The following is a 56,008-nucleotide window of genomic DNA, read 5'->3' on the forward strand; positions in this document are numbered from 1 at the left end:
GGTACTGCAGGGGGGACCCTGTGGGAGAGTAGGACGCCGCCGAACAATCATTCAAGAAAAGCCCCTGATCCATTCGGATCAGGGGCTTTTCGCATTTCCGGGAGCAGTCGTGCCCGGTGACGTATTGTCAGTCCATGGACGAACAGACAGCGGTCATCGCGGACAGTGTGCTCCGGCCCGGGCAGCGTGACGGCGCCCTGCGCGTGCTGGCGGACGCCCAGGCGGTCGACGGCCGGGCGGCCGTGTCCGAGCAGGGCCGACTCCGGCTGCGTTCCTCGGAGACGCCCCGCCCCGGTGTCATCCACCTCCTCGAAGCCGACGTAGCCCACGAAGCCGCTCAAGCCGACGAGGCCAACGAGAACGCCAAGGCCGCCGGGAGCGCCGAAGCCGCCGTCGTGGCCTACGGCCAGCTGGAGATCCCTCAGGACACGGCTCCCGGGGCCCACGCCAACCCCGCCGCCGAACTCGTCGTCGCCCCCGCCGCCCGAGGCCGCGGCCTGGCCCGCCCCCTGGTGGACGCCGTGCTGGCGGAGGCCCACCGGGCCGGCCGCGACGCCGTCGACTTCTGGGTGCACGGCGGCCACCCCGCCGCCCGCCACCTGGCCGACCGGTACGGCGCCGAGCTGGTCCGCGAGCTGCGGCAGATGCGCCGCACGGGTGAGCAGACCGAGACCGTCCCGCTCCCCGAGGGCGTCAAGCTGCGGACCTTCCGCCCGGGTGAGGACGACGCCGAGTGGCTGCGGCTCAACGCCCTCGCCTTCGCCCACCACCCCGAGCAGGGTGCCTGGACCGAGCGCGACCTGGCGGACCGGCTGGCCGAGCCCTGGTTCGACCCGGCGGGCTTCTTCCTGGCCACCCGCGAGGGCAAGGTCGTCGGCTTCCACTGGACCAAGGTGCACGGGGCCACCGCCACCGAGCCGGCCCTCGGCGAGGTGTACGTCGTCGGGGTGGACCCGGCCGAGCAGGGCAGCGGCCTGGGCCGCGCGCTGACCGCGGCGGGCCTGCGTCACCTGACCGGCTCAGGCCCCGGCGAGCGTGGACTGGAGACCGTACTTCTCTACGTCGACGCCGACAATCCGGCCGCCGTGCGGGTATATGAACGACTGGGATTCACCGTGCACGAGGTGGACCTCATGTACCGCGTCGAGTACCGGGCGGACCGGGCGGTCTAGCCGCAACAGCCGGTCGGGGCAAGGCACGGGGCACCGCAGCCCCGGCCCCGACCGACTCAGCTTTCCTCCTGGCCATGCGGTGTTTACCGTGGATTCAATTGTTGCCGCGAAGATCACAGGATGAAGTCCGTAGTGTCTCGCTCGTGCAGCGTCGGCCGTACCACGGCGGCCGGTGCTGTACGGACCGCGCCGGGTGGGTGGGCGTGGGCGCCGGGCGATGACGACGGCCCGCAGAGCCATTCGCGTTCGGACGCCGTCCTGCTGCTGGAGGAGCTGGAACCCATGAGCATCCCTCGCCCCGTCTCTGCCCCACTGTCCCCACCGGCCCTGATGTCGAACGCGCTCGGTCTGCCGCCGGAGCCGTCGACGGTGGACGAGCAGGACTTCGAGGAGCTTCCGCAGGGCCGGTTCCTGGACCGCGAGCGGAGCTGGCTCGCGTTCAACGAGCGGGTCCTGGAGCTCGCCGAGGACCCGAAGATCCCGCTGCTGGAGCGGGCCAAGTTCCTCGCCATCTTCGCGAGCAACCTGGACGAGTTCTTCATGGTCCGGGTGGCCGGCCTCAAGCGCCGGATCGCCACCGGCGTCGCCCAGCGCAGCGCCTCCGGCCTCCAGCCGCGCGAGGTGCTCGACCTGATCTGGACGCGCTCGCGCGAGCTGATGGCCCGCCATGCCGCCGCGTTCCAGCAAGAGGTGCTGCCGGACCTCGCCACCGAGGGCATCGAGGTGGTCCGCTGGCCGGAGCTGGCGGAGAAGGAGCAGGCCCGCCTGCACACGCTCTTCCGGCAGAAGATCTTCCCGGTCCTGACCCCGCTGGCGGTCGACCCGGCGCACCCCTTCCCGTACATATCGGGGCTGTCCCTGAACCTCGCCGTGGTGGTGCGCAACCCGGTGTCCGGGCACAAGCACTTCGCCCGCGTGAAGGTCCCGCAGTCGCTCGCCCGTTTCCTGGAGGCCTCGCCCCAGCGTTACGTCCCCCTGGAGGACGTGATGGGCGCGCACCTGGAGGAGCTGTTCCCGGGCATGGAGGTGCTCGCGCACCACGCGTTCCGGGTCACCCGCAACGAGGACCTGGAGGTGGAGGAGGACGACACCGAGAACATCCTCAAGGCCCTGGAGAAGGAGCTGATGCGGCGGCGCTTCGGCCCGCCGGTGCGGCTGGAGGTCGAGGAGTCGATCGACCCCTACATCCTGGACCTGCTGGTGCGGGAGCTGAACATCACCGAGGCGGAGGTCTTTCCGCTGCCCGGCCCGCTCGACCTGACCGGCCTGTTCGGGATCGCCGAGCTGGACCGCCCGGAGCTCAAGTACCCGAAGTTCGTGGCGGGCACGGCCCGCGGGCTGACCGACGTCGAGTCGGCCTCCCAGCCGGACATCTTCGCCGCGATGCGCGAGCGGGACGTCCTCCTGCACCACCCGTACGACAGCTTCTCCACCTCGGTGCAGGCCTTCCTGGAGCAGGCCGCGGCCGACCCGGACGTGCTGGCGATCAAGCAGACGCTGTACCGCACCTCGGGTGACTCGCCGATCGTCGACGCGCTGATCGACGCGGCGGAGTCGGGCAAGCAGGTGCTGGTCCTGGTCGAGATCAAGGCGCGCTTCGACGAGCAGGCCAACATCAAGTGGGCCCGCAAGCTGGAGGAGTCCGGCTGCCACGTCGTCTACGGCCTGGTCGGCCTGAAGACGCACTGCAAGCTGTCGCTGGTGGTCCGTCAGGAGGGCGACACCCTGCGGCGCTACTCGCACGTGGGAACCGGCAACTACCACCCGAAGACCGCCCGGCTCTACGAGGACCTCGGGCTGCTCACCTCGGACCCGCAGGTCGGGGCCGACCTCTCGGACCTCTTCAACCGCCTGTCCGGCTACTCGCGCCGCGAGTCCTACCGCCGTCTGCTGACCGCCCCGCGCGGTCTGCGCGACGGCCTGGTCGCCCGGATCCACAACGAGATCGCCCACCACCGCGCGGGCCGTCCGGCCTACGTGAAGCTCAAGGTCAACTCGATCGTCGACGAGGCCCTGATCGACGCGCTGTACCGGGCCTCGCAGGCCGGCGTGCCGGTGGACGTGTGGGTCCGCGGGATCTGCGCGATCCGTCCTGGGGTGCCGGGGCTGAGCGAGAACATCCGGGTCCGCAGCGTGCTCGGCCGCTTCCTCGAACACTCCCGCCTCTTCGTGTTCGGCAACAACGGCGATCCGGAGGTCTGGATCGGCAGCGCCGACATGATGCACCGCAACCTGGACCGCCGGATCGAGGCGCTGATGCGGATCACCGATCCCGCGCACCGCGCCGAGCTGTCCGGGCTGCTCGACCTCGGGGTGTCGGACGAGACCGAGTCCTGGCACCTCGGCCCGGACGGCGCCTGGACCCGCCACTCGCAGGACGCCGAGGGCAAGCCGCTGCGGCACGTCCAGGACCTGTTGATCGACTCGCGCCAGCGCCGCCGGGCCGCCACCTCCCGCTGACGCGACCACTGATGCGAGCCGCCGGAGCCGGCAGGGGACAGGCTCCGGCGGTCGGCCACCAGCCCCGGGGGACGGACCCGGGGGAACGGGGATCTACCACGCCATGACCGAAGCGCCGATGACGGCCCGGGCGGCCTCCACCGCGACCGCCGGGGACATCCTCTCCAGCCATCTCACCGCCCAGGCCGGCGCGTTCCTGCGCGCCCTGCCGCTGGCGGTGGGGGAGGTCGGCGCCAGACCGGGCACGGCGGCCGTGCCGGCGGCCGGCACGGCCGACCTGCTGCGTGCCGTGCGGCGGATCGGCGGGCTGCTGCACACCTTCGGCAGCGTCTTCGAGCAGACCTGGGCGCAGGAGTCCCGCACCGAGCTGCGCTGGCTGCTCAACCTGCTCGCGCTGGAGCCCGGGTACGTCCGCCGCTCCGCCCGGCTGCTGGGCGCGCTCGACTCGCTGAGCGGCTCGGACCCGGACGGGACCGGCATGCTGGCCGGGCACGCCGGCGCGCCGAAGGCGCGGGCGCTGCTGGACCGGCAGCTGACGCTGGCCCGGACGAGGGCGCACTCCAGCGTGCTCCAGGAGTTGCGGTCGGCCCGGCTGCACGCGCTGGCGGACCGGATGACGCTGCTGGTCGGCGAGGCGCCGCTGCTGGAGTCGGCGAACGCGCGGGCCGGCGCGGTGCTGCTGCCGCAGGCGGCCGCCGCGTTCACCGCGCTGACCGCGAGCGCCGCCCAGCTGCCGCTCCAGCGCGCCGCCACGCCGTACGGCGGGAACGGGCTGCGCCGGCTGGGCGCCGTTCCGCAGGCCCGTGGCGCGGTGGACGCGGACACCGCGCTGGCCGCCGACGACGAGCCGTGGGCGCGGATGCGGATCCTGGTGAAGCGGGCCCGCTACGCGCTGGAGGTGTGCGGCCGCCCGTCCGTGGAGCTGGACGAGCTGGACGACGTGCTGGGCCGCCACCAGGAGGCGGCCGACGCGGCGGTCACCGCGGCGACGGCGGCGCGCACGCCGCGGATCACCCCCGCCACCGCCTACGTACTGGGCGTGGTGCATGCTGATCAACGACTGGAGGTCGAGGCGGCGCGGTACGCCTTCGGCCGCCGGTGGCCCGAACTCCCGCCAGGCCTGGACGGCTGGCTGGAGGTCCCCCCTGCCGAGGGCTGGGGGCATTCCCCCGCACCACGGACGGCATGAATTGCGCGATCGGCTGAGCACCGGCCAGGCGGAGCACGCCCCGGTGATCCTCGCCGCGGGCGCGGTGCTGTGGCTGCCCGGCCGGCCCAAGAAGAGCGGCCGGCTGGGACGGCCCCGGATCGCCTTGATCCACCGGCCCAAGTACGACGACTGGAGCATGCCCAAGGGCAAGCTCGACCCGGGCGAGGGCATGGCCGAGGCGGCGGTGCGCGAGGTGCGCGAGGAGACCGGGTTCGGCTGTGTGCTCGGTCCCGAGCTGCCCGCGCAGCACTACCCGGTGCAGGGCCGTCCGAAGGAGGTCCGCTACTGGGCGGCGGTGCCGACCACGGGGGCGTTCCGGCCGAACCGCGAAGTGGACCGGCTGGAGTGGCTCCCGGCGGGGAAGGCCCGCGTCCGGCTGACCCACGACCGCGACCGGTTGCTGGTCGACGCCCTGCTGGAGATCCTGGGGGCGAAGCCGGTGCGGACGCACGGCTTCCGTTGGTAGCGGAACGATGGAAGTGATCTTCCCGAGTTCTTGCCGTGACGCAACCGTTACTACCTGACCTAGTTTCCTGTCATCCGTTCGAGGTTCACTCCCCGTTCACTTGCGACCGGCTGTCGTGTCACTTCCCCGGCCTAACTTCGGGACTACCGGAGGGCCGGACGGGCCCCGGACCACAGCAAAACCCGCGCTCCGCCGTATCGCACGGCCCGCGCGCCGGGCAATGCCACAGAAAGGGACACCCAGTGAAGCTCCAGCGGAACGGCCGCACCAAGGCCCTCGCGATCGGTGCCATGGCGCTCGTCAGCTCGCTGTCGCTCGCCGCGTGCGGCTCGGACAACAACAACACGACCGCCGGTGGTTCGGGCTCCTCGGGTTCCGCCGCCGCGGCCTCGATCAACTGTGGCAGCAAGCCCACCGCCCTCCTCGCCGCCGGTTCCACCGCGCAGGGCAACGCCGTCGACGTGTGGAAGACCGCCTTCGGTGCGGCCTGCTCCGGCGCCACGGTCAACTACAGCGGTGGCGGCTCCGGCGCGGGCGTCCAGCAGTTCACCCAGGGAAAGATCCAGTTCGCCGGCTCCGACTCGGCCCTGAAGCCGGCCGAGGTCGACGCCTCCAAGGCGGTCTGCACCGGTGGCCAGGGCATCGACCTGCCGATGGCCGCGGGCCTGATCTCGCTGGTCTACAACGTCGACGGTGTCGACAACCTGGTCCTGGACGGCCCCACCGCCGCCAAGATCTTCGACTCGCAGATCACCAAGTGGAACGACCCGGCGATCGCCGCCCTCAACCCGGGCGCCAAGCTGCCGGACACCGACATCCAGTCCTTCCACCGCTCGGACGACTCCGGCACCACCGACAACCTGACCCACTACTTCGCCGCGGCCGGCGGTGGCGCCTGGTCCTACCCGGCCGCCAAGACCTGGGCCGGCAAGGGTGGCCAGTCCGCCAACGGCAGCGCCGGCGTCGCGGCCCAGATCAAGCAGGTCAAGAACTCGATCGGCTACGTCGAGCTCTCCTTCGCGCAGACCAACAGCCTGAAGAGCGCCGCGATCAACACCGGCGCCGCCAAGCCGGTCGCCGCGACCGCCGAGAACGCCGCCAACACCTTCGCCAAGGCGAAGATCACCGGCACCGGCAGCGACCTGACGCTGAAGCTCGACTACGCGACCAAGGACGAGAACTCCTACCCGCTGGTCCTGGTCACCTACGAGATCGTCTGCGACAAGGGCAACAAGGCCGACACGCTCGACACGCTGAAGGCCTTCCTGACCTACACCGCCAGCGACGCGGGCCAGAAGGCGATCGGCGAGAAGGGCTACGTCCCGCTGCCGAAGGAGCTCACCGACAAGCTCAACGCCGTCATCCCGACCCTGGCCTGACCCAGCAGGACCACCGGTGGGGCGGCCCCGTGAGCGAGGGGGGCCGGGGCCGTCCCACCGGAACGCCCGACCCAGCACCACGTCCGGGGCACCGCCGCCATGGTGCCGCCCCCTCCCGGGGCGGCGCCACCAGACCGGAGTAGACCAATGACTTCATCCTCCCCTGCCGCGCCGCGAGGCAGGGAACGCCGACCGCGCGACAGCCGCGTCGGCGACAAGATCTTCATGAACCTCGCCCGGGGCTCGGGCATCCTCCTGCTGGTCGTGATGGGCGCCATCGCCGGCTTCCTGGCCTGGCGCTCCGGCCTCGCGCTCAGCAAGAACGACGGCAACTTCCTCACCACCTTCGAGTGGACGCCGGACGCCCCGAAGCCGGTCTTCGGCATCGCCGTCCTCGCGTTCGGCACGATCGTGAGCGCGCTCATCGCCATGGCGATCGCCGTCCCGGTCGCGATCGGGATCGCGCTGTTCATCTCGCACTACGCGCCGCGCCGGATCGCCCAGCCGTTCGCGTACCTGGTGGACCTGCTGGCGGCCGTCCCGAGCATCGTCTACGGCCTCTGGGGCGCGCTGTTCCTGGTGCCGCACATGGACGGTCTGACCAGCTGGCTCAACGAGTACCTCGGCTGGACGTACATCTTCGACCAGACCAAGACCGGCACCACCCCGCGCAACCTGTTCACCGTCGGCATCCTGCTCGCGATCATGATCCTGCCGATCATCACCGCGGTCTCCCGCGAGGTGTTCCGCCAGACGCCGCGGATGCACGAGGAGGCGGCCCTCGCGCTCGGCGCGACCCGCTGGGAGATGATCCGCACCGCGGTGCTGCCCTTCGGCCGCCCCGGCATCATCTCGGCCTCGATGCTCGGCCTCGGCCGCGCGCTCGGCGAGACCATCGCCGTCGCGGTGGTGCTGTCCTCCAACAGCGTCCTGTCGCTGCACATCCTCGACCCGGGCGGCGGCACCTTCGCGCAGAACATCGCGCTGAAGTTCGCCGAGGCCGGCGACAACGGCCGCAACGCCCTGATGGCCTCCGGCCTCGTCCTGTTCGTGATCACCCTGCTGGTGAACGGTGCCGCGCGGCTGATCGTCGCCCGCCGCAAGGAGTACTCGGCATGAGCAGCGTTACCACGACTGTTCCGGCGGACGCGCTCCCGCTCAGCCGGGCGCTGACCGCCAACCGCTTGCCCAAGTGGGCCCCGCCCGCCGTCGCGGTGGGCTCGATCGCCCTCGGCTGCACCATCGGCGCCGTCGGCGGCCTGGCCAGCCACCTGCAGTGGGGCCTGATCTCGGCGCTCCTGTTCGTCCTGATCAGCTACATCCTCTCGGCCCGGGTCGAGGGCCGCCGCCAGGCCAAGGACCGCTTCGCCACCTCGGTGGTCTGGGTCGCCTTCATCCTCGCCGTCGTGCCGCTGGTCGCGCTGACCGTCTACACGATCCAGCAGGGCATCGGCGTGGTGAACGGGTACTTCCTGAGCCACTCGATGAAGGGCGTCATCTCGTCCGGCCCGGGCGGCGGCATCTACCACGCGCTGATCGGCACCCTGGAGCAGGTCGGCCTGGCCACTGCGATGGCCGCCCCGATCGGCCTGCTCACCGCCGTCTACCTGGTGGAGTACGGCCGCGGCAAGCTCGCCAAGGTCGTCACCTTCTTCGTCGACGTCATGACGGGCGTGCCGTCGATCGTCGCCGGTCTGTTCATCCTGTCGCTCTGGAACCTCGCCCTCGGCTTCGGCTACTCCGGCTTCTCGGGCAGCCTCGCGCTGGCCATCCTGATGATGCCGGTCGTGGTCCGCTCCACCGAGGAGATGCTCAAGCTCGTCCCGAACGAGCTGCGCGAGGCGTCGTACGCGCTCGGCGTGCCGAAGTGGAAGACCATCCTGCGGATCGTCCTGCCCACCGCGATCGGCGGCATCACCACCGGTGTGATGCTCGCGGTCGCCCGCATCACGGGTGAGACCGCCCCGGTGCTGATGCTGGTGTTCGGTGCCGACTACATCAACAGCAACCCGTTCGACGGACCGCAGCAGTCCCTGCCGATGTACATCTGGCAGCAGTACTCCCTGGTCAACAACGACTTCGGCTACGCCCGCGCCTGGGGCGCCGCGCTCGTGCTGATCGCCTTCGTGATGGGGCTCAACCTCATCGCCCGGGGCATCGCACGCTGGCGCTCGCCCAAGGCCGGACACTGAGCGACCGACTGACGAAGACAGACGAGAGAAGCAACGATCATGGCCAAGCGCATCGACGTCAGCGGACTGTCGGCCTACTACGGCTCCACCAAGGCCATCGAGGACATCTCGATGAGCATCGAGCCCCGCTCGGTGACCGCCTTCATCGGCCCCTCGGGCTGCGGCAAGTCCACCTTCCTCCGCACCCTCAACCGGATGCACGAGGTGATCCCGGGCGCCCGCGTCGAGGGCAAGGTGCTCCTGGACGACGAGAACCTCTACGCCTCCAACGTCGACCCGGTCGCCGTGCGCCGCTCGGTCGGCATGGTGTTCCAGCGGCCGAACCCGTTCCCGACCATGTCGATCTACGACAACGTGGTCGCCGGCCTGCGCCTCGCCGGCGTGAAGAAGAAGGCCGTCCTGGACGAGGTCGTGGAGCGCTCGCTCAAGGGCGCCAACCTCTGGAACGAGGTCCACAACCGGCTGGGCAAGCCGGGCGCCGGCCTCTCCGGCGGTCAGCAGCAGCGTCTGTGCATCGCCCGCGCCATCGCGGTCGAGCCCCAGGTCCTGCTGATGGACGAGCCCTGCTCGGCGCTCGACCCGATCTCCACCCTGGCCATCGAGGACCTGATCGGCGAGCTGAAGTCCCAGTTCACCATCGTCATCGTGACCCACAACATGCAGCAGGCGGCCCGCGTCAGCGACCGCACCGCCTTCTTCAACCTGGCCGGCGTCGGCCAGCCGGGCAAGCTGGTCGAGCTGGACGACACCCAGCGGATCTTCTCCAACCCCTCGGTCCAGGCGACCGAGGACTACATCTCCGGCCGCTTCGGCTAAACCCCGGCGCCCCGGAGACCGAGCTGCTCCACGGTGCTGCATGGCGGTGCCGCCGCGGAGCATGAAAAGGGCCCGCCCCCGAGATGTGGGGGCGGGCCCTGTCAGTTCTCCACGGGCCGGCGGTTGTGCGGGCCGGCCGGGGGCTAGCCCCAGAACAGGTGGACGAACCAGTACACCAGCGCCGCGACGAGGGCGGCCGCCGGCATCGTGATGAACCAGCCGAGCACGATGTTCTTGGCGACGCCCCAGCGCACCGCGCGGACCCGCTTGGTGGCCCCCGCGCCCATGATCGCCGCGGTGATCACGTGGGTGGTGGAGATCGGCGCCTTGAAGACGAACGACGTGATGTACATGATCGCCGAGGCGGTGGCCTCGGCCGCGAAGCCCTGCGGCGGGTCCAGCTCGATGATCTTGCGGCCGAGGGTCCGCATGATCCGCCAGCCGCCCGCGTAGGTGCCCAGCGAGAGCATCGTGGCGCAGGAGATCTTCACCCAGACCGGGATCTCGCCGGTGGTCTGGTGGCCCGAGATGGTGAGCGCCATGACCACGATGCCCATGGTCTTCTGCGCGTCCTGCAGACCGTGCGCCAGCGCCATCGCGGCGGCCGAGGCGGTCTGCGCGACCCGGAAGTTGCGCTTGGCGCGGTGCGGGTTGGCCCGCCGGAAGATCCACAGGATCGCCAGCATCACCAGGAAGCCGCCGATCAGGCCGACCACCGGCGAGACGATCATCGGGATGACGATCTTGTCGAGGACGCCGCTCCAGATCACGTCGATCCCGCCGGCCAGCGCCGCGCCGACCATGCCGCCGAACAGCGCGTGCGACGAGGAGGAGGGCAGGCCGAAGTACCAGGTGATCAGGTTCCACGCGATCGCGCCGATCAGGGCGGCGAAGAGGATCACCATGCCCTTGTCGCCGGTCGGGGTCTCGATGATCCCCTTGGAGACGGTGTGCGCGACACCGCTGCCGAGGAAGGCGCCGGCCAGGTTCATCACGGCGGCCATCGCGAGCGCGGCCCGCGGGGTCAACGCCCGCGTGGAGACCGACGTGGCGATCGCGTTCGCCGAGTCGTGGAAGCCGTTGGTGTACGTGAAGAAGAACGCAACGCCGATGACGGCGATGAGAGCAGCCATGTCCACGGGGGTCAGGACTCCTTGACGGCGATGGTCTCCACCGTGTTGGCGACGTGCTCGAAGGCGTCCGCCGCCTCCTCAAGGACGTCCACGACCTGCTTGAGCTTGAGCACCTCGATGGCGTCGTACTGACCGGAGAACAGGTGGGCGAGCAGCTTGCGGTGGATCTGGTCGGCCTGGTTCTCCAGGCGGTTGACCTCGATCCAGTACTCGGTGAGGTTCGACATGGTGCGCAGGTTCGGCATCGCGGCGGCGGTGAGCTCGGCGGCCCGGGCGAGCACCTCGATCTGCTGCTCGATGCCCTTCGGCAGGGTCTGGATGTCGTAGAGGACGACCAGGTCGACGGCCTCCTCCATGAAGTCCATGATGTCGTCCAGCGACGAGGCGAGGCTGTAGATGTCCTCGCGGTCGAAGGGCGTGATGAAGGACGAGTTCAGCTGGTGGAAGACGGCATGGGTGGTGTCGTCCCCGGCGTGCTCGGCGGCGCGCATGCGCTCGACGATCTCCGCGCGGGCCGACACGTCTGATCCCAGCAGTTCCAGCAGGAGCTTCGAACCGACGACGAGGTTCTCCGCGGCGGCGGCGAACATGTCGTAGAAGCTCGTCTCCTTCGGGGTCAGGCTAAAACGCACGGAAATCTCCGATGTGCGGGGTAGGGACTGAACGATGCTAGGTGCAACCAAGCGCAATCACGCAAACGGGGTGGTTGGGCAGGAGGCGGAACCTCCCCTTCCGTTCGGCTGCCGCACCGGCGACCCCGGAGCGCACTTCCATGTGCGGACGTGAGCCCCCAGTCTGACGGAACCTCGCCCGGATTGCCCTCGTCCTGCGTACGGAAGACCGGGGCGCCGCCCAGACGGGCGAACCCGCCGACGGCCCGCCCGGGGGCGCCCGGAACCCCCGTCGGCCGGGCCCCGCCGGGCCCGGTCCGGTCGTCGGAACACCACGGAGGGTCCCGGTGTTGGACACTGGTGGCCGACGCAGCCACCAGGCATCCAGACGAAGGCGGGCCGATGACCACGACGCAAGCGCGCACCGAGCCGGACGACGCGCCCGGCACCGAGCCGCACGCCGACCACGCCCCGGCCGCCGCCGACGCGCACCAGGGCGGTCACGGCCCGCACGGCTACAGCGCGCAGAAGGACGCCCACCTCAAGCGGCTGCGCCGGATCGAGGGCCAGATCCGCGGGCTCCAGCGCATGGTCGACGAGGACGTCTACTGCATCGACGTGCTCACCCAGGTGTCGGCCAGCACCAAGGCCCTGCAGTCCTTCGCTCTCTCCCTGCTGGAGGAGCACCTGCGGCACTGCGTCGCCGCCGCGGCCGAGCAGGGCGGCGCCGAGCTCGACGCCAAGGTGGCGGAGGCGACCGCCGCGATCAGCCGGCTGCTGCGCAGCTGAACCCGCCCGTCGGGGCCGGGGGCCCGCCCGCGGCCCTACCGCTCCCGCTCGGTGTACGGGTCCCGCTCGGCGTACCGGTCCGCGTCCGACCGGCCGGGCTCGGGCCGGTCGAGCAGCACCTCGTCGATCCGCTCGGTCGGCAGCCGGTCGCCGGTGCTGGCCGTCGCGGCGATCATCAGCTCGCCGGCCAGCTCGATCTCGTCGAGGGCCGCGTCGTCGTGGCCGTTGCTGCGGCCGCCCGTGGACGACACCACCTGCACCACCCCTTCAGTGCCTCGCCAGCCCGGGCGGCAGCCACCCGACGTCCAGCCTAGGCACTTCGGAGCCCGTCCACATGGCACGGACGGGCCATCTCGCGCCGCCGAAACGGGTGACCGCGGCTCCCCGGACGGCCACTCGCTCCGGCGGCGCCCCGACACGCCCCGGCGCCGGAGCGCTGCCCCGGCCGTCTACTTCGGGCTCTCCGTGGGCTTCAGGGCGAAGATGTCCGAGGCCGCCGGCTCGGCCGCCTCCACCGGCTTGCCGAAGTCCGTCAGCGAGGTGGTCGACGTGACCTTCACCTGGTCCTTGGCCTCCTTCGAGCCGGCCACCCCGGCGAAGGTGAAGACCTCGACCACCTTGTGCAGCCGGCCCTGGTCGTCCAGCCACGCGTCGTAGGGGACGTCCTTGACGGTGAAGGTCTGGGCGCCCATCCGCAGGCCGTCGCCGCCCCGGCCGCCGGTCGCGTCGGCCGCCTTCGACAGGTCCAGGGTGCCGCGGTAGTGGTGCAGCGCGACCCCGTCGACCGTCTCGACGCCGACCGCGTCCGCCTTCTGCACCCCGCGCAGCGCCCCCGCCGCGGTGGCCGGGTCGGTGCCGCCGCTGCTCACCAGGTTGCCGTCCGGCAGCTGGCGCACGTCCAGCTTGACCCACTTGCCCTCGGGCACCTTGGCGCCGCTGTTCTGCAGGTAGACCGTGCCCGGCAGGACCACCTCGACGATCTTGCCGGTGGTCGCCGCGCCGGGCGGCACCGCGATCTCCAGGCGGCCGATCCGCTTCACGTAGTCGTAGCCGCCGGTGCCGGAGAAGGCCGCCTTCTTGTCGCTCGACTCGGTGGTCAGCTCGGTGGCGGCGTGTGCCGACCCGGTGCGGCCGGTGATGTCGGCGGCGTTGCGGACGGCGGTGACCGGGTCCGCGGCGAGCTGGTCGGGGGTGCTCTGATCGGCCGAGCCGCCGCCGGACCCGCCCGAACAGCCGGCCAGTGCGGCCAGGGCGGCGGCGAGCAGGGCGGCCCCGGCCGCCGAGCGCAGGTGCGGTACCGGCCGGCGCCCCGGCCGTCCGCTGCGCTGCTGGTCGGTCATCTTCATCCTCGCGACAACCCCCTCGGGCCCGACTGCTCCGCCGGACACCAGCAGGTGGGCAGAGCTCTTTCCGGGCAAACGAGTTGGGGTGCGGATGGTTACGCGGGACCGGGCGCGCGGAGGGCGTCGCGCGCCGGGTGCCCGGCGCGCTACCGTGAACGACGTGCACACTGAGCTGTCGGCCGAGCCCGGCACCCGGATGCCCGAGCACCGCGTCGCGATCAGCGAACGCGGGTCCTTCGCCTACGCGACGTGCAGCTGCGGCTGGAATGCCCCGGCCCGCCGCTCCCGCGACCTGGCCCGCCGCGAGGGTGCCGACCACCTCTCCGACACCGACACCGGCGCCGGATCCGGCTGACCGCTCAGGCGGCCAGGTCCGACTCCGGCGGCTGCTCGTCCGTGCGGACGGCCCCGCGCTCGCGGCCGCGCCGCCGCCCGCGCGGAGCGCCACCGCGCTCGGGCGCCCGGATCAGCGGGGCGACGGCGGTGCGGGTCAGCGCGTGGCAGAGCGGCACCAGGACGGCCATCGCGATCGGCGCCAGCAGCAGCACCACGGCGGTCGCGAGCGCGTAGCCGCCGATCACGTCGGTCGGGTAGTGGACGCCCATGAACATCCGGCAGAAGCCCTGCAGCAGGGCGAGCCCGCCGGCGATCCAGCCGAGCCGCCGGTTCACCAGGAAGAGCGACACCGCGACGCCCATCGTCATCGTCGAGTGGTCGCTGACGAAGGAGTGCGTGCCGGCCTTGCCGTCCACGAGGACCAGCAGCCCGCCGTGGTCCACGAACGGTCGCGGCCGGTTCACGATCGCGGCGATCGGCAGGTTGGCCAGCTCGGCGACGGCGACCGACAGCGGCACCCAGAGCAGTCCCGCGATCGCCACCGGCGCGTCCGGCCGGCGTCTGGCCTGCAGCCAGCCGACCAGGCCGAGCATCGCCAGGCCGATCAGGATGCCGTACTCGCCGATCCACGAGACCAGGTGGTCCAGCCACGGCGGGGAGCTCTTGGCGAGCCCGTTGACGGCGTAGAGCAGGCCGAGGTCGGGGTTGGTCGTGTCGGCAAGCGGCGTCGACACGCCGCACCTCCTTCTGGTCCGCTGCAGCACCTTGTACGTTCCGGCCGGGCGGCCCGCCCGGCGCGATGAGCTGACGAGGGGCCAACGGACCAAACGTCATCAGCGGTGCACAGCGTTCCACGTAAACGCGTGGTTATGGAAACTTGACTCAGCGTCCACAGCGCACTCACACGCCGGGCCGCCGGGGGCTCAGGGTTTTGCGGTCGGTTGACCCGTGGGACGGGCTGCGGAGGCTGGTGCCGACGGGGTCACGGGCCGGGCGGCGGGCGCCGTGGCGGCGTGGGCGGCGACGGGAGGGGCCCCGTTCGGCGCGGCGGGCGCGGCGGCCGGCGGGGCGGCCTGCTGGACGGCTGCCGCGGTGGTCGCGGTGGGAGTGGCGGGCGCGTCTGGGGTGGCGCCGCCGCCGATGCCGCCCTTGCCCGTGATGCTCCCGTCCAGGTTGCGCACCGGCAGCGCCTGGGCGCCGTCGGTGGTGACCCGGGTCGCGCCGATGTACTCCTTGGTGTCGATCTTGTCGTAACGGATGACCGCGTTGGTGTGCGGCGCGTTGATCATGTAGCCGCCGCCGACGTAGATCCCGACGTGATGGATGCTGCGCGGATCGTTCAGGTCCGTCGCGAAGAACACCAGGTCGCCCGGCCGCAGCTGGTCCCGGGAGGGATGCGGCCCGGCGTACCACTGGTCGTTGGCCACCCGGGGCAGCGTGATTCCCACCGTCTCGAACGCTGCCTGGGTGAGGCCCGAACAGTCGAACCGCCCGTTCTGCGAGGGCAGCCCCTCGCCGCCCCACAGGTACGGCGTGCCCAGCTTCGTCTGCGCGAAGTAGATCGCCCCCGCCGACTGCTGCGACACCTCCACCGGCGCGGTCGGCGCCGTGAAGCTGCGCGCCAGCGCCTTGATGTTCTTCACGTACCCCTGCGTCTCCTTGTACGGGGGCACGCCGTTGTACTTCTCCACCGCGTACGGGCCGGCGTTGTACGCGGCCAGCAGGTTGTCCTGACGGTCCCCCGGGACCTTGGCCACGTCCCTGGCCAGCGCGCAGTCGTAGTTCGCCGCGGAGGCGATCGCGTCGGCCGGGTCCCAGATGTCCTTCTTGCCGTCGCCATTCGCGTCGACGCCGTAGATGTCCCAGGTGCCCGGCAGGAACTGGGCCATTCCCAACGCCCCCACACCGGAACGGGCCTGCGGATCGAAGCCGCTTTCCTGGTACAGCTGCGCCGCGAGCATCGGCGGGGAGATCTCCGGACAGAGCGCGCCCCACTTCTGGATCGCCCCCTGGTAGGCCGCCGGCACCGAACCCGCCGACAGCGTCCCGCGATTGGCCGTCTGCTGGGGCGTCCCGCTCGCGGCGTACGTCCCGATCGTCACCAGCCCGACGAACCCGATCCCGACAACTCCCGCCGCAGCGGCGGCCGTACCGGCCTTCCGGAGTACCATCAGCACCATCCCGACGAATCGTCAGTCGAAGTGTTCCGGAAGGCGTTGCTCACCGCAATCATCAGAGATACAAAGAGTGAGCGCTATCCTTCGTACGGTGGACATCCTCGCGTACGTGTCCGATGCCTCACGACCAATCCGCGAGAAGTAGCCAAGTCGACATCAGATCTGGCCAAGAATAGGCACCGACCCTTCGCGCGGGCGGGGTCAGGGCCCTTGAATTTGCCTGATCGGGCGGTGAGATGGAAATGAACCTGAGCAGCGTGCAGAGCATCGCGATCGGCCACCTGGCGGCCGAGGACCCACCAAAGAAGCCGAATATCGACACCATCATCGGCGGGATCGCCCCGGACTGGGGTCCGTTCGCGAGCCTCGGGTCGGAGGCCCGGGTGATGGTCGAGGTCATCATGGCCGTCGCCATCCTCGTCTGCCTCGGCCTCGCCGTCTGGGGCGCCGCCAAGCAGCGGATCGGTGCGACCGCCATGCGGGACAGCTTCGGCGCGGAACAGGGCAAGGGACTGATCATCGCCGGGCTGACCGGCGTGTTCATCATTGGATCACTCGGCACTCTGTTCACCATTGTCTACGGCATGGCGATCTGACGATCGGACAGCGGTAGCCCTGCTGCCGGTCCGAGCCCGGTCCCCGTCCGGACCGCCCGGAGCCCGCCCCGAGTCACCCCGTCCCCACCCTCCGTCCGCGCCCGCCCACGGCCGGAGGGCCCCCGGAGCCGCCCGGCTCCCCGCACCAGGAGGGCCGCCGTGCCGTTGTCCGACGACCAGCCGCACACCCGTACGCGGCTACCGGTCGGCGAACAGCCCTCCTCGCAGCTGAACGGACGTCAGCCGCGACCGCTCCGCACCCTGCTGGCCGTCCTCGTCGTCGTCACGCTGCTCGTCGTCGCGATCTCCATCGCCAACCACGGCAAGCCCGACCCGGGCGGCACCGCCCGCTCCTCCGACCATGCCACCCCCACCGCACCCGTCGGCGCCGGTCCCGCCCCCAGCGGCGACCAGCCCGTCGGCGCCACCAGCAACGGCATCCCCAGCGGCTACCCGCACACCGACCAGGGCGCCCAGTCCGCCGCCACCAACTACGCGGTCGCCCTCGGCGGCGCGGACATGTTCCGCGCCGACACCCGCCACACCATCGTCACCACCATCGCCGACCCGGCCGCCCTGCCCACCCTCCAGACCCGCCTGGACCAGGGCTTCGGCGGCGACACCGCCGCCCGCTACGGTCTCGACGCCCAGGGCCACGCCCCGAAGGGCATGACGTTCGTCATCCGAACGATTCCGGTGGGGGCGAAGAGCAGCGGATACAACCCTGACAGCGTCAAGGTCGATGTCTGGTGCACGGGCCTGTACGGGCTGGCGGGCGAGCGATCGGTCAAGCCGGTTTCGGATGAGTGGTTCACGCTCAGTCTGAGCCTGCGGTGGACCGGAACGGACTGGAAGCTTACCGACGTCAGCCGGACGTCGGGTCCGGCGCCCGTGCCGCCGGATCAGCAGGCCGCGACCGCCGAGGAGATCACTGGTGCCGTCGAGCAGTTCGGAGGCTTCCGTTATGCGCGCTGACGGCAGGGCGGAGAAGGTACGGATGAACCTGCGCCGAATTGGTGGTGGCGCATTGGTCGGCATGACCACGGTCATGCTCACCGCGCAGCGCGCCTTGGCGGACCCGTCGCCGACTCCTAGCCCTGGAGTGACCAATACGAGCTGTCCCGGCGTCCCCTTGCCGGGGAACGACGTCTACTGCGCCCCAGGGGGTGCCGGCTCGGTTCCCGGAAGCGGGACGGTCGGGAACGTGACCGACCCGCTCGGGTCGTTGGCCAAGGGGTGTGCGCAGGCGGCGGCGTGGGTCGTGCGGAAGTTGTCGGGGGCCATCGACGGGACGACGCAGGTGGACTTCACCAATGCGTCGTTCCTGCAGCAGTACGCGGTGGTGTTCGCGGCCTCGACGATCATCACGCTGGTGCTGTGGCTGCTCGCGGTGACGAAGCGGGCGGTGCGCGGGGCGCCGTTGACGACGGCGGTCTCGGAGGCGATCGGGTTCCTGTGGCTGACGGTCGTGGCGTCCGCGTTCACGCCGTTGATCCTCTACACCGTGGTGAGTGCCACGGACGGACTGACCAAGGCGATCGCGGTCGGGACGAAGTCCGACACCGGGACGTACCTGGGCGGGTTCGCCGACACCCTGGAGAAGGGGGACATGGGTGGCGGGCCGCTGATCCTGATCATCGTGTCGCTGGTGGCGGTGCTCGCGGCGGCGGTGCTCTGGATCGAGCTGCTGATCCGGGCGGCGATGCTGTACGTGGGCGCGCTGCTGGGGACGGCGGTGTACGCGGGGCTGGTGGACAAGCAGCTGTGGAAGCACGTGCGCCGGTGGGCGGGGGTGATGGTGGCGGTGGACCTGGCGAAGCCGATCATCGTGATCATCCTGGGCCTGGCGGGTGCCGTCGCGACCGGTGCGGGGGCGAACGACGACTTCGCCCGGGTGCTGTCCGGCCTGGCGATCCTGTTCCTGTCGATCTTCGCGAGCGCGGCGGTGTACCGCTTCGTGCCGGGCTTCGGCGACGAGATCATGAGCATGCGGCACGCCCGCGCCAGCGCGGTGTCGGCCGGTTCGGCGATGATCAACGGCACCGCGAACCTCATGAAGCAGGGCATCACCACCCACGGCGACCGCGGCCCGCAGGGCGCGGGCGGCGGCGGGGGTGCGGGCGGGGGTTCGGTGGCCCCGGGCATCGCCGCGCACGCGGGCCGCACGCCGGCTCCGCCGCCGCAGGCCGGGCCGCCCCAGCAGGCCTCGGTTCCGATCCGCGACAGCAATCCAGCGAAGGGAGGGTGACGGGTAAGTGAGCAGTGAACCGCTCGGCCATTACGGTGCCCAGTACGCCCAGCCGTACGTGCACCAGCGCCGCACCTACCTGATCGGCAAGGCCCGCCCGAACGCGCCGATCGGCCGGAACCGGGAGACCGGCGAGATCCTGCTGATCATCTTCGGGGCGTTCCTCGGGATGCTCTGGGGCCTGATGATGCCGGTCCTGCCGCTGCGCATCGGCGGCCTGGTCGGCCTGCCCGCGCTGGCCATCGCGGCGGTCTACGTGCCGTACCGCAAGCGGACGTTCTACCGGTGGGCGGAGATCAACCGCACCTACCGGCGGACGGTCCGCAGCGGCCGCGCGGCGTGGCGTTCGGACGTGATGGACGCCGGCACCCGGCTGGACGGCCGGGAGGTGGAGGTCGGTCCGCCGCCGGGGGTGGGGCGGCTGCGCTGGTTGACGGCGCCGTTCGGGCCGGACGAGGTCGGGGTGCTGATGCACCTGGAGCGGCGCACGGTGACGGCCGCGATCGAGATCGAGGGCCCGGGCGTGGGCCTGCGCGACTCGGAGGACCAGGAGGCGCTGGTCGACCGGTTCGGCACGCTGCTGAAGCACGTCGCCAACGGGGACGGCTTCGTGACGCGGCTGCAGATCCTGGCCCGGACGCTGCCGGCCGACCCGGACGCGCACGCCAAGGACGTCGAGCGGCGCGGTGACCGCGACGCGCCGCGCTGGCTGCAGGAGTCGTACGACCAGCTGCAGTCGATGGTGTCGACCTCCTCGGAGCAGCACCGCGCGTACCTGGTGGCCTGCATGCACTACACCCGCGACCTCGCGGCCGAGGCGCACGCGATGGGCCGGACGGCGACCGGCGGGCGGGCCCGGGACGACGAGGGCCTGGCGGCGGTGATGGCGCGCGAGCTGACCGACATCTGCGCCCGGCTCGCGGAGGCGGACATCCGGGTGCGCCAGCCGCTGGGCCAGGCCCGGCTGTCCTCGCTGCTGCACTCGATGTACGACCCGGACCACCCGATCGACCACATCCAGGCGATGTCCCGGCGCAACGCGTGGCCGGCCGAGCTGGACGCGACCCACCCGCAGTACCTGCAGGCGAAGACCCGCGAGTCGACGACCCGGGAGCCGTGGTGCCACGCCACCGCGTGGGTCAAGGAGTGGCCGCTCACCCCCGTGGGCGTCAACTTCCTCGCGCCGCTGCTGGTGCACACCCCGGACGTGATCCGGACGGTCGCCGTGACGATGGACCTGGAGCCGACCGACGTCGCGATCGAGCGGATGCTGACGGAGAAGACCAACGACGAGGCGGAGGCGAGCCGCGCGGCCAAGATGAACCGCACCGTCGACCCGCGCGACCTGGCCCACACCGGCCGGGTGGACCAGCGCGGTGACGACCTGGCCTCCGGCGCGGCCGGGGTCAACCTGGTCGGGTACATCACGGTGTCCTCGCGCAGTCCCGAGGCGCTGGCCCGCGACAAGCGGACCATCCGGGCGTCGGCCGGCAAGAGCTACCTCAAGCTGGAGTGGTGCGACCGCGAGCACCACCGCGCGTTCGTCAACACGCTGCCGTTCGCCACCGGCATCCGCCGCTGAGCCGCCCGCGCGCGTCCGTCCACCGCGGCCCGTCCACCCACTGAGCCCTTCCACCCACCAGGAGGCCGTCCATGGCGCTCGGCAACCTCACCGACGCGTTCACCAGCCTGATGTTCGGCAAGGTGGAGACCACCCGGTTGCCCGTGCGCACCTCGACCGGCCAGGCGCAGGCGGTCTACCTGCCCACCGCGGCGCCGGGGCTGGGCGACTCGGGCGTGATCATCGGGCGCGAGGTGTACAGCGGCAAGGGGTACGTCTACGACCCCTTCCAGCTGTACGGGCAGCAACTGCCGGCGCCGCACTGGCTGGTGCTGGGGGAGTCGGGCAACGGCAAGTCGGCGCTGGAGAAGACGTACGTCCTGCGGCAGTTGAGGTTCCGCGACCGGCAGGTGGTGGTGCTGGACGCGCAGGGCGAGGACGGCGTGGGCGAGTGGAACCTGATCGCCAACGCGCTCGGCATAAAGTCGATCCGCCTGGACCCGATGGCGGCCCGGGACGGCGGGGTGAAGCTCAACCCGCTGGACCCGGCGATCACCCAGACCGGTCAGCTGTCGCTGCTGCGCACCATCATCGAGGTGGCGATGGGGCGCGGCCTGGAGGAGCGGGCGGGCTTCGCGCTGAAGGCCGCGCACGCCCACGTGGTGGCCTCGGTGAAGGACCGCCAGCCGGTCCTGGACGACATCATCGACACGCTGCGCAACCCCGAGCTGTCGTCGGTGGAGTCGCTGGGCGTCGCGGTGGACGAGGTGCAGCGCTGGGGCCTGGACGTGGCGCTGGTGCTGGACCGGCTGGTCGACGGTGACCTGCGCGGCATGTTCGACGGCTCGACCACCGACGGCATCGACCTGGACGCGCCGCTGATCGTCTTCGACCTCTCGCACATCGACCGCAACTCGATCGCGATGCCGATCCTGATGGCGATCGTCGGCGTGTGGCTGGAGCACACCTGGATCAGGCCGGACCGGAAGAAGCGCATCTTCCTGGTCGAGGAGGCCTGGCACATCATCAACAGCCCGTTCGTGGCGCAGCTGTTCCAGCGCCTGCTGAAGTTCGGCCGCCGGCTCGGCCTGTCCTTCGTCGCGGTGGTGCACCACCTGTCGGACGTGGTGGACGGCGCGGCGGCCAAGGAGGCCTCGGCGATCCTGAAGATGGCCTCCACCCGGACGATCTACATGCAGAAGGCCGAGGAGGCGCGGGCCACCGGCCGGGTGCTGGGGTTGCCGCGCTGGGCGGTGGAGATCATTCCGACGCTGTCGCCGGGCATCGCGGTCTGGGACGTCAACGGGAACGTCCAGGTGGTCAAGCACATCATCACCGATTCCGAGCGGCCGCTGGTCTACACCGACCGCGCCATGACGGAGGACGCGGTGGCCGAACGCGAGCGTGCCGAGCGGCAGTTGGCGGCCGAGCCCGGGGTGTGACCCGGGCGGCCCCGGTGCGGGGGCCGGCACCGATCCGTTCACGACGGTTCGTCGACGAGTCACCCGGTCGTTACGTCAGAAAACCTGACAGCTACGCGCGTTGACCTTAGGCTGCAGTTCGCGCACACCCACATCCATGCGCGCCTGCGCCGGTTCCGCGGCCGGGCGCTCCTAGGCGCAGGGACCTCCTCATGCTCACCCTCAGATCGCGACGCGCGGCGCTCGCCGTGGTCGCCGCGGCCGGACTGCTCGGTTCGGTGGCCGTGCCCGCGGCCGCCCAGGCCGCCGACGCGAACTCCCGGCGGCACAAGACCGTCAACCTCCAGCTGCTGGCGATCAACGACTTCCACGGCAACCTGGAGCCCCCGGCGGGCTCGGCCGGCACGATCCGGGAGATCGACCCGGCGACCGGCCAGCAGGTCAGCACCCCGGCCGGCGGCGTCGAGTACCTGGCGACGGCGCTGCGTCAGGCGCGCGAGGCGGCGGACGACTCGATCACCGTCGCGGCCGGCGACATCGTCGGGGCCAGCCCGCTCACCTCGGCGCTGTTCCACGACGAGCCGACCATCGAGGCGATGGACAAGCTCGGCCTGGACGTCACGTCGGTCGGCAACCACGAGTTCGACCACGGCGCGCAGGAGCTGCTGCGGCTGCAGAACGGCGGCTGCCACCCGGGCGACGGCTGTTACGAGAAGGGCCGCACGTTCCGCGGCGCCAACTTCAACTACCTGTCCGCCAACGTCACCGACGAGAACACCGGCGAGCCGCTGCTGCCGCCGTACTGGGTGACGAAGTCGCAGGGCGTGAAGGTCGGCTTCATCGGCGTCACGCTGGAGGGCACGCCGAACATCGTGACGGCGGCGGGCGTCAAGGGCCTGAAGTTCGGCAACGAGGTCACCACGATCAACAAGTACGCCGCCGAGCTCAAGGCCCAGGGCGTCAACTCGATCGTCGCGCTGATCCACGAGGGCGGCTACCCGGCCGGCAGCGTCTACAACTACGACTGCGGCGCGGCCGGGCAGGGCGTCTCCGGCCCGATCGTCGACATCGCGCGGAACATCGACCCCGCGGTCGGCGCCATCGTCACCGGCCACACCCACAACGCGTACGCGTGCATGATCCCGGACCCGAACGGCGTGCCGCGCTCGGTGACCAGCGCAGCCTCGTTCGGCCGGCTCTTCACCGAGATCGACCTAAAGCTCGACAAGACCACCGGCACCATCGTGCGTCCGTCGGTGAAGGCCGAGAACCACGTCGTGCGGCGCACGCTGCCCAAGGCCGAGGACATGAGCGAGCTGATCGCCCGCTACTCCGAGCTGGCCGCGCCGATCGCCAACCGTCCGGTCGGCTACATCGCCTCGGACATCAACGGCCGTGGCAGCGGCGACCTGGAGAAGCCGCTCGGCGACCTGATCGCGGACGCGCAGCTGGAGGGCCTCGCGCCGGCCGACAAGGGCGGGGCGCAGGTGGCGTTCATGAACCCCGGCGGCATCCGCTCCGACCTGGTTTACAAGGCGGCCGGTAGCGAGGGCGACGGAGTCGTGACGTATGGCAAGGCGTTCACCGTCCAGCCGTTCACCAACATGATGCAGGTCAAGACGCTGACCGGCGCCCAGCTGGTGCAGCTGCTCCAGCAGCAGGTCAGCGGGGGCAACGCCGCCGCGCCGAAGATCCTGCAGGTGTCCAAGAGCCTGAGCTACACCCTGGACATGCGCAGGACCGGGGCCGACCGGGTCGTCGTCGACTCCGTCCGGCTCAACGGCGCGCCGATCGACCCGGCCGCCACGTACCGGGTCGCGGCGAACGAGTTCCTGGCGGCCGGCGGCGACGGCTTCCCGGCGCTGGGCGCCGGCACCGACAAGCTCGTCGGCGCCTCGGACCTGGACGTCTTCGTGGCCTACCTGGGTGCCCACAGCTCGGCGTCCGCGCCGCTGAAGGCTCCGGCGCAGGACCGGATCAAGGTCATCGGCCCGGGCGTCGACGTCGACTGACCGTGAGCCGGACGGGGACGGGCGGGGCGCTGTCGGGGCGCCCCGCCCGTCCTTCTTCCTGTCCGGGGGCTACTCCGCGGTGGGGCCGCCGGGCAGGCGGACGGTGGCCAGGGCGCCCGGCCCGCCGTCCCCGGCCGGGCCGAGCGAGACCTCGCCGCCGGCGTCCCTGACGCTCTGCGCGACGATCGACAGCCCGAGGCCGGAGCCCGGGAGCTGGCGGGAGGAGGGGGAGCGCCAGAAGCGGTCGAAGACGTACTGCAGCTCGTCGGCCGGGATGCCGGGGCCGTGGTCGCGGACGGTCAGCACGCCCTGCCGGAGCCGGACTTCGATCGTGCCGCCGGGTGGGCTGTACTTGACCGCGTTGTCCAGCAGGTTGATCACGGCCCGTTCGAGGGCGAAGGCGTCGCCGTGGACGAACCAGGGCTCGGCCGCGGTGTCGAAGACCAGCCCGGGGCCGCGCAACTTGGCCCGCTCGACGGCCCGTTGGGCGATCTCGTGCAGGGCGACCACGGTGAGGTTCGGTCCCGGCTTCGGCGAGTCGGGGCGGGAGAGCTGGAGCAGGTCCTGGATGAGGACGGTCAGCTCCTGCATCTGGGCCTTCATGTTGCCCAGCAGTTTGGTCTTCGTGGCGGGCGGGAGCGGGCGGCCCGTGTCGTCGCTGCGGATCAGCAGGTCCACGTTGGTGCGCAGCGACGTGAGGGGTGTGCGGAGCTCGTGCCCGGCGTCCGCTATCAGCCGGGTCTGCCGCTCGCGGGAGTTGGCGAGGGCGGTGCTCATGGAGTTGAACGAGGTGGAGAGGCGGGCGATCTCGTCGTCGCCGTGGACCGGGATGGTGGTGCCGACCTCCTCGGTGCGGGCGATGTGCTCGACGGCGTCGGTGAGTTGGTGGACCGGCTTGAGCGAGGAGCGGGCGACGATCCGGCCGGCGACGGCGGCCAGGAGGATGCCGCCGACGGAGACGGCGCCGAGCAGGAGGGCGAGGCCCTGGAGGGACTCCTCGACGGACTGGGTCGGGCTGGCCACCATCAGCAGGGCGGGCTGCGGTCCGAAGTGGGTCAGCGAGACGCGGACGAGGGCGGGGGTGCCGTCGGTGAAGTGGCCGTCCCGGATGACCGACTGGCCGGGCCGCAGCTGGAACACCGCGGAGTCGCTCGGCCTGAGCACGATCGCCTTGGTCGCGGCCGGGGGCAGGCAGACCGCCGTCGGGTCCTTGACGACGTACTGGGTGTCCCGGGCGACGGAGGTGCCGTTCTCCGGGGCGACGCTCCGCGGCTGCGCCTGCAGGGCCGCCTGCGGGGTCTCGTAGCAGGGCAGGCTCTGGCCCCGGGGCGGCAGCGGGAGCGGCGCGCTCGCGAGGTCCGTCCGCACCTGGCCGTAGAGCTGCTTCTCGACGATGAACCAGCACGCCAGCGCCGACAGCGCGATGGCCACCGCCACCGCGGCCGCGCTCAGGAAGGTGAGGCGGCTGCGCAGCGAGCGGGAGCGGAACCAGTGCACGAGGCGCTGGACCCGGGACGGGCGCGGGGGCGCGAGGGGTGGGGGAGGGACGCGCGCGCCCCTGGCTCGCACGTTCACGCGCCGGCGCCGGCCGCGGGGCGCAGGGCGTAGCCGACGCCGCGTACGGTCTGGATGATCCTCGGCATGCCGCCCTGCTCGGTCTTGCGACGCAGGTACATGACGTAGACGTCCAGGGAGTTGGAGGAGGGCTCGAAGTCGAAGCCCCAGACCGCCTTGAGGATCTGCTCGCGGGTGAGGACCTGCCGGGGGTGGGACAGGAACATCTCCAGGAGCATGAACTCGGTGCGGGTCAGCTCGACGGACCGGCCGGCCCGGGTGACCTCGCGGGTGGCGGTGTTCATCCGCAGGTCGCCGAAGGCCAGCACCTCGCTCTCGTCCTCGGCCGCCGCCCGGGCCGCGGCCTCGGTGGCGAGGGCGTTGCGGCGCAGCAGGGCGCGGACCCTGGCGAGGAGCTCGTCGAGCTCGAAGGGCTTGGCGAGGTAGTCGTCGGCGCCGACGTCCAGCCCGGTGACGCGGTCGCCGACGGCGTCCCTGGCGGTGAGCATCAGCACCGGGACGGTGTCGCCGCGCGAGCGCATCCGGCGGACGGCGGTGAGGCCGTCCATCCGGGGCATCATGATGTCCAGCAGGACGAGGTCGGGCCGGTCGCGTTCGACGGATTCGAGTGCCTCGTAGCCGTCGGTGGCGGTGGCGACCTCGTATCCCTCGAAGGCGAGGCTGCTCTCCAGGGCGTCCCGGAGTGCGGGTTCGTCGTCGACCACGAGGAGCCTGGCCGAGGTGTGGCCGGACTCGGCGGAGGTGCGGTCGTCGGCGGACGGGGTCATGGGCCGTTGCCCTTTCTCGTCGTGTGGGGGGACCTGCTCGGAGTAATTGTCCGTCTTACACGTTCTGGCCCGCCTGCAGTTTCGGCAGGACCTGCTTGATGTCGTTGATCGGGATGGCGAAGCCGAGGCCGACGCTGCCGGCCGAGCTGCTGCCGCCGCCCGCGGTGGAGCCGGTGCCGCTGGGCGAGTACATGGCCGAGTTGATGCCGATGACCTGGCCGTTCGCGTTGATCAGCGGGCCGCCGGAGTTGCCGGGGTTGAGGGCGGCGTCGGTCTGGAAGGCCTTGTAGGTGGTGGTGCCGCTGCCGCTCGGCTGCTGCTGCGAGCCGCGCAGGCCGGGCATGAACGGGAAGCCGTAGCCGCCGTTGCCACCGGTGGAGCCCTCGTCGACCTGGACGGTGACCTCGCGGTTCTCGGCGCTGATGATGCCCGAGGTGACGGTGCCGGTGAGGCCGTCCGGGTTGCCGATGGCGACGACCGGGTCGCCGACGGCGACGGCGGAGGAGTCGCCGAGGGTGGCCGGGGTGAGGTTCCTGGCGCCGCTCGCGGTGATCACCGCGACGTCCAGGGACTTGTCGGTGCCGGTGACGGTGGCCTGCGCGGTCGAGCCGTCCTTGAAGGTCACGGTGATCTGGCCGCCGCTGTCGACCGCGCCGGAGATCACGTGGAAGTTGGTGAGGATCTGCCCGTTCCTGTCGAGGACCACGCCGGTGCCGGTGGCGGTGCCGCCCGGCGCCTTGACGGTGATCTGGACGACGCTCGGCGAGACGGCGGCCGCGATGGCGGCGACGTCGGCGCTGCCGTCGGAGCGGGCGGAGACCGGGCTGGCGATGGTGGTGCCGCGGGTGTCGGAGGTGCGCTCCTGGGAGGCGATGACCCCGCCGGTGACCCCGCCGAGGACGGCGGCGATCGCGGCGACGGCGGTGACCAGGACCAGCCGTCCGCGCAGCATCCCGCGCCGGGCCCGGGCGCCGTGGCTCCGGGGCCCTTCCGGCCCCTCGGGGCTGCCGGGCCGGCCGGCGGACGGCGGGGTGGGGGGCAGGGGCGGCGGCGGGAGCGGGGTGTCGAAGCCGCCGCCGGAGTGGTCCTCGCGGTAGCCGTACGCGGGGGCGTCGGCGCCGGCGCCGACGGTGTCGTCCGTGCTGCTGCCGAGGACGGTGCCCTCGATGACGCGGTGCTCGTGCGGCGCGTGCGGTTGCGCGGACGGCTGCTCGCCGTGCTGCGTGCCGTGCTGCTCGCCGTACTGTCCGGTCCACCCGTACTGCTGCTCGCTGCGCTGCTGATCGCTCATGCCGAACAACGTCCGCCCGGCGGATGAGGATCGCATGAAAGCGGTCTCAGAAGGGTCCGAGAAGCCCGTTGACTTCTCATAAAGCCTGGTCAGGCGGCGCGGATGGGAGCCGGGGGCGGAATCGACTACTCCGCTTCCGTGGGGGTGGCCGGGGCGCCCGGTGCCGCTCCGTCGCAGCCGCAGGAACGCCGGACCACCAGGCGGGACGGGAACTTGCGGACCCGCTCGGTGTCCGAACCGGGCACCATCAGCGAGTCGTCCAGGACCAGGTCGACGGCGGCGCGCGCCATCGCGTCCCGGTCGGAGGCGACGGTCGTCAGCGGCGGGTCGGCGAGGGCGGCCTCGGGGACGTCGTCGAAGCCGGCCACCGCGAGGTCCTCCGGGACCTTCAGGCCGACCTCGCGGGCGGCCCGGAGCACGCCGATCGCCTGGTCGTCGGTGGAGCAGAAGATCGCCGGCGGCCGGTCGGCCGAGCGCAGCACGCCGAGCGCGACCTCGTACGCGCCGTAGCGGTGGAACGGCGCGTCGATCAGGTGCGGTTCGGTGGGCAGGCCGTGCGCGTCCATGGCCCGCTGCCAGCCCTCGACGTGGTCGATGACCGGGTCGCCGGGCGCGGGGGAGTCGACCGGGCCGCCGAAGCAGGCCACGTACGGGTGCCCGTGCACCTCCAGCAGGTGGCGCACGACGGCCTCGGCACCGCCCACGTCGTCGGTGACCACCGCGACGTCGTCGATCGCCTCGGGGCGGCGGTGCAGCAGCACCACCTTCGCGCCCTCCATCGCGGCGAACTCCTCGGCGGCGCGCTGCGACGGGCCCTGGCTGACCAGGATCAGCCCGGAGACGCGCATGCCGAGGAAGGCGCGGACGTAGTGCACCTCGCGGTCGTCCACGTAGTCGGAGTTGCCGATCAGCACGAGCTTGCCGCGCTCGGAGGCGGCCCGTTCCACGGCGTGCGCCATCTCGGCGAAGAACGGCTGGCGGGCGTCCGGGACGACCATGCCGATCAGGTTGGTGCGGCGGGAGGCCATCGCCTGGGCGACGCTGTTCGGCCGGTAGCCGAGCTGCTCGATCGCCGCGAGGACCTTCTCCTTGGTGGCGGGCGCGACCGGGCGCGGCCCGTTGTTGATCACGTAGCTGACGACCGCGGTCGAGGTACCAGCCAGTCGGGCTACATCGTCGCGCGTCACTTTGGCCACGGGTCGAGTCTACGCGTGTGGCGCCGGCGTCGGCAGTGGGACCTGGGGCTTCCGGCAGGTGGACGGGAGGCTGCGCGGGGGCGAACCGGACATGCCGGGCGGGATCACCCCCGCCCGGCGCGCGTCATGCCTCCAGGGGCGCTGCGGGGCGCGGGGCGAGCTCCGGGCGCTCCCCCTTCTCGGGCTTCTCCGGGACGACGAAGCGGTAGCCGACGTTGCGCACGGTGCCGATCAGCTGCTCGTGCTCGACGCCGAGCTTGGCGCGCAGGCGCCGGACGTGCACGTCCACCGTCCGGGTGCCGCCGAAGTAGTCGTAGCCCCAGACCTCCTGCAGCAGCTGCGCCCGGGTGAAGACCCGGCCGGGGTGCTGGGCGAGGTACTTGAGCAGCTCGAACTCCTTGAAGGTCAGGTCGAGCGCGCGGCCCTTGAGCTTCGCGGAGTAGGTGGCCTCGTCGACCGAGAGGTCGCCGTTGCGGATCTCCATCGGGCTGTCGTCGGCGACGACCTGGAGCCGGCCGAGCGCGAGCCGCAGCCGGGCCTCGACCTCGGCCGGGCCCGCGGTGTCCAGCAGGACGTCGTCGATGCCCCACTCGGCGGTCACGGCCGCCAGGCCGCCCTCGGTGACCACGAGGATCAGCGGGGAGCCGATGCCGGTGGAGCGCAGCAGCTGGCACAGGCTGCGGATCTGCGGCAGGTCCCGGCGGCCGTCGACCAGGATGACGTCGGCGCTGGGGGTGTCCACCAGGGCGGAGCCCTCGGCGGGCGCCACCCGGACGTTGTGCAGCAGCAGGCCGAGCGCCGGCAGTACCTCCGCGGAGGGCTGCAGTGCGTTGGTGAGGAGGAGGAGAGAACTCATACCCGGTGGTCCCCTTTCCGGGTCGTCGCGGTCGCTTCACGGCTGCCGCCACAGCCGGATGGCGCACGTGCTGAGGGTTGGGGGAGGGGTTCGGACGCCCGGAGCACACCGGAGGACAGGCCGGCGTGCACGGCGCGACGGCGCACGGGCCGGGGGTCCCGCAACCCCTGGCGCACCGTTTCTGCCCTGCTCATCCCGCGAACCCTCCGGTCGTGGTCCCGGGCCGGGCGGCGGCCCGGCACCGGGGTGGCGTCACCCCGGCCGGACGGGGCACGTCGTCGTGCCGCGAGAGGCGGGGCGGTTCCCGCGCACCGCCGGGGGTGGGCCGACGATTCGCAAGAACGTCCGTACTGGCGTCCTGAAAGCACAAAAGGACCCGGGGGCGACTCTGCCCGGATCCCTCTTGGAGGTCGAGAATAGCCGACCGGCCCCCGCACCGGGAGGGCTCGAATCCGGCGGTTCGCCCAATCCGGGCGCGCGCCGGGTGAGCCTGGTCACGGCTTCGAGCGGCGCTCGGGGTCCGTCCGGCCAGGGCGATTGCCGGTCGCGGCGGCGGACACGCCATCATGGGACGCACATCGGCGGCACCGCGCACGTCCACCTTTCGGGTGGTCGGACGGCCGCCCCGGTGGCGAGCCGGACCGGGCCACCGGACCGGGCGAGGACGACGAGAAGGGGTTGCCATGGGCGCGACCACCGAGCCCGCGAGCGGCGCCCGGGTGCGCGGGACGATCCGCTACTGGGCGGCCGCGAAGTCCGAGGCCGGACTGGCCGAGGAGCCGTACGAGGCGGCGACCCTGGCCGAGGCGCTGGCGGCCGCCAAGGAGCGGCACGCCGACCGGCCGAAGCTCGTGCTGCTCCTCGGGCACTGCTCCTACCTGGTGGACGGCGCCCAGGTGGGCGGCCGGGACCACGCGACCGTCGAACTCACCGAAGGCGGAACGGTCGAGGTACTGCCGCCGTTCGCGGGAGGCTGAGCGGCGTGACGGACACGAACGACGCGAACAACGGCGGCTACGGCGGCTGGCAGCAGCCGCACCAGGGCCACCCGCAGCAGCCGCATCCCCAGCAGCCGCATCCCCAACAGCCGCACCCGCAGCACGGGTACCAGCAGCAGTACGGCCACCCGGGGTACGGGCAGCCGGTGCAGCCGCCGATGGACGACGCGGCGACGGCCCTGCTGCCGCCCGTCCCGCCGATGGACGACGCCGCGGCCACGACGCTGCTCCCGCCCGTCCCCGCGATGGACGACGCAGCGACGACGCTGCTGCCCCCGGTGCCGCCGATGCACGACGCCGCGGCCACGACGCTGCTCCCGCCGGTGGTCGTCTCCGGCGCCATGCCCGTCGCGCCGCCGCAGCCCCAGCCCCTGGCGCAGCCGTATCTGCAGGCCCAGCCCCAGCCGCAGGCCCGGCCGCAGGCTCGGCCACAGGCCCGGCCCCGGCACGCCGCGCCCGCTCCGGTTCCCACGCCCCAGGCACAGGCACCGGCCCAGGCGCCGGGCCTCGACCAGCCGACCATGACGCTCAAGCGGCCCACGGGCTCCGCCACCCCCATGGCACCCATGGCCCCCGGGGCGCCCGGCATGGCGCCGTACCCGGCCGTCCCGCCGCAGCCCGGGATGCCGGGGATGCCCGCGATGCCGACGGCGCCCGCCGCCGCGCCGACCGGGCCCGCCGCGCCGAGCGCCCACCGCACCGGCTCGCCGATCATCGAGCCGGGCATCCAGCCCGCGCTGATCACCGCGGGCGTCGCCGCCCTGCTGGCCGGCGGCGCCGCGCTGGGGCAGGTGGCGCTGGCCCTCGTGGTCGCGCTGCTCCAGGTGCTGACGGCGGCCGGCTGGTTCCGCCTGAACGGGATGTGGCCGGCCCGGCAGGGCATCGCCCTGGCCGCGCTGGCCGGGTTCACGGCCGACGCGGCGGTGCTGCTGGCGAGCGAGGACGGCGGCATCGCGGCCGTCGTCGGCACCCTCGGCGGGTTCTTCCTGCTGGTCCTGGTGCTGCAGACGTTCCGCCCTTCGGACCCGAAGGAGCGGTTCTACGCGCTGACCGTGCTCGGCTCGGCCACCGTGGTGACGGCGCTCTGCACGGCGCTGCTGGTGGCCGGCTGGGTGCCGGCCGGGGTCGGCGCGGTCGCGCTGGCGACCCTGCTGGCCGCGGCGCCGCTGCCCGGGCCGAAGGTGCTGGGCCCGGTGCTGGGTCTGGTGGCCGCGGTGGTGCTGGGCCTGCTGGTGGGCGCGCCGCTCGCGCTCGGCGCCCTGGCGGGCGTGGGCGCGCTGGTGGGCCGCCGGGTCGCGTCGTACGACTGGCCGTCCCGGTTCGTGCACATGACGGCGGGCGTGGCGCTGCCGCTGGCCGTGGCCGCGCCGCTGATCTGGCTGGCGACCGGGCTCCTGGCCTGACCCGGCGCCCCCGTACGACGTCCGGCCCCGCTACCACGTGCGCGGGCATCACGTCGTACGGTCGTGCGGAGGCCCCGTTGCGGGCCGCCGCCGTGAGGCGGCGAACGACGGCGACCGGCGACGACGGGGGAGTGCGATGCGCGGATGGCTGAAGGCGACGATAGGCCTGGTGGTGCTCTCCGGGCTGCTGCTGGGCGCCGACCGGATCGCGGTCGGGGTGGCCGAGGACGAGGCCGCCGACCGGATGGTGAGCAGCGGCCGGATGAGCCAGCGCCCGGACGTCTCGATCGGGGGCTTCCCGTTCCTCACCCAGGTGCTGTCCAAGAAGCTGGACGACGTCCGCATCTCGGCCGACAACCTGATGATCAACGACGGCGGCCACCAGGTGGCGCTGCACGGGTTCAAGGCCCGGCTGTCGGGCGTCCGGGTGAGTGACAGCCTGAACTCCGCGACCGTGGACAGCGGCACCGGCAGCGGTCTGATCACCTACGCGGACCTCGCCCAGCTGCTGCCGCCGGCCGCCCAGCTGATGCCTGGCGGCGGCAAGCTCCCGGTGGGCTCGAACACCCGGCTGAGCCTGTCCTACGGCGGTCCCGGCAAGGTCAAGGCGTCGCTCGGCCCGCTGCCGGTGGGCACCGGCTCGGTGCACAGCGAGGGGAACACCGTCACCGCGGACGGCTTCCAGCTCAGCGGGCTGGCCGGGATGTTCGCCGGGGCGACCGGCCAGAAGATCGACCCGGTGAGCTTCACCCTCGACTCGCTGCCGGCCGGGCTGAAGCTGGCCGACAAGGACGGCGTGACGCCGACCGAGGACGGCCTGCAGCTGAACTTCGACGGTCGGGGCGTCAAGCTCCTCGGCTGACCACTCACCCGATCGGCCGACCCGGTCGGCTTCGTTCCGCTCCGCGAGACGCGCTGTCCAGCGCCGACCGCGGAGCGGTGTCGTTTCCGGCCCTGGAGGGCCGCCGTGGCGCCGCTGCCCGCTGCCCGGCGGGCTGCGGAGGGTCAAATCTCGGCATTCGGTCGATCTGGTCTCGGTATCCGATACGCTGATGACAGCGGGCCGTCGGTGTCCCTAGCATCGTCGACATGAAGCGACAGACGGATCTCACGAAGCGGCGGGCGGTCGACCTGTGCCGCGTGGCCGCCTGTCTGTGTCGAATGCGCTAACTCGGCATCCCGGCAGGGCAGTTGCTGCCCGCCGCCGATCCTCCGGCGATTCCGTCCGGCCACTTCGGCCGACCTCCGCCGACGCACACCGCGATTCCCCGCCCGGCCGTCCCGGACACCCTCCTCCGTCCCATCATTCGGACGGACTTTCGGACCGGAGCAGGCCGAGCGTCCCGCAGCACCCCGCTGAGCAGCACCTTCCGCCAACCGCCCCCGGATGGAGAACACCACCATGAGCCGCAGCGACGTCCTGGTCGACGCCGACTGGGTCCAGGCCCGCCTGGACGACCCGAAGGTCGTCATCGTCGAGGTCGACGAGGACACCTCCGCGTACGACAAGAACCACATCCGCAACGCCGTCCGGATCGACTGGAAGAAGGACCTCCAGGACCCGGTCCGCCGCGACTTCATCGACCGGGCCGGCTTCGAGGCGCTGCTCAGCGCCAAGGGCATCGCCAACGACGACACCGTCGTCCTGTACGGCGGCAACAACAACTGGTTCGCCTCGTACGCCTACTGGTACTTCAAGCTGTACGGCCACGGCGACGTCCGCCTGCTGGACGGCGGCCGCAAGAAGTGGGAGCTGGACTCCCGCGACCTCGTCTCCGAGGTGCCGGCCCGCGCCGCGACCGAGTACACGGCGCAGGCCGCCGACTCGTCGATCCGCGCCTTCCGCGACGACGTGATCGCCGCCATCGGCACCCTCAACCTGGTCGACGTGCGCTCGCCCGACGAGTTCTCCGGCAAGCTGCTCGCCCCGGCCCACCTCCCGCAGGAGCAGTCGCAGCGCCCCGGCCACGTGCCGAGCGCCCGCAACATCCCGTGGGCCAAGAACGCCAACGACGACGGCACCTTCAAGAGCGACGACGAGCTCAAGGCCCTGTACGAGGCCGAGGGCATCGACCTGGCGAAGGACACCATCGCCTACTGCCGCATCGGCGAGCGCTCCGCGCTCACCTGGTTCGTCCTGCACGAGCTGCTCGGCCAGGAGAACGTGAAGAACTACGACGGCTCGTGGACCGAGTACGGCAGCCTCGTCGGCGTGCCGATCGAGCTCGGCAGCAACTGAGCCCCCGGCTCGACCCGTAAGTCAGAAGGAGACAGACATGTGCGGTGCGAAGGCCGGCGGCCCGGACCTGGCAGGAGTTGACGTGGCGAACGAGACGATCATCCAGGGTTCGGTGACCCGCGACGGTGAGCCGGTCAACGGCTACGTCCGGCTGCTGGACGAGGGCGGAGAGTTCACGGCCGAGGTGCCCACCTCGGCGACCGGCCAGTTCCGGTTCTTCGCCCGCCCGGGCAAGTGGACCCTGCGCGCGCTGGTGCCGGGGCAGACCGTGGACCGTCAGGTGGTGGCCTCCCAGGGCACCGCCGTCGAGGTCGCGATCGCGGTCTGATTCCCGCCCCGCGGAAGGCGGCGGAAGGCGAAACGACGAGGGCCCTGCCACGGCGGGGCCCTCGGTCGTACCGTGGAGACGTGCAGGCAAGCCGGCGGCGCCGCTACTACTTCGCCATGATGGGCGGGTGCCTCGGCATGTTCGTCCTGGCCTGGGGCGTGGTGCGGTTCTTCTCGGTGCCCGCAGCGATCGCGCTGTGCGTGGTCGCGGCGGTCATCCCGCCGGCCGCGGCGGTGTTCGCCAACAAGCGCGACCCCGACGACGACTGGTGGAACGACCCCCGCTGGGACGACCCGAAGTGGGACGAGCCCGGCCACGACCGGGACCACCCCGACCACGAGCGGCGGGACTCCTAGCCCCGCTGCCCGGCTAGTACACGAGCGCCTGCACGCCGTCGCTCATGATCTCGCTGACGAAGACCTGCGCGCCCGCGATCCGGACGCCGTCGACGGTGTCCTTCTGCTCGATCCCGCGGCGCACCGCGCACTGGGTGCACAGCGTCACCGTGCCGCCCGCCATGATCGACTCCAGCAGGTCGGGCAGCGGCGCCGAGTGCGGCAGCTCGAACTCCGCCGCCCGCCCCGGCAGGGCGAACCAGGAGGACTCCCCGGTCAGCCAGAGCGAGACCTCGATGCCGCTGGCGACGGCCACGGCCGCCACCGTGAACGCCTGCGAGCACCGCTCCGGGGCGTCGGAGCCGGCAGTGACCTTGATGACGAGCTTCTTCGACATGGCGCCACCTTAGAGCGCCCGGAACGTCCGGTTCCCGGAATCCCCGGATCGCGCGGGGAAACCTTCGGCGGCGCGCGGAAGTCGCCGCGCGGAGGGCGCCGGCGCGGCGGCGGAAACGCGACGTGGTGGGGCTCACCGCGACCGGTCGATACCCGGCGGATAGAGTGAGCGCCAGCAAAATCCACCACACTGTCGCCGCCTGGGAGCCCCCCGTGTCCGGTCTGGAAATGTTCTTCGACGGTCTGCTGGCCCTCATGGCCGTGCTGATCACCTGGTTCGCCATCTTCTCGGTGATGAAGCTGTACCAGGGCCAGCGCTGAGCCTGCCGTACGGTTGAAGCAGCCCCACACCGACGACAGCGACCAGGAACATGATCGAGATCCCCTCTGACCTCCACAAGGACGTCGTCCCGCTCGCCTTCCTCCTCGGCACCTGGGAGGGCGCGGGAGTCTATGACTTCCCGGGCACGGAGAAGTGCAACTTCGGCCAGGAGATCGTGATCCGGCACGACGGCCGCCCCTTCCTGGAGTTCCGCTCCCGCACCTGGGTGCTGAACGAGGAGGGCGAGAAGGTCCGCCCGCTGGAGAACGAGCACGCGTTCTGGCGCATCACCAGCAACCACGACGGCACCTCGGGTGCGCGCGGGATCGAGATCTCCTCCGTCCGTGACGACGGCACCGTCGAGATCTGGTACGGCGAGCTGGCCGACGGCAAGCCGCAGGTCGACGTCTCGACCGACGCGGTCGCCCGGATCGAGGGCTCCCCGGAGTACTCGGGCGGCAAGCGGCTCTACGGCTTCGTCAACGGCGAGCTGCTCTGGGTCGGCGAGAAGGCCGCCCCGAGCGTGCCGCTGCGGCCGTACATGTCCGCGCAGCTCAAGAAGGTGCTCAGCCCGGCGCAGCTGATCAAGGACATCAACGACCTGCCGGACGACGGCATCGCCTTCTTCAAGTAGGCCTCCAGCAGGCCTCCGGCAGGCACCGCGCGGGTGGTCACCACCCGCGCACGACGTAGGGACCGGCCCGCGGCCGGTCCCTACACTTGTTCCAAGGACCCCCGACCGTGGCAGGGACAGCATCGTGGCGGACACCGGCACCACCGACTGGCAGCTCTCCGGAGACTGGAAGGCCGACCTGCGGGAACGCGGCTACCGGCTGACGCCCCAGCGCCAGCTCGTCCTGGAGGCCGTCGACACGCTCGACCACGCCACCCCGGACGAGATCCTGAGCCACGTGCGGCGGACCGCGAGCGGCATCAACATCTCCACCATCTACCGGACGCTGGAGCTGCTGGAGGAGCTCGGCCTGGTCTCGCACGCCCACCTGGGCCACGGCGCCCCCACGTACCACCTGGCCGGGCGCCACCACCACCTGCACCTGGTCTGCCGGGACTGCGACGAGGTCACCGAGACGGACACCGAGATCGCCGAGCCGCTGATCGAGAGCCTGCGCGCGCGCCACGGGTTCGACACCGACCTCAAGCACTTCGCCATCTTCGGGCGCTGCGCCGACTGCACCGCCAAGCTCGCGGACGGCCAGTCGTAAGCTGACCGGTATGACCGGTGTGAAGAGCCCGCTGCTTGCCCTGCCCGGAGCCGTCCCCGCCGAGGGGGCCGACGAGGGCGTCGCCGCCCACTACGGCGACATCTTCCGGGAGCAACGCCACCTCGCGCAGGGCGACGGCTTCGTGGACCTCTCGCACCGCGGCGTGGTCACCGTCACCGGCGCGGACCGGCTGTCCTGGCTGCACCTGCTGCTCACCCAGCACGTCAGCGCGCTGCCGCCGCAGGAGGCCACCGAGGCGCTGGTGCTCTCCCCGAACGGGCACGTCGAGCACGCGCTCTACCTCGTCGACGACGGCACCACCACGTGGGCGCACGTCGAGCCGGGCACCCAGGGCGGCTTGGTGGCCTACCTGGAGAGCATGAAGTTCTTCTACCGGGTCGAGGTCGCCGACGCGACCGCCGACTACGCGGTCGTGCACCTGCCGGCGGGTTCCGGCAGCTCCGTCGAGGGGGCCGCCGCCGTGCGCGAACTCCCCTACGGGCGCGATCTGTTCGTGCCGCGCGCCGAGCTGGAGAAGCTCACCGCCGGGTACGGGCCCGCGGCCGGCGTGTGGGCGTACGAGGCGCTGCGGATCGAGGGCCACCGGCCGCGGCTCGGCTTCGAGACCGACCACCGGACCATCCCGCACGAGGTGGACTGGCTGCGCACCGCCGTCCACCTGCAGAAGGGCTGCTACCGCGGGCAGGAGACCGTCGCCCGGGTGCACAATCTGGGCCGCCCGCCGCGCCGGCTGGTCTTCCTGCACCTGGACGGCACCGAGGAGACGCTGCCCCCGCACGGCACCGAGGTGCGGCTCGCGTCCGACCCGGACGGGCGGGCGCTCGGCTTCGTCACGTCCTCGGCGCGCCACCACGAGCTGGGGCCGATCGCGCTGGCGATCGTCAAGCGGAACGTGCCGGTGGACGCGGTGCTGCTGGCCGGGACGGTGCCGGGCACGCAGGACGTGATCGTCCCGCAGTAGCCCCCCGGGCCGCCGCGGCCGGGCTCAGACCTCGACGATGACGGTGAACGGGCCGTCGTTCACCAGCGCCACCTGCATGTCGGCGCCGAACCGGCCCGTCTCCACCTTGGCGCCGAGCGCCCGCAGCTGGGCGACGACCTCGTCCACCAGCGGCTCGGCGACCGGGCCGGGGGCGGCGGCGTTCCAGGTGGGGCGGCGGCCCTTGCGGGCGTCGCCGTAGAGGGTGAACTGGCTGATCACCAGGAGCGGGGCGGCGAGGTCGGAGCAGGACTGCTCGACGCCGTCCCCGTCGGCCGGCAGCAGGCGCAGCGTCCACAGCTTGCGGGCCAGCTGGGCGGCCTTGGCGGCTGTGTCGTCGTGGGTGACGCCGACCAGGGCGCAGAGCCCGGGCCCCTCGATCGCGCCGACGGTTTCTCCGGCCACCGTCACCCTGGCTTCGCTCACCCGTTGCACCACTGCTCGCATGCGGCCATTGTGCCGGAGCCGAACGGGGTCACCCAGGAGGGGGGATCCGTACGCACCGGGGGAGGCGTGTGAGGCGGTGGCGCGCGCCGGGTTGCGCACGCCTGCGCTGGGTCGGGCGCCGTTCTTCCTGGGCAAAGACCTCGTCATATCAGCCACCCCCGTTCGCCAGGGGGCCGTTCGGGTGCACGGGCGGTGCGCGCGCGCCGGGCGGGGTGGCACGCTGGGGCACCGTACATACGGCCCGGGGCGCCAGGAGGTCCGCCGCCCCGGGTCCGGGTTCGGCCGGGCGGTCGAGCCGGTAGGTCAGGCGTTCTGGCGGTGTCGCCCCGGCGGGTGGTGTCCGCCGGGGACCGGAACCTTTCGGGGGTGTCCGGGCGTGCCAACGGACGGGACGCGCACGGTCCGTCGGGGGACGGGCCGGACGGCGGCAGGGACGGGGTGCCGCGAGCGGGCGGGAACGGACGACGGCAGGTGGTTGGGTGATGGACGCGAGCAGCGCGCAGGACCGGTCCGGGCGGGCGACCGGGGACGACGAGCCCGACCTGGAGCGGCTGGGCCTGGACCAGCTGCGGATCCTGCGCCGGGAGACCCTGGAACAGGAGGCCGACCTCTCCTACCTGCGGCGGCTGCTGCACGGCCGGATGGACATCCTGCGCGCCGAGCTGGACCGCCGCCCCGGCGGCCGCTCGCGCGCGGCCGGGGCGGGCGGCGCCGAGGGGCCGTCCGGCGACCTGCTGGACCGGCTGCCGGCCATCCTCACCGACGCGCCCTCCACCGTGCGGCGCTCGGCCCGGCACGTCACGCTCGGGCCGCCGCGGGGCCACGAGTCGCAGCTGGAGGCGGACGCGCTGATGGGCGACGTCCAGCTCGCCGACCTCCCCGCGCACCCGGCCGCGGAACTGCTCGCCGCGCTGGACCGGCTGCGGGCGCACGAGCAGGAGGTCTCCGGGCGGCGGCAGCGGCTGCTGCGCACCGCGGACGGTTGCAACGCCGAGATCACCCGCAGGTACCGTGATGGGGAAGCACGGGTCGACGACCTGCTCGCGGGCGGCCCCCTCTGACCGGGTGAGGCACCATGGGCGGGTGGGGCCCGGCTCGCCCCCGGTCCACCCCTGCCCCGGAAGGCTCCGCCATGCCCCAGTCCGCCACCCCGACCGTTCTCGCCGAGGTCATACGCTCGGGCTTCACCGAGGGGCGGCACCACGGCTCGCTGGTGCTGCTCGCCGCCGACGGCTCGGTCGAGTTCGCGCTCGGCGACCCCGGCGCGCCGGTCTTCCCCCGGTCGACCGCCAAGCCGTTCCAGGCGGTGGCCACGCTGCGGGCCGGGCTGGAGATCGAGGGCGAGCTGCTGGCGCTGGCGGCCTCCAGCCACTCTGGAGAAACGTTTCACCGCGCTGGTGTCCGGACCATCCTGGCCTCCGCCGGACTGGACGAGTCCGCCCTGCGCACCCCGGCCGACCTGCCGCTCGACGAGACCGAGGCCGAGCTGCTGCTGCGCTCCGGCGGCGAGCGCGCCCCGATCCTGATGGACTGCTCCGGCAAGCACGCCGGCTGGCTGGCCGCGTGCGTCGCCAACGGCTGGGACACCGAGGGCTACCTCGACCCGGCCCACCCGATCCAGCTGCTGGCCCGCGAGGCCCTGGAGGAGGCCACCGGCGAGGGCGTCGCCCACGCCGGCGTGGACGGCTGCGGGGCGCCCCTGCTGGCCGTCCCGCTGACCGGCCTGGCCCGCGGCTACCGGGCGTTCGTGCTCGCCGCCGAGGGCACCGCGCAGCGCCGCGTCGCCGACGCGATGCGCGCCCACCCCGAGTACGTGGCCGGCACCCGCCGGGCCGACACCTGGCTGATGCGGGCCGTCCCGGGCGCGCTGTCCAAGATGGGCGCCGAGGCCGTCCAGGTGGTGGCGCTGCCGGACGGACGGGCCCTCGCCTTCAAGATCGACGACGGCGCCGAGCGGGCCCGCGGGCCGGTCCTGGCGGCGGCGCTGCGCCGGCTCGGGGTGACGGGCGCCGACGAGACCGTCGAGCGCATCGGCGCGGCCCCGCTGCTCGGCGGCGGCGTGCCCGTCGGGCAGGTACGGGCGGCGTTCTAGGCGGTCCAGGCGCTCCCGGCGTTCCGGGCGTTCCGGCGCAGCGGTTCCGACGCTCGTGGCGGCGGTCGGCGTGCGGGCGGGGCGGGGGCGGTGCACGGTGGACCGGGGGCCGTCGCACAGCTAAGGGAGCCGAGCCATGACCGAACACGTGTACCGGGTGACCGAGATCGTCGGATCCTCGACCGAGAGCGTCGACGCCGCCATCCGCAACGGCGTGGAGCGGGCCTCCCGGACGCTGCGCAACCTCGACTGGTTCGAGGTGACGCAGGTCCGGGGGCACCTGGAGGAGGGACGGGTCAAGCACTTCCAGGTCGGGATGAAGATCGGCTTCCGCCTGGAGGACTGACCGCTACCGCTCGGGCAGGACCAGCGGCACGCCCGTGCGCGGGTGCGCCAGCACCTCCACGGGGTGCCCGTACACCTCGCTGAGCAGCGGCGCGCGCAGCACCTCGGCGACGGGTCCGTCGGCGACCGTCGCGCCGCCGGTCAGCAGCACCACGCGGTCCGCGTAGGCCGCCGCCAGCGAGAGGTCGTGCAGGACGACGACCACGCCGTCCCCGGCGGCGGCGCGCGCCCGGGCGACCCGCAGCACGAGTTCCTGGTGGCGCAGGTCGAGGGCGGCCGTCGGCTCGTCCAGGAGCAGCAGCGGCGTGCGCTGGGCGAGCACCCGGGCGAGCGCCACCCGGGCCCGTTCGCCGCCGGAGAGGGCGGTGAACGGGCGCTCGGCGAACGCGGCGGACTCGGTGGCCGCCATGGCCTCGGCGACCACCGCCTCGTCCTCGGCGGCGGCCGCCGTCCCGGCCCACGGCGCGCGGCCCATCCGGACCACCTCGCCGGACCGGAACGGGAAGGACAGCGCCGCCGCCTGGGGCAGCAGCGCGCGGTGCCGGGCGAGTTCGGCGGCGCCGTAACCGCCGAGGGCGCGGCCGTGGAGGAGGACCTCGCCGCCGTCCGGCACGACGTCCCCGGCGAGGACGGACAGCAGCGTCGACTTGCCGGCTCCGTTCGGGCCGAGCAGCGCGACCACCTCGCCGGCGGCCACCCGGACCGACGCGCCGGCCAGCAGCCCGCGCCCGCCGACGGTCAGCCGGACGTCCTCGGCCGCCAGCAGCTCGGTGCCGGGGAGCGGTCGTACGGGCACCTCGCGGTTCGTCCGCAGTCTCATGCCCAGCCTCCCTGCTTGGTGCGGGTCCGGCGCAGCAGCCAGAAGAAGAACGGGCTGCCGATCAGCGCGGTGAGCACGCCGAGCGGCAGTTCGGCCGGCTCGGCGAGGGTGCGCGCGGCGAGGTCCGCGACGACCAGCACCAGCGCGCCGCCGAGCGCGGAGGCGGGCAGCAGGAACCGGTGGCCCGGCCCGGCGACCATCCGCAGCAGGTGCGGGACGACCAGTCCGACGAAGCCGATGATGCCGCTGACCGCGACGGCCGCGGCGGTGAGCAGCGCCACGACGGTGATCAGCACGAGCCGCATCCGCTCGACGTCCACCCCGAGGTGACGGGCCGGGCGCTCGCCGAGGGCGAGCAGGTCCAGCCGGCGCGCGTACAGCGGGGCGACGGCCAGGCCGGCGACGGCGAACGGCAGGACGGCGAGCACCTTGCCCCACGTGGCCTGCGAGAGCGAGCCGAGCTGCCAGAAGGTGACCTGGCTGATCGCGGCGGAGTCGGCGGCGAACAGGAACAGGCCGATCAGCGCGCCGCAGAAGGCGTTCACCGCGACGCCGGTGAGGATCAGCGTCACCACCTCGGTGCGCCCGCCGCTGCGGGCCAGCGCGTACACCGCGAGGACCGTCAGCAGACCGCTCGCGAAGGCGAACGCGGTGACCGTCCAGGTGCCGAGGGTGTCCAGGCCGAGCACGATGCAGGCCACCGCGCCGACCGCGCCGCCGGAGGAGACGCCGATCACGGCGGGCTCGGCGAGCGGGTTGCCGAACACGCCCTGCATCAGCGCGCCCGCGCAGCCCAGTGAGCCGCCGACCAGCAGGGCGAGCACGACGCGGGGCAGCCGGACGTTCCACAGCACCGACTCGGGGACGCGGTCGAGGGCGTGGCCGCCGAGGCCGGTGCGGTGGGCGGCGGAGGCGAGGATGTCGCCGAGCGGGATGCGGTAGGCGCCGGTCCCGGCCGCGAGCAGGGCGCACAGCACGAGCGCGGTGGCGAGCGCGGCGGTGACGAGCGTGGCGCGGCTGCGCGGGCGGGGGAGCGCGGCGGTCTTCCCGGGTGCGGCCTTCTCCCGTACGGCGGTGCTCACTTGGCGTCCGCCGGATAGAGCTGGGCGGCGATCTCGCGCAGCACCTGCGGGGTGCGCGGGCCGTAGCTGAGTAGCTGTCCGTCCTCGACGGAGACGATCCGGCGGTCGAGCCCGGCCGGGGTCTGGGCGACGCCGGGCAGCTTGAGCAGGCCGTCGACGCCGCCGACGGAGTCCAGGCCCTTGCTCATCACCAGGATCGCGTCCGGCGCGGCCTTGACCAGGGCCTCGCTGGTGAGCGGGGTGAAGTCGCCGGTGAGCCCGGCGGCCTTGCCCGCGTCCTGGCCGCCGACGGCCTCGATCAGCGAGGTGGCGCCGGAGGCCGGGCCGCCGAGCAGGTAGACGGACGCGCTGCCGCGCAGGTAGAGGAAGGCGACCCTGGGGTGCCGGTCGGTGGCCGGGAGCGCGGCCCTGGCCTCGGCGGTCCGCTGCTCGGTGCGCTCCTTCAACTGCCGTCCGGCGTCCGGGACGCCGAGCGCGGAGGCGACGGTGTCGATGCGCGGGCCGACGTCGGCGAGCTGCTTGGCGTCGTCCAGGACGACGAGCGGGACGCCGGCCGCGCGGATCTGCGCGACGGCCTCGGCCGGGCCGGTCGAGCGGTCGGCGAGGACGACGGTGGGGTGCAGCGACAGCACGCCCTCGGCGGAGACGTCGTGGGCCTGGGTGATCACCGGCAGCGCGGCGGCCTGCCGGAACGTCGTGGAGACGTCCCGGGCGACGACCCTGGGCCCGAGGCCGAGGCTGAAGACGAGCTCGGCGAGGCTGCCGTTGAGCGGGATGATCCGGTCGGCGCTGGTGACGGTCACCTGGCGGCCGTCGGCGGACGCCACGGTGGCCGGGAGCCGCGGGGCGGGCTCGCCGGGCAGCGGTTCGACGGCGTCGGGGGCGCGGGTGGCGGCGCTGCCGGCCGTGCCCGCGCCGGAGCCGCAGGCGGTGAGCGCGAGCAGCAGGCCGAGGACGAGCGCCAGGAGGACGGGCCCGCGGGCGGTCCGGGATCGGATCGTACGGCTGCTCAACGTGCTTCCCTTCGCTGGGAGTTGCCGCCCGTTCCGGTCCGGTGGGGTGGGGTGGGCGGCAGGACTCTTGACTCTTATATTAGGTTAGCCTTACCTGAGTTTCGCAAGGGGGTCGGCGCTGCGCCGCCCCTCGGCTCGCCGTGCCCCCGTTCGTCCACCGCCGTCCATCGCTGTCGCGCCAGGAGTGATCCGCCGTGCCTCTGTCCCGCCGGCTCCGCCGTCCGGCCGCCGCCCTGCTGGCCGTCCTCGCCGCCCTGCTGGCGGTGGGCCTGTCGCCCGGGCCGGCGGCGGCCGCGGAGGGCCGGGTCTCCGGCGGGCGGCTCGACTGGGGCATCAAGCAGTCCTTCCTGACGTACGTCACCGGGCCGATCGCCAAGGGGAGTTGGGCGCTGACCGGGGGCGCGGCCACGGTCGGCGGCAGTGCCTTCCGCTTCCACTCCGCGAACGGCACCTACGACCCGGCGGCCGGCGCGCTCACCGCGGCCTTCTCCGGTGGCGTCCGGTTCACCGGGCATCAGGAGAACGGCGCCGACGCGCTCGACCTGAGCCTCGGACGGGTCACCTTCCGGGCCGTCCAGGGCGGCGCGGCCGGGCTCTACGCCGACGTCAGCAGCAAGTCGCGGGAGACCGGCCAGGTGAGCGGTGCGAGCCAGGCCAAGGTCGCGGACCTGTCGCTGGCCGGGGTCGACCTGCGCGGCGCGGCCGGGACCCTGACCCTGAGCAACGTGCCGGCCACCCTGACCGACGCCGGAGCGAAGGCCTTCGCCGGCTTCTACGCCGCCGGCACGGCCCTCGATCCGGTCACCCTGTCGGTCAACCTCCCGGCTGCGCAGGCGACATCCGCGGCGCCCTCGCCGAGTGCCGCACCGACACCGATGCCGACCTCGACGCCGACCGCCGAGCCCAGCACCGCCCCGGCGCCGACCGCCGAGCCCACCGCCCAGGCTCCCGCCCGCACCGAGTTCGCCGCCGGCGCCCTCGACTGGGGCGTGCGCCGAACCTTCCGCGACTACGTCACCGGCGCCATCGCCCAGGGCCGTTGGGAGCTCGGCGCCGGAGCCGCCGACGGCGGGGCGTTCTACCGCTGGAGCCCGGCCAAGGGCACGTACGACCCCGCCACCGGCGAGCTCACCGCCGCCTTCACCGGCACGGTCCGCTTCACCGGCCTGCGGACGGGCGGCACGGACGGCCTCGACCTCACCCTCGCCAACCCCGGCGTCACCGTGGCCGGCGGCCGCGGGCGCCTCCTCGCCGACGTCTCCGGCCGGACGCCGGACGGTGCCGTCCAGCAGCTCACCGGCGCCGAACTGGCCGTCTTCGACCCGGCCGGCCTCACGTCCGAGGGCGGCCTGCTGAAGGCCGTCGAGCTGCCGCTCACACTCACCGAGACGGGTGCCAAGGCCTTCGGCGGCCTCTACCCGGCCGGCACCGCGATGGACCCGCTGAGCTTCGCCGTCGCCCTCGACCCGGCCGCCGCGCTGCCCCCGCTGCCGGACCTCGGCAGCGCCCCGGCCGCCGTGCCGGGCGCCTCCGCGACCCCCTCCGCCGCACCCGTCGCCGCGTCGTCCTCCCCGGACGGCGTCCCGGTGGCGGCCGTGGCCGGCGGGGCGGCGCTGGTGGCCGCGCTCGCGGCGACCGGCGGTGTGCTCCTGCGACGCCGTCGCCGGGCTTCCTGACAACCCCTCCTCCGACCTCCCCCGTCCCCCCGAACGGAGTTCACCACCATGTCCCGCAACCGCACCCGACTGGCGGCCCTCGCCGCCGTCACCACCGGCCTCGGGCTGACCGCCCTCGGCGCCCCCGCGCTCGCCTTCGGCGCGGGCGGGCCGGGCAGCGTCACGTACGACTCCGGCGCGCTGGACTGGGGCGTGAAGAGCAGCTTCCGCGCCTACGTCACCGGCCCGGCCTCCCAGGGCGGCGCGATCGAGCTGACCGGCGGCGCGACCGCCAACGCCGACGGGAGCTTCCACTTCGGCTTCGGGAGCGCCGCGTACGACCTGACGACGCACGCGCTGAGCTCGTCCTTCACCGGAGGCGTCCGCTTCACCGCGCACCACGGCGCGCTGGACATCGCGCTGAGCGACCTGCGGATCACCACCTGGGGGACGACCGGCACGCTCACCGCCGACACCGCCTCCAAAGAGTCGATGGGGGCCACCGAGATCACCCGGCGGGAGGACGTGCCACTGGTGACGTTCACCGTCGGGCGCGACACCACCAGCGGCTCCCCGGCGGCGGCGAAGCTGACCGAGCAGGGTGCCAAGGCGTTCGCGGGCTTCTACCCGGCGGGAACGGAGATGGACCCGCTGTCGCTGCTGCTGAAGCAGGCCCCGGCCAAGCCGTCCCCGACCGCCACCGGCTCGCCGTCCGCGACCGCGACCGCCTCGCCCACCGGGCAGCCCACCGCCTCGCCGTCGGCCACGTCCACGCCGAGCGGGACGGCCTCCCCGACCGCCACCGGCTCGCCGTCCGCGACGCGGTCGCCGAGTGCCACCGGCTCGCCGTCCGCGAGCGCCACCGCCGCGCCGACCAGCACCGGCACGCCGACCAGCACCGGCACGCCCGCCGCCGGGCGGCTGCCGGTCGTGAACGGGACCCTCGACTGGACGGTCAAGGACAGCTTCCGGAAGTACCTCGCGAGCCCGATGGCGGCCGGCAAGGTCGAGTTCGGCGGCGGCGCGTCCGACTACCGCTTCGGCGGTGCGACCGGCGGCTACAACACGGCCGACCACACGCTCGCCGCCGGCTTCACGGGCTCCGTCCGCTTCCTCGCCCACCCCGGCAAGGACGGCTACGCGCTCGACACCACGCTCTCCAAGCTCGGCCTGGCGATCGACCGCGACGGCGCCTTCCTGACCGCCGACGTGAACGGCAAGTCCCAGGACGGCAAGCCGACTTCGCTGACCGGCGCCCGGATCGCCAGGCTCGACGTGCCCAAGTCCGCCCTGACGCCGGTCAACGGCGTGGTGACGCTGTCCGCCGTTCCGGCGACGCTCACCGCCGAGGGCGTGCCGGTGTTCGCCAACTACCCGGAGGGGACGGCCCTGGACCCGGTCAGCGCCACGCTGGCCTTCGACGGGAACGCCCAGCTCCCGACCGCCCGGCCGGCCGGCGTGACCAGCGGCTCCGGTACCGACTCGGCCGCCGGCGGCCAGGGTTCGGGCACGGGCGCGGCCGGCGGCGCCTCGCTGACGACCTCGGGCCTCGGCGGCCCGGGCGGCGGCGTGCTCGCCGCGACCGGCTCCGGCACCCCGGTGGCCCCGCTGCTGGCCACCGCCGCCGGTCTCCTGCTCGTCGGCGGCGGCGCCACCGCCTTCGTCCGCGGCCGACGGACCGCGCAGTCCTGACGCACCCCCGGGACGCGCGAAGGCCCCGGCGGGCGACTCCCGCCGGGGCCTTCCGGTCGAGCCGGGGCCCGGTTACGACGCGAGCGGGTAGCGCGCGTCCAGGTCGTGGAAGATCGCGCCGTTGAGGACGAAGGCGCGCTTGCACTCCTCGACCACCCGGCGGCGCTCCATCTCGTCCATCGCCAGCCCGGCCGCGTCCAGCTTGGCCCGGTACTCGCGCTTGAAGGCCGCCGGGTTCTCGACCTCCTCGAAGACGTAGAACCGGACGCCGTCGCCCTTGCGCTCGAAGCCCCAGGTCTTCTCCGCCACGCCGCGGATGATCTGCCCGCCGGAGAGGTCGCCCAGGTAGCGGGTGTAGTGGTGCGCGAGGTACCCGGCCGGCCACTCGGCGGCCAGCTCCTCCACCCGCGCCACGTAGGCGGCGGTGGCCGGCAGCGGCTCCAGCCCGTCCCGCCACCGCGGCCCGCGCAGGTGCGCCAGGTCGCGCTCGATGGCGGCGGTGCGCAGCAGCGCCCGGTCGATGAACGGGCCGGCCAGCGGGTGCTGCGCGAGCTGCTCCGCGCGGCCCTCCAGCGCCCGGTAGACGAACCAGAGCTGGCCGGTGAGGTCCGCGTAGGCCTCGACCCCGAGCCGCCCGCCGAGCAGGTGGCTCATGAACGACGACTGCTCCGCGGCCTCGTGCTCCTCGCTGCTGGCGGTGCGGAGCACGGTGGAGAACGGGACGGGCTCGGGCGTGGGCATGCGGCCTCCAGGGATCGGAATCGGGCCCGGCAGTTTTGGTTAGCCTAACCTAATCGGACATCTTGCCGACAGTCCGTCGGTAAACAACGATGCGTCAGGGCCCCGGACACGGCAAGGGCCGGGGCCGCGGAAGACTCTCCGCGAACCCCGGCCCCGGGCTGTCCCGACCTACCTCGACCTATCTCGAACTACCTCGAACCGGTCTCGATCGAGATCGGAACGACGGCTCAGTGGCCGCCCTGGTCCGCCAGGCGCTTGATCGAAGCGGTGACCTCGGCCTCGGCCTCGGCGCGGCCGACCCAGTTGGCGCCCTCGACGGACTTGCCGGGCTCCAGGTCCTTGTAGACCTCGAAGAAGTGCTGGATCTCCAGACGGTCGAACTCCGACACGTGGTGGATGTCCCGCAGGTGCTCCCAGCGCGGGTCGGTCGCCGGGACGCACAGCAGCTTGTCGTCGCCGCCGGCCTCGTCGGTCATCTGGAACATGCCGATCGCGCGGCACTTGATCAGGCAGCCGGGGAAGGTCGGCTCGTCCAGGATCACCAGCGCGTCCAGCGGGTCGCCGTCCTCGCCGAGCGTGCCCTCCACGTAGCCGTAGTCGGCCGGGTAGCGGGTCGAGGTGAAGAGCATCCGGTCGAGCCGCAGACGGCCGGTCTCGTGGTCGACCTCGTACTTGTTACGAGAGCCCTTCGGGATTTCGATAAGGACGTCGAACTCCAACGGTTCCTCCAAGGTAGGGACTGACAGAATCCAAGTGTCTCCTACGGGAGCGAGTGCTCGGGAAAGGGGCCGGTCGGTGGGAGCAGGGGTCGGGGCGGGGCGCCGCCGCAGGGGGACGGCCGCGGGACTGTTCGGGGTGGCGCTGCTGGTCACCGGGACGGTCCTGGCCTCGGGCGGCGGTGCCTACGCGCAGCCGTCCCCGACGCCGGGCGGGCACAGCGCCGGGCACGGCGACGGCGGCCGCGGCCAGGGCGGACAAGGGGGCCAGGGCGGTCAGGGCAACCAGGACGACCAAGGCGACCAGGGGCAGGGCGACCAGGGCAGGAACGGCCACGGCAAGGGCAAGCGCTCCGGCGACCCCGGCAGCCAGGGCACGTCCGCCCCGGCCACCAAGGGCGGCACCCCCGCCCCGGGCGGCAGCGCGTCCCCGCTAGCCCGCCCGGCCCCGGCGCCGGGCGCCGTCCTGGCCGCCGTCGAGGCGGGCCGGGACAAGACCGCGCAGCCCACCGCCCAGGGCCTCCAGCAGGCGCTCGCCGCCGCCCTTGGCGACCGCAGCCTCGGCACGGTCACCGTCGCCGTCGGGGACGCCGCCGACGGCAGACTCCTGTACGGCTCCGGCGAGAACACCCCGGCGACGCCGGCCTCCACCACCAAGCTCGCCACCACGGTCGCGGCCCTCTCGCTGATCCCCGGCGACACCCGGCTCGCCACCCGGGTGGTCAAGGGGGCCGACCCCGGCGCGATCACCCTCGTGGGTGGCGGCGACCCTACGCTCACCGTGCTGCCCGCCGATCAGGTGCAGATCGCCGGCCGGCCCGCGGACGCCGACACCGCCCCCGCCTCGCTCGACGCGCTCGCCCGGCAGACCGCCGCCGCCCTGAAGGAGACCGGGACGACGACGGTCCGGCTGGACTACGACCTGTCGATGTACACGGGCAGCCCGCGGCACGAGAACTACGACGCGGAGAACATCCCGCTGGTCGTCCCGCTGATGGTCGACGAGGGCAAGGCCGACCCGAAGAGCCGCGAGGACGCGCCGGCGCGCGTCGCCGACCCGGCCTTCGCGGCCGCCGACGCCTTCGCGGCCCTGCTCAAGGCCCAGGGCATCACCGTCGACGGCAAGGCCAAGCCCGCCGCCGCCCCGGCCGCCGCCACCGCCCCCGTCCTCGGCCGGGTCGACTCGCCGACGATCGCCCGGCTGGTCGAACGGCTCCTGACCACCTCGGACAACACCATCGCCGAGGCGATCGCCCGCCAGGCGGCCATCGCCGCCCACCAGCCCGCCAGCTTCGAGGGCGCCGCGACCGCGGTGAAGCAGGAGCTCGGCCGGCTCGGTGTGACGACGACGAACGTGACCCTCAACGACGGCAGCGGCCTGCACCGCGGCAACGCGATCCCGCCGGCCGTCCTGGTCCAGCTCCTCACCCTGGCCGCCTCCGACCAGCACCCCACCCTGCGCCCGGTCCTCACCGGCCTCCCGATCGCCGGCTTCACCGGCACCCTCGGCAAGCGCTACGGCGCCGGCTCGGGCGCCGCCGACGCGGCCGGCCTGATCCACGCCAAGACCGGCACCCTGAGCGGCGTCAACACCCTCGCCGGGACGGTCGTCGACGCCGACGGCCGCCTCCTCGCCTTCGCCGTCATGGCCCGCACCGACGCCGACGCCGACGCCGCCCGCGCCGCCCTCGACCGTGTGGCCGCCCGCCTCACCTCCTGCGGCTGCCACTGACCGCCCTGCGGACGTGGGCGGCGCGCCCCGCCTGGCCGCGATAGGCCGCCCGGCAGCGGGGCTCGTGGGGTGGCAGCACGGTGTCGGCGGTCCGCCTCCGGTGCCGCACATGTCGATCGGCGGCCGCTGCGCCGAGGACGGTGCCCTCGTCGGCCCGTCCTCGCCAACCGGCGCGGGGCTGGTGCCGCGTACGTCGATCGGTGGCCGCTGCGCCGAGGACGGTGCCCTCGTCGGCCCGTGCCCACCAACCGCTGGCGAGCGCGTGCGGCGCCAGCGGCGTCGGCGGTCGCCGCTCGTGCGGCGCACCTCCGGCGTCCCCTCGGCGGCCCCAAGGCGGGCGAACGCGTCGGCCGAAACGCCGGCCCGCCTGCCGGCCGAGTGCGGTCCGCCTCGCCAGGGGCGCTCGGGCCACGCCCCCGTCGCTCCTGGGCCCCGCCCGCGCCCTTCGATCGTTGCGCGCCGGGCCGTTCGGTCGGCTCCCGGAGGGGCCGGGGCGGATGTGGTTGGGGGGTGACGGGATGGGGCAGGGCGTGGGTGGGGCCGGTGGCTGCCCCGGGCGGGGCGGAGCACGTACGGTGAGGGCATGACGAGCGCGAGTGGCGGATCTGACATGGTCGACTGGAATCTCGCGGTCGCTACCGCGACCCGGCTGGTGCGGCCGGGGCCGGAGGTGAGCCGTGCGGAGGCGGCGGCCGTGGTCGCCGAGCTGCGCCGGCACGCCCTGGCGGCCGAGGAGCACGTGCGGGCGTTCACCGGGATGCGTTCGACGAGCCTGGCGGACGCCGTCGCGACGCCCGTGCTCGTGGTGGACCGCCCCGGGTGGGTGCGGGCCAACGTGGCGGGGTTCCGTACGGTCGTCCAGCCGCTGGTGGAGAAGCTCCAGGCCCGCCGGGCGAACGGCCCGGCCGCGGGCGTGCTCGGTTCGGTCGGGGAGAAGGCCACCGGCATCGAGGTCGGCGCGCTGCTGGCGTTCCTGGCGACCAGGGTGCTCGGCCAGTACGAGACCTTCGCCCCCGCGGAGCCCTCGCTGGAGGCGCCGGACAGTCCGGCCGCCCTGTTCGACAAGCCGCGCCTCGGCCCGGATGGGCCCGGCCCGGGCCGGCTGCTGCTGGTCGCGCCGAACATCGTGCACGTCGAGCGGGAGCTGGACGTCGACCCGTCCGACTTCCGGCTCTGGGTGTGCCTGCACGAGGAGACCCACCGCACGCAGTTCACGGCGGTGCCCTGGCTGCGCGACCACATCCAGTCCGAGGTGCAGTCCTTCCTGACCGAGACGGACGTCGACCCGGGCGCCCTGCTGGACCGCCTGCGCGACGCGGCCGGCGCGCTGGGCGGCGGCCTGTCGGGCGTCGGCGGCCGCGAGCCCGCCGGGGCGTCCACCGGGTTGCTGGAGGTCGTGCAGACGCCCGCGCAGCGCGAGATCCTGGGCCGGCTGACGGCGGTCATGTCGCTGCTGGAGGGCCACGCGGACGTGGTGATGGACGGGGTCGGCCCGTCGGTGGTGCCGACGGTCGCGGAGATCCGGGAGAAGTTCCAGCAGCGCCGGGACCGCGGCGCGAACCGGCTGGACCTGCTCCTGCGCCGGCTGCTCGGGATGGACGCCAAGCTGCGCCAGTACCAGGACGGCGCGGTGTTCGTCCGGGGCGTCGTGGAGCAGGTCGGGATGGAGGGGTTCAACCGGGTCTGGACGTCCCCGAACACCCTCCCGACCAAGGAGGAGATCCACGACCCGGCCGCCTGGGTCGCCCGCGTCGCCCGCTGACGGGGCAGCAGCGGACCGCCGCCGGTCGGCGGCGGTCAACCGGGTTTCAAACCCGTTCGTACGAGTGGTCCAATCGGGCAGACCGAGGGAGAAGATACGTTTCTCCATTCACCCGAACGTGGGACGGTGGTCGTACCGGTGGCGCGGGTGGCGTAGCGGGTCGCTCCTTTCTGCCACCATCTGTGAGCGCCCGGTAACAGGGTGCTCACATGTGCGCGGTCCCCGCCGCGCCCACCGCCGTCCTGTCCCCCCTCCGTCGAGGAGTCGTCCGCCGTGGGCCCACACCCCGCCGTCGCCGCGATACGCCTGGCCGTCCGCCGCACGCTCACCGACCTCGCCGCCGAGGCCGGTTCCACCTTCACCGCACCCGCCCGCGAGGCCCGCGAGCGCGCGGCCGACGCGCCGCTGGTCGGTGCCGCCGTCGGCACCACGCTGATCGGCAACGCCGCCCGCCACCCGTCCGGGCTGCCCCGCACCCCGGCCGCCCCCGGCTCGCCGCTCGTCCTGGTCGCCGTCAGCGGCGGCGCGGACTCCATGGCGCTCGCCATCGCCGCCGCCTTCGAGGCCCCCAAGATCGGTCTGCGGGTCGGCGCCGTCACCGTCGACCACGGCCTCCAGGAGGGCTCCGACGAGCGCGCCGCCCAGGTGGCCGAGCGGCTGCGCTCGCTGGGCCTGGACCCGGTCGAGGCGATCTCGGTCCGGGTGGGCCGCGGCGGCGGCCCGGAGGCGGCCGCCCGGGACGCCCGCTACGCCGCCCTGGACGAGGCCGCCGAGCGCCACGGCGCGATCGCGGTGCTGCTCGGCCACACCCGCGACGACCAGGCCGAGACCGTCCTGCTGGGCCTGGCCCGCGGCTCCGGCGCCCGTTCGCTGGCCGGGATGCCCGCCCAGAAGGGCCGTTACCGCCGCCCGCTGCTGGAGCTGGACCGGGCCGCCACCCGGCAGGCCTGCTCCGCCCAGGCGATCCCGGTCTGGGACGACCCGCACAACTGCGACCCCGCCTACACCCGCTCCCGGGTGCGCCACGAGGTGCTGCCGGTGCTGGAGAAGCACCTGGGCGGCGGCGTGGTCGAGGCCCTGGCCCGCACCGCCCGGCTGTTCCGCGACGACGCCGACGCGCTCGACCAGTGGGCCGCCCTGGCCGAGCGGGACCTCCGGACCGGCGAAGGCACCCTGGACGCCGCCAAACTGGCGGAGCTGCCGTCCGCCGTCCGCCGCCGGGTGCTGCGCCGGGCGGCGCTCCGGGCCGGCTGCCCGGCCGGCGACCTGTTCGCCCGTCACCTGGAAACCGTCGACCTGCTGGTCACCGGATGGCGGGGTCAGGGACCGCTGCACCTACCCGGGGGCGTCGAGGCCACCCGCCGGTGTGGCACGCTGGTCTTTCGGCGGCAGGGCGACTGACGGGCGGGCATGCCCCGGGGGAGCCGGCCGCCGGCCACACAGACCCCGAACGTTTGAGGACGTATCCCCGGTGGACCAGAACGACATGGGCGCTGACCTCGCGAAGGTGCTCATCAGCAAGGACGAGATCGACGCCAAGCTCCTGGAGCTGGCGGAGCGCATCGACCGGGACTACGCAGGCAAGGACCTGCTGATCGTCGGCGTCCTCAAGGGGGCCGTGATGGTCATGGCCGACCTCGCCCGTGCCCTGCACTCGCAGGTCACCATGGACTGGATGGCCGTGTCGTCCTACGGCATGGGTACGAAGTCCTCCGGCGTGGTGCGGATCCTCAAGGACCTCGACACCGACATCGCCGGCCGGGACGTCCTGATCGTCGAGGACATCATCGACTCCGGTCTGACGCTGTCCTGGCTGCTGGGCAACCTGGGCTCGCGCGGTCCGGCCTCGCTGGAGGTCTGCACCCTGCTGCGCAAGCCGGACGCGGCCAAGGTCGAGATCGACGTCAAGTACGTCGGGTTCGACATCCCCAACGAGTTCGTGGTCGGCTACGGCCTGGACTACGCGGAGAAGCTGCGCAACCTGCCGTTCATCGGCACCCTCGCCCCGCACGTCTACGGCGGCTGAGGGCCCCGTTCGGGTTACGGGCGGGAACAGTACGTTGTTCCCGCCCGTTGACCGGGGGGACAAAGAACCACAACCGTGTCGCCGTGCTCCCGCCATGGGCGGGGCCGACTGCGGTACGGTCCAATAAACCGCTCTTCACATGAGCACCGATTCCGGATGCGCCGCGGCCCACAGCCCCCCGGCGCCGCTGAGTGGCAGGAGGGACGGGGCGGCAACGCCCCGCATGGATGGACGTCAAGCGATACTTCCGTGCGCCGATCATGTGGATCGTGCTGGCCGTCCTCGCCGTCATCGTTTTGATGCAGGTCGTTTCGGACTCGAACGGCTACAAGACGGTGGACACCGGTCAGGTCGTCGCAGCGATCGACGCGAAGCAGGTCAAGTCGGCGCAGATCACCACCGGTGACTCGAACACGATCAAGATCCAGCTGAAGGACGGCGCCACGCTGTCCAACGCCGGTACGGGCAAGACCCCGTCCGGCAGCAAGTTCCAGGCCTCGTACATCGGCGACCAGGGTGTCGCGATCGCCGACAAGCTCCAGGCCCAGATCAACGACAACGACCCGAACACGCTCGCCGAGGGCTACACCATCAGCCCGGAGAAGCAGAGCACCTTCGTCAGCCTGCTGCTGTCGATGCTGCCGATCGTGATCATCGTCCTGGTCTTCCTGTTCCTGATGAACCAGATGCAGGGCGGCGGCTCCCGGGTCATGCAGTTCGGCAAGTCCAAGGCCAAACTGCTCACCAAGGACACCCCCAAGACCACCTTCTCCGACGTCGCAGGCGCGGACGAGGCGGTCGAGGAGCTCCACGAGATCAAGGAGTTCCTGCAGGAGCCGGCCAAGTTCCAGGCCGTCGGCGCCAAGATCCCCAAGGGCGTGCTGCTCTACGGCCCGCCCGGCACCGGCAAGACCCTGCTGGCGCGAGCCGTCGCGGGCGAGGCCGGGGTGCCGTTCTACTCCATCTCCGGTTCGGACTTCGTCGAGATGTTCGTCGGCGTCGGCGCCAGCCGCGTCCGCGACCTCTTCGAGCAGGCCAAGGCGAACGCCCCGGCGATCGTCTTCGTCGACGAGATCGACGCCGTCGGCCGGCACCGCGGCGCGGGCCTCGGCGGCGGTCACGACGAGCGCGAGCAGACCCTCAACCAGCTGCTGGTCGAGATGGACGGCTTCGACGTCAAGGGCGGCGTGATCCTGATCGCCGCGACCAACCGCCCCGACATCCTAGACCCGGCGCTGCTGCGCCCGGGCCGCTTCGACCGCCAGATCGCGGTGGAGCGCCCCGACCTCCAGGGCCGCCTGGACATCCTCAAGGTGCACCAGAAGGGCAAGCCGATCGCGCCCGACGTCGACCTGTCGGCCGTCGCCAAGCGCACCCCCGGCTTCACCGGCGCGGACCTGTCGAACGTCCTCAACGAGGCCGCTCTGCTGACCGCCCGCTCGGACAAGAAGCTGATCGACAACGGCATCCTGGACGAGGCGATCGACCGCGTCGTGGCCGGTCCGCAGAAGCGCACGCGGATCATGTCCGACAAGGAGAAGAAGATCACCGCGTACCACGAGGGCGGCCACGCCCTGGTCGCGGCGGCCTGCCAGTACAGCGACCCGGTCCACAAGATCACCATCCTGTCCCGCGGCCGGGCCCTCGGCTACACGATGGTGCTGCCGGACGAGGACAAGTACTCCACCACCCGCAACGAGATGCTCGACCAGCTGGCCTACATGCTGGGCGGCCGCGCGGCGGAGGAGCTGGTCTTCCACGACCCGACCACCGGTGCCTCGAACGACATCGAGAAGGCCACCGCGACGGCCCGGGCCATGGTCACCCAGTACGGCATGACCGAGCGCCTCGGCGCGATCAAGTTCGGCAGCGACAACTCGGAGCCCTTCCTGGGCCGCGAGATGGGCCACCAGCGCGACTACTCGGAAGAGGTCGCCGGGCTGGTCGACGAAGAGGTCAAGAAGCTCATCGAGAGCGCGCACAACGAGGCCTGGGAGATCCTGGTCGAGAACCGCGACGTGCTCGACAACCTGG

53 protein-coding genes and 1 pseudogene (1 of these 54 cut by a window edge) are annotated in these 56,008 nt (G+C 72.8%); 36 read left to right on the top strand and 18 right to left on the bottom strand.

What is annotated here, in order from left to right; all coding sequences use genetic code 11:
* Positions 1 to 134: 134 nt before the first annotated feature.
* The 8 genes from mshD (at position 135) to pstB (ending at position 9,695) form a co-directional block, all read left to right on the top strand.
* On the top strand, positions 135 to 1,172 hold the full coding sequence (gene mshD, locus ACFVU9_RS15805) for a mycothiol synthase (RefSeq protein WP_387593733.1): 1,038 nt from the start codon (positions 135 to 137) through the stop codon (positions 1,170 to 1,172).
* A gap of 282 nt (positions 1,173 to 1,454) precedes the next feature.
* Complete coding sequence (locus tag ACFVU9_RS15810; RefSeq protein ID WP_380445992.1) at positions 1,455 to 3,632, top strand: RNA degradosome polyphosphate kinase; 2,178 nt, start codon at positions 1,455 to 1,457, stop codon at positions 3,630 to 3,632.
* 103 nt (positions 3,633 to 3,735) lie between these two features.
* The gene (locus tag ACFVU9_RS15815; RefSeq protein ID WP_380445991.1) at positions 3,736 to 4,821 is read left to right on the top strand and encodes a CHAD domain-containing protein; all 1,086 of its coding nucleotides are present in this window, start codon (positions 3,736 to 3,738) and stop codon (positions 4,819 to 4,821) included.
* Between the two features lies 1 nt (position 4,822).
* Complete coding sequence (locus ACFVU9_RS15820) at positions 4,823 to 5,308, top strand: NUDIX hydrolase (protein WP_380445990.1); 486 nt, start codon at positions 4,823 to 4,825, stop codon at positions 5,306 to 5,308.
* 242 nt (positions 5,309 to 5,550) lie between these two features.
* The gene (pstS, locus tag ACFVU9_RS15825) at positions 5,551 to 6,687 is read left to right on the top strand and encodes a phosphate ABC transporter substrate-binding protein PstS (RefSeq protein WP_380445989.1); all 1,137 of its coding nucleotides are present in this window, start codon (positions 5,551 to 5,553) and stop codon (positions 6,685 to 6,687) included.
* A gap of 147 nt (positions 6,688 to 6,834) precedes the next feature.
* Positions 6,835 to 7,806: a phosphate ABC transporter permease subunit PstC gene (gene pstC / locus ACFVU9_RS15830; RefSeq protein WP_380445988.1), complete on the top strand. Its 972-nt coding sequence runs from the start codon at positions 6,835 to 6,837 to the stop codon at positions 7,804 to 7,806.
* Positions 7,803 to 8,879 (top strand): phosphate ABC transporter permease PstA, encoded by a 1,077-nt coding sequence (gene pstA, locus ACFVU9_RS15835; protein ID WP_380506407.1) that lies wholly within the window; start codon positions 7,803 to 7,805, stop codon positions 8,877 to 8,879. Before pstC ends, pstA begins: the two co-directional genes overlap by 4 nt.
* Before the next feature lie 39 nt (positions 8,880 to 8,918).
* On the top strand, positions 8,919 to 9,695 hold the full coding sequence (pstB, locus tag ACFVU9_RS15840) for a phosphate ABC transporter ATP-binding protein PstB (protein WP_380445986.1): 777 nt from the start codon (positions 8,919 to 8,921) through the stop codon (positions 9,693 to 9,695).
* A 143-nt stretch (positions 9,696 to 9,838) separates the two neighbouring features.
* On the opposite strand, the gene ACFVU9_RS15845 is transcribed toward pstB, so the two are convergent.
* Positions 9,839 to 10,834 (bottom strand): anion permease, encoded by a 996-nt coding sequence (locus ACFVU9_RS15845; RefSeq protein ID WP_380445985.1) that lies wholly within the window; start codon positions 10,832 to 10,834, stop codon positions 9,839 to 9,841.
* A 5-nt stretch (positions 10,835 to 10,839) separates the two neighbouring features.
* Positions 10,840 to 11,460, bottom strand: a complete 621-nt coding sequence (locus ACFVU9_RS15850) for a DUF47 domain-containing protein (RefSeq protein ID WP_380445984.1) — start codon at positions 11,458 to 11,460, stop codon at positions 10,840 to 10,842.
* Between the two features lie 381 nt (positions 11,461 to 11,841).
* On the opposite strand from ACFVU9_RS15850, the gene ACFVU9_RS15855 reads away from it, so the two are divergent.
* Positions 11,842 to 12,228: a metal-sensitive transcriptional regulator gene (locus ACFVU9_RS15855; RefSeq protein WP_380445983.1), complete on the top strand. Its 387-nt coding sequence runs from the start codon at positions 11,842 to 11,844 to the stop codon at positions 12,226 to 12,228.
* Between the two features lie 35 nt (positions 12,229 to 12,263).
* Here the strand turns inward: ACFVU9_RS15855 and ACFVU9_RS15860 are convergent, their stop codons facing one another.
* Entirely contained in the window at positions 12,264 to 12,482 is a 219-nt protein-coding gene (locus ACFVU9_RS15860; protein ID WP_387593737.1) for a hypothetical protein, read from the bottom strand.
* A gap of 195 nt (positions 12,483 to 12,677) precedes the next feature.
* The gene (locus ACFVU9_RS15865; RefSeq protein ID WP_380445981.1) at positions 12,678 to 13,568 is read right to left on the bottom strand and encodes a hypothetical protein; all 891 of its coding nucleotides are present in this window, start codon (positions 13,566 to 13,568) and stop codon (positions 12,678 to 12,680) included.
* Between the two features lie 163 nt (positions 13,569 to 13,731).
* Here ACFVU9_RS15865 and ACFVU9_RS15870 point away from each other — a divergent pair, with 163 nt between their 5' ends.
* On the top strand, positions 13,732 to 13,926 hold the full coding sequence (locus ACFVU9_RS15870; protein ID WP_387593739.1) for a hypothetical protein: 195 nt from the start codon (positions 13,732 to 13,734) through the stop codon (positions 13,924 to 13,926).
* Between the two features lie 4 nt (positions 13,927 to 13,930).
* Here the strand turns inward: ACFVU9_RS15870 and ACFVU9_RS15875 are convergent, their stop codons facing one another.
* The gene (locus ACFVU9_RS15875) at positions 13,931 to 14,641 is read right to left on the bottom strand and encodes a phosphatase PAP2 family protein (protein WP_380445979.1); all 711 of its coding nucleotides are present in this window, start codon (positions 14,639 to 14,641) and stop codon (positions 13,931 to 13,933) included.
* A gap of 447 nt (positions 14,642 to 15,088) precedes the next feature.
* A pseudogene (locus tag ACFVU9_RS15880) lies at positions 15,089 to 16,078 on the bottom strand (NlpC/P60 family protein); the annotation flags it as partial.
* A gap of 248 nt (positions 16,079 to 16,326) precedes the next feature.
* On the opposite strand from ACFVU9_RS15880, the gene ACFVU9_RS15885 reads away from it, so the two are divergent.
* The 6 genes from ACFVU9_RS15885 (at position 16,327) to ACFVU9_RS15910 (ending at position 23,922) form a co-directional block, all read left to right on the top strand.
* Positions 16,327 to 16,680 carry a hypothetical protein gene (locus ACFVU9_RS15885; RefSeq protein WP_380445978.1) on the top strand — a complete coding sequence of 118 codons (354 nt, stop codon included), beginning with the start codon at positions 16,327 to 16,329 and terminating at the stop codon, positions 16,678 to 16,680.
* A 159-nt stretch (positions 16,681 to 16,839) separates the two neighbouring features.
* Positions 16,840 to 17,655, top strand: coding sequence for a hypothetical protein (locus ACFVU9_RS15890; protein ID WP_387593741.1), 816 nt, complete (start codon positions 16,840 to 16,842; stop codon positions 17,653 to 17,655).
* Between the two features lie 229 nt (positions 17,656 to 17,884).
* Positions 17,885 to 18,928: a hypothetical protein gene (locus ACFVU9_RS15895; RefSeq protein WP_387593743.1), complete on the top strand. Its 1,044-nt coding sequence runs from the start codon at positions 17,885 to 17,887 to the stop codon at positions 18,926 to 18,928.
* A 7-nt stretch (positions 18,929 to 18,935) separates the two neighbouring features.
* Complete coding sequence (locus ACFVU9_RS15900; protein WP_380445975.1) at positions 18,936 to 20,510, top strand: SCO6880 family protein; 1,575 nt, start codon at positions 18,936 to 18,938, stop codon at positions 20,508 to 20,510.
* A 71-nt stretch (positions 20,511 to 20,581) separates the two neighbouring features.
* Positions 20,582 to 21,931, top strand: a complete 1,350-nt coding sequence (locus ACFVU9_RS15905; RefSeq protein ID WP_380445974.1) for an ATP-binding protein — start codon at positions 20,582 to 20,584, stop codon at positions 21,929 to 21,931.
* A 191-nt stretch (positions 21,932 to 22,122) separates the two neighbouring features.
* Positions 22,123 to 23,922 (top strand): bifunctional metallophosphatase/5'-nucleotidase, encoded by a 1,800-nt coding sequence (locus ACFVU9_RS15910; RefSeq protein WP_387593745.1) that lies wholly within the window; start codon positions 22,123 to 22,125, stop codon positions 23,920 to 23,922.
* Between the two features lie 69 nt (positions 23,923 to 23,991).
* On the opposite strand, the gene ACFVU9_RS15915 is transcribed toward ACFVU9_RS15910, so the two are convergent.
* The 5 genes from ACFVU9_RS15915 to ACFVU9_RS15935 form a co-directional block, all read right to left on the bottom strand.
* Positions 23,992 to 25,419: a sensor histidine kinase gene (locus tag ACFVU9_RS15915; protein WP_380498801.1), complete on the bottom strand. Its 1,428-nt coding sequence runs from the start codon at positions 25,417 to 25,419 to the stop codon at positions 23,992 to 23,994.
* A gap of 74 nt (positions 25,420 to 25,493) precedes the next feature.
* Positions 25,494 to 26,264 carry a response regulator transcription factor gene (locus ACFVU9_RS15920; RefSeq protein ID WP_380445971.1) on the bottom strand — a complete coding sequence of 257 codons (771 nt, stop codon included), beginning with the start codon at positions 26,262 to 26,264 and terminating at the stop codon, positions 25,494 to 25,496.
* Between the two features lie 55 nt (positions 26,265 to 26,319).
* Positions 26,320 to 27,555, bottom strand: coding sequence for a S1C family serine protease (locus tag ACFVU9_RS15925; RefSeq protein ID WP_387593747.1), 1,236 nt, complete (start codon positions 27,553 to 27,555; stop codon positions 26,320 to 26,322).
* Positions 27,556 to 27,680: 125 nt separating this feature from the next.
* A complete protein-coding gene (locus ACFVU9_RS15930) occupies positions 27,681 to 28,751 on the bottom strand; it encodes a LacI family DNA-binding transcriptional regulator (protein WP_380445969.1) in 1,071 nt (356 codons plus the stop codon).
* 124 nt (positions 28,752 to 28,875) lie between these two features.
* Entirely contained in the window at positions 28,876 to 29,607 is a 732-nt protein-coding gene (locus tag ACFVU9_RS15935; protein ID WP_380445968.1) for a winged-helix domain-containing protein, read from the bottom strand.
* 683 nt (positions 29,608 to 30,290) lie between these two features.
* Between ACFVU9_RS15935 and ACFVU9_RS15940 the strand changes: the two genes are divergently transcribed.
* From ACFVU9_RS15940 to ACFVU9_RS15970, 7 genes are all read left to right on the top strand, one after another.
* Entirely contained in the window at positions 30,291 to 30,584 is a 294-nt protein-coding gene (locus ACFVU9_RS15940) for a MoaD/ThiS family protein (RefSeq protein ID WP_363651861.1), read from the top strand.
* Positions 30,585 to 30,589: 5 nt separating this feature from the next.
* Positions 30,590 to 32,008 (top strand): hypothetical protein, encoded by a 1,419-nt coding sequence (locus ACFVU9_RS15945; RefSeq protein ID WP_387593749.1) that lies wholly within the window; start codon positions 30,590 to 30,592, stop codon positions 32,006 to 32,008.
* A 136-nt stretch (positions 32,009 to 32,144) separates the two neighbouring features.
* The gene (locus ACFVU9_RS15950; protein ID WP_380506377.1) at positions 32,145 to 32,870 is read left to right on the top strand and encodes a DUF2993 domain-containing protein; all 726 of its coding nucleotides are present in this window, start codon (positions 32,145 to 32,147) and stop codon (positions 32,868 to 32,870) included.
* 227 nt (positions 32,871 to 33,097) lie between these two features.
* Positions 33,098 to 33,178 (top strand): Ms5788A family Cys-rich leader peptide, encoded by an 81-nt coding sequence (locus ACFVU9_RS15955; protein ID WP_350517234.1) that lies wholly within the window; start codon positions 33,098 to 33,100, stop codon positions 33,176 to 33,178.
* Between the two features lie 232 nt (positions 33,179 to 33,410).
* A complete protein-coding gene (locus ACFVU9_RS15960; RefSeq protein ID WP_380441149.1) occupies positions 33,411 to 34,247 on the top strand; it encodes a sulfurtransferase in 837 nt (278 codons plus the stop codon).
* A 37-nt stretch (positions 34,248 to 34,284) separates the two neighbouring features.
* A complete protein-coding gene (locus tag ACFVU9_RS15965) occupies positions 34,285 to 34,575 on the top strand; it encodes a DUF1416 domain-containing protein (protein ID WP_030059605.1) in 291 nt (96 codons plus the stop codon).
* A gap of 80 nt (positions 34,576 to 34,655) precedes the next feature.
* The gene (locus ACFVU9_RS15970) at positions 34,656 to 34,931 is read left to right on the top strand and encodes a DUF3099 domain-containing protein (protein ID WP_380498586.1); all 276 of its coding nucleotides are present in this window, start codon (positions 34,656 to 34,658) and stop codon (positions 34,929 to 34,931) included.
* A 13-nt stretch (positions 34,932 to 34,944) separates the two neighbouring features.
* Here the strand turns inward: ACFVU9_RS15970 and ACFVU9_RS15975 are convergent, their stop codons facing one another.
* Complete coding sequence (locus tag ACFVU9_RS15975; RefSeq protein ID WP_329932323.1) at positions 34,945 to 35,307, bottom strand: DsrE family protein; 363 nt, start codon at positions 35,305 to 35,307, stop codon at positions 34,945 to 34,947.
* Between the two features lie 370 nt (positions 35,308 to 35,677).
* On the opposite strand from ACFVU9_RS15975, the gene ACFVU9_RS15980 reads away from it, so the two are divergent.
* The 3 genes from ACFVU9_RS15980 (at position 35,678) to ACFVU9_RS15990 (ending at position 37,833) form a co-directional block, all read left to right on the top strand.
* Positions 35,678 to 36,262, top strand: coding sequence for an FABP family protein (locus ACFVU9_RS15980; RefSeq protein WP_380441145.1), 585 nt, complete (start codon positions 35,678 to 35,680; stop codon positions 36,260 to 36,262).
* Between the two features lie 124 nt (positions 36,263 to 36,386).
* On the top strand, positions 36,387 to 36,851 hold the full coding sequence (locus ACFVU9_RS15985) for a Fur family transcriptional regulator (protein WP_380441143.1): 465 nt from the start codon (positions 36,387 to 36,389) through the stop codon (positions 36,849 to 36,851).
* A gap of 19 nt (positions 36,852 to 36,870) precedes the next feature.
* On the top strand, positions 36,871 to 37,833 hold the full coding sequence (locus ACFVU9_RS15990) for a YgfZ/GcvT domain-containing protein (RefSeq protein ID WP_387593798.1): 963 nt from the start codon (positions 36,871 to 36,873) through the stop codon (positions 37,831 to 37,833).
* 24 nt (positions 37,834 to 37,857) lie between these two features.
* On the opposite strand, the gene dtd is transcribed toward ACFVU9_RS15990, so the two are convergent.
* Positions 37,858 to 38,298: a D-aminoacyl-tRNA deacylase gene (gene dtd, locus ACFVU9_RS15995; protein WP_380441141.1), complete on the bottom strand. Its 441-nt coding sequence runs from the start codon at positions 38,296 to 38,298 to the stop codon at positions 37,858 to 37,860.
* A 482-nt stretch (positions 38,299 to 38,780) separates the two neighbouring features.
* On the opposite strand from dtd, the gene ACFVU9_RS16000 reads away from it, so the two are divergent.
* The 3 genes from ACFVU9_RS16000 to ACFVU9_RS16010 all read left to right on the top strand — a co-directional run bounded on the left by ACFVU9_RS16000 (position 38,781) and on the right by ACFVU9_RS16010 (position 40,736).
* Complete coding sequence (locus ACFVU9_RS16000; RefSeq protein WP_387593753.1) at positions 38,781 to 39,359, top strand: ABC transporter substrate-binding protein; 579 nt, start codon at positions 38,781 to 38,783, stop codon at positions 39,357 to 39,359.
* 71 nt (positions 39,360 to 39,430) lie between these two features.
* A complete protein-coding gene (locus ACFVU9_RS16005; RefSeq protein ID WP_387593754.1) occupies positions 39,431 to 40,390 on the top strand; it encodes an asparaginase in 960 nt (319 codons plus the stop codon).
* Between the two features lie 136 nt (positions 40,391 to 40,526).
* Positions 40,527 to 40,736 (top strand): dodecin, encoded by a 210-nt coding sequence (locus ACFVU9_RS16010; protein ID WP_380441135.1) that lies wholly within the window; start codon positions 40,527 to 40,529, stop codon positions 40,734 to 40,736.
* Between the two features lie 3 nt (positions 40,737 to 40,739).
* Here ACFVU9_RS16010 and ACFVU9_RS16015 read toward each other — a convergent pair whose 3' ends face one another.
* From ACFVU9_RS16015 to ACFVU9_RS16025, 3 genes are read right to left on the bottom strand one after another with little or no spacing between them, the layout of a single operon-like run.
* Positions 40,740 to 41,555 carry a heme ABC transporter ATP-binding protein gene (locus tag ACFVU9_RS16015; protein WP_387593756.1) on the bottom strand — a complete coding sequence of 272 codons (816 nt, stop codon included), beginning with the start codon at positions 41,553 to 41,555 and terminating at the stop codon, positions 40,740 to 40,742.
* On the bottom strand, positions 41,552 to 42,637 hold the full coding sequence (locus ACFVU9_RS16020; RefSeq protein WP_387593758.1) for a FecCD family ABC transporter permease: 1,086 nt from the start codon (positions 42,635 to 42,637) through the stop codon (positions 41,552 to 41,554). The genes ACFVU9_RS16015 and ACFVU9_RS16020 overlap by 4 nt, the downstream gene beginning before the upstream one ends.
* Positions 42,634 to 43,650, bottom strand: a complete 1,017-nt coding sequence (locus tag ACFVU9_RS16025; protein ID WP_387593760.1) for a hemin ABC transporter substrate-binding protein — start codon at positions 43,648 to 43,650, stop codon at positions 42,634 to 42,636. The genes ACFVU9_RS16020 and ACFVU9_RS16025 overlap by 4 nt, the downstream gene beginning before the upstream one ends.
* A 194-nt stretch (positions 43,651 to 43,844) precedes the next feature.
* Here ACFVU9_RS16025 and ACFVU9_RS16030 point away from each other — a divergent pair, with 194 nt between their 5' ends.
* Both ACFVU9_RS16030 and ACFVU9_RS16035 read left to right on the top strand, forming a co-directional pair.
* Entirely contained in the window at positions 43,845 to 45,326 is a 1,482-nt protein-coding gene (locus ACFVU9_RS16030) for an HtaA domain-containing protein (RefSeq protein WP_387593762.1), read from the top strand.
* 48 nt (positions 45,327 to 45,374) lie between these two features.
* Complete coding sequence (locus ACFVU9_RS16035) at positions 45,375 to 46,997, top strand: HtaA domain-containing protein (RefSeq protein WP_387593764.1); 1,623 nt, start codon at positions 45,375 to 45,377, stop codon at positions 46,995 to 46,997.
* A gap of 72 nt (positions 46,998 to 47,069) precedes the next feature.
* On the opposite strand, the gene ACFVU9_RS16040 is transcribed toward ACFVU9_RS16035, so the two are convergent.
* Entirely contained in the window at positions 47,070 to 47,738 is a 669-nt protein-coding gene (locus ACFVU9_RS16040; RefSeq protein ID WP_380441123.1) for a heme oxygenase (biliverdin-producing), read from the bottom strand.
* Between the two features lie 227 nt (positions 47,739 to 47,965).
* Entirely contained in the window at positions 47,966 to 48,457 is a 492-nt protein-coding gene (locus ACFVU9_RS16045; RefSeq protein ID WP_329932372.1) for an inorganic diphosphatase, read from the bottom strand.
* Positions 48,458 to 48,533: 76 nt separating this feature from the next.
* Here ACFVU9_RS16045 and dacB point away from each other — a divergent pair, with 76 nt between their 5' ends.
* The 5 genes from dacB to ftsH all read left to right on the top strand — a co-directional run.
* Entirely contained in the window at positions 48,534 to 50,186 is a 1,653-nt protein-coding gene (dacB, locus tag ACFVU9_RS16050; RefSeq protein ID WP_387593766.1) for a D-alanyl-D-alanine carboxypeptidase/D-alanyl-D-alanine-endopeptidase, read from the top strand.
* Between the two features lie 583 nt (positions 50,187 to 50,769).
* A complete protein-coding gene (locus ACFVU9_RS16055) occupies positions 50,770 to 51,948 on the top strand; it encodes a zinc-dependent metalloprotease (protein ID WP_380441119.1) in 1,179 nt (392 codons plus the stop codon).
* A gap of 273 nt (positions 51,949 to 52,221) precedes the next feature.
* A complete protein-coding gene (gene tilS, locus ACFVU9_RS16060) occupies positions 52,222 to 53,349 on the top strand; it encodes a tRNA lysidine(34) synthetase TilS (RefSeq protein ID WP_387593768.1) in 1,128 nt (375 codons plus the stop codon).
* Positions 53,350 to 53,419: 70 nt separating this feature from the next.
* Complete coding sequence (gene hpt, locus ACFVU9_RS16065; RefSeq protein ID WP_030059589.1) at positions 53,420 to 53,974, top strand: hypoxanthine phosphoribosyltransferase; 555 nt, start codon at positions 53,420 to 53,422, stop codon at positions 53,972 to 53,974.
* Between the two features lie 227 nt (positions 53,975 to 54,201).
* Positions 54,202 to 56,008: the 5' portion of an ATP-dependent zinc metalloprotease FtsH gene (ftsH, locus tag ACFVU9_RS16070; protein WP_380441115.1), read on the top strand. Its footprint extends 251 nt past the window's final position; 1,807 of the gene's 2,058 nt are visible here — the first part of the coding sequence; the start codon lies at positions 54,202 to 54,204; the stop codon falls past the right edge of the window.

The sequence above is a fragment of the Kitasatospora sp. NPDC057936 genome, assembly GCF_042887525.1.
In the GTDB taxonomy this organism is placed as follows: Bacteria; Actinomycetota; Actinomycetes; order Streptomycetales; family Streptomycetaceae; genus Kitasatospora.

Coding starts and splice junctions, on each gene's coding strand:
- mshD (WP_387593733.1), top strand. CDS start 135: ATGGACGAACAGACAGCGGTCATCGCGGACAGTGTGCTCCGGCCCGGG.
- ACFVU9_RS15810 (WP_380445992.1), top strand. CDS start 1,455: ATGAGCATCCCTCGCCCCGTCTCTGCCCCACTGTCCCCACCGGCCCTG.
- ACFVU9_RS15815 (WP_380445991.1), top strand. CDS start 3,736: ATGACCGAAGCGCCGATGACGGCCCGGGCGGCCTCCACCGCGACCGCC.
- pstC (WP_380445988.1), top strand. CDS start 6,835: ATGACTTCATCCTCCCCTGCCGCGCCGCGAGGCAGGGAACGCCGACCG.
- pstA (WP_380506407.1), top strand. CDS start 7,803: ATGAGCAGCGTTACCACGACTGTTCCGGCGGACGCGCTCCCGCTCAGC.
- pstB (WP_380445986.1), top strand. CDS start 8,919: ATGGCCAAGCGCATCGACGTCAGCGGACTGTCGGCCTACTACGGCTCC.
- ACFVU9_RS15855 (WP_380445983.1), top strand. CDS start 11,842: ATGACCACGACGCAAGCGCGCACCGAGCCGGACGACGCGCCCGGCACC.
- ACFVU9_RS15865 (WP_380445981.1), bottom strand. CDS start 13,568: ATGACCGACCAGCAGCGCAGCGGACGGCCGGGGCGCCGGCCGGTACCG.
- ACFVU9_RS15885 (WP_380445978.1), top strand. CDS start 16,327: ATGAACCTGAGCAGCGTGCAGAGCATCGCGATCGGCCACCTGGCGGCC.
- ACFVU9_RS15905 (WP_380445974.1), top strand. CDS start 20,582: ATGGCGCTCGGCAACCTCACCGACGCGTTCACCAGCCTGATGTTCGGC.
- ACFVU9_RS15910 (WP_387593745.1), top strand. CDS start 22,123: ATGCTCACCCTCAGATCGCGACGCGCGGCGCTCGCCGTGGTCGCCGCG.
- ACFVU9_RS15920 (WP_380445971.1), bottom strand. CDS start 26,264: ATGACCCCGTCCGCCGACGACCGCACCTCCGCCGAGTCCGGCCACACC.
- ACFVU9_RS15925 (WP_387593747.1), bottom strand. CDS start 27,555: ATGAGCGATCAGCAGCGCAGCGAGCAGCAGTACGGGTGGACCGGACAG.
- ACFVU9_RS15935 (WP_380445968.1), bottom strand. CDS start 29,607: ATGAGTTCTCTCCTCCTCCTCACCAACGCACTGCAGCCCTCCGCGGAG.
- ACFVU9_RS15940 (WP_363651861.1), top strand. CDS start 30,291: ATGGGCGCGACCACCGAGCCCGCGAGCGGCGCCCGGGTGCGCGGGACG.
- ACFVU9_RS15950 (WP_380506377.1), top strand. CDS start 32,145: ATGCGCGGATGGCTGAAGGCGACGATAGGCCTGGTGGTGCTCTCCGGG.
- ACFVU9_RS15955 (WP_350517234.1), top strand. CDS start 33,098: ATGAAGCGACAGACGGATCTCACGAAGCGGCGGGCGGTCGACCTGTGC.
- ACFVU9_RS15960 (WP_380441149.1), top strand. CDS start 33,411: ATGAGCCGCAGCGACGTCCTGGTCGACGCCGACTGGGTCCAGGCCCGC.
- ACFVU9_RS15965 (WP_030059605.1), top strand. CDS start 34,285: ATGTGCGGTGCGAAGGCCGGCGGCCCGGACCTGGCAGGAGTTGACGTG.
- ACFVU9_RS15975 (WP_329932323.1), bottom strand. CDS start 35,307: ATGTCGAAGAAGCTCGTCATCAAGGTCACTGCCGGCTCCGACGCCCCG.
- ACFVU9_RS15980 (WP_380441145.1), top strand. CDS start 35,678: ATGATCGAGATCCCCTCTGACCTCCACAAGGACGTCGTCCCGCTCGCC.
- dtd (WP_380441141.1), bottom strand. CDS start 38,298: ATGCGAGCAGTGGTGCAACGGGTGAGCGAAGCCAGGGTGACGGTGGCC.
- ACFVU9_RS16000 (WP_387593753.1), top strand. CDS start 38,781: ATGGACGCGAGCAGCGCGCAGGACCGGTCCGGGCGGGCGACCGGGGAC.
- ACFVU9_RS16005 (WP_387593754.1), top strand. CDS start 39,431: ATGCCCCAGTCCGCCACCCCGACCGTTCTCGCCGAGGTCATACGCTCG.
- ACFVU9_RS16010 (WP_380441135.1), top strand. CDS start 40,527: ATGACCGAACACGTGTACCGGGTGACCGAGATCGTCGGATCCTCGACC.
- ACFVU9_RS16015 (WP_387593756.1), bottom strand. CDS start 41,555: ATGAGACTGCGGACGAACCGCGAGGTGCCCGTACGACCGCTCCCCGGC.
- ACFVU9_RS16035 (WP_387593764.1), top strand. CDS start 45,375: ATGTCCCGCAACCGCACCCGACTGGCGGCCCTCGCCGCCGTCACCACC.
- ACFVU9_RS16040 (WP_380441123.1), bottom strand. CDS start 47,738: ATGCCCACGCCCGAGCCCGTCCCGTTCTCCACCGTGCTCCGCACCGCC.
- ACFVU9_RS16055 (WP_380441119.1), top strand. CDS start 50,770: ATGACGAGCGCGAGTGGCGGATCTGACATGGTCGACTGGAATCTCGCG.